The organism is Pantoea sp. X-Soil-TKNS-1211 (assembly GCF_059730495.1).
In genome coordinates this window covers 115,343-173,013 of record NZ_AP035954.1, presented here as the reverse complement: position 1 = coordinate 173,013, position 57,671 = coordinate 115,343, and the positions used below count along the sequence as shown (strand labels likewise).

The following is a 57,671-nucleotide window of genomic DNA, read 5'->3' as shown; positions in this document are numbered from 1 at the left end:
ATGACCGCGCAGGCGGCTGCTGACCACGTTAAACGAGGCATCGATATCCTCCAGATCGCGCACGATACGCAGCGCTTTTTCGTAGTAATCGCGCCCCTCTGCCGTCACCGTAACGCGTCGCGTGGTGCGTTGCAGCAGACGAATTCCCAGATGCGCTTCCAGCTCCTGCACCAACTTGCTTAAAGTGGCGTTCGGCATGTCGAGCGAATCCGCCGCACGGGTAAAATTGCCCGCTTCCACCACACGGGCGAATGCCCTGATCGCCAGCAGTTGATCCATCGCTTTTACCCTTATTATCCATATGTGTGAATAGTCCTTTTCATTTTACACGATTTATCACTAAACGCGGCAAGGTTACATTGCGTCCATGCACAAAACGACACGTTAAATCATCAATCTGGAGAGACAAACATGAACGCATCACTGAAAGGTAAAATTGCATTAGTCACCGGCGGCACCACCGGTATTGGTCTGGCTTCCGCACAAGCGCTGGCGGCAAGCGGTGCTCAGGTGTTTATTACCGGACGCCGTCAGGCGGAACTGGACGCCGCGGTCGCCAGCATTGGCGCAAACGCGACCGGCATTCGTGCGGATGCAGCGGTGCTGAGCGATCTCGACGCGGTTTATGCACAAATTGCTCACCAGACTGGCCGTCTGGATATTCTGTTCGCCAACGCCGGTGGCGGTGATATGTTGCCGCTGGGGAGCATCACCGAGGAACATTTTGACCGTATCTTCGGCACCAACGTGCGCGGTGTAGTGTTTACCGTGCAAAAGGCGCTGCCGTTGCTGAGTGACAAGGCGTCGGTGATCCTTACCGCCTCCACCACCTCGGTGAAAGGCACCGCTGGCTTCAGCGTGTATAGCGCCAGTAAAGCCGCCGTCCGTAACTTTGCCCGCTCATGGGCGCTGGACGTCAAAGAGCGTGGCATCCGCATCAACGTGGTCAGCCCTGGCCCGATCCGTACCCCGGGTTTAGGTGGACTGGTCAGCGAAGATCAACGTCAGGGCTTATTTGATGCACTGGCCGCGCAAGTGCCGCTGGGCCGTATCGGTGAGCCAGAAGAGATTGGTAAGGTGGTGGCATTCCTTGCTTCCGACGATTCCAGCTTCATTAACGCCACCGAACTGTTTGTTGATGGCGGTATGGCGCAGATTTAGTGATTCAGGCACTTTCCGCGTAGCGGCGTGATTATGCGGTTAAGTATCCGCCGTCTACCGGCAAAATAATCCCGGTGATAAACGACGCCGCCGGACTGCACAGGAAGGTCACCGCCTGTGCCACATCGTCCGGCTGGCCCCAGCGTTTTAGCGGAGTGCGTGACAAAATTGGTTGCGCGCGTTGTGGATCATCCTGCAACGCCTGGGTCAACGCGGTGGCGATCCAACCTGGTGCCACGGCATTCACGCGAATCCCCTGCTCTGCCCAGGCAATCGCCAGCGATTTAGTGAGTTGCATAATCCCTCCCTTGCTGGCGCTGTATCCCGGCACCAGCCCACCACCAAAAAAACTGAGCATTGAAGCGGTATTCACGATACATCCCTTGCTTTGCGCCAGCTTTTCGCGGGCAGCGCGGCAGCAGCGCATGGTTCCGCTGAGGTTAATATCTATCACTTTTTCAAACACCTCCACCTCGTGCTCCATGCCCCGGCTGATGATCCCGGCACAATTCACCAGCAAATCGAGCTGCGGCAACGCGCTTATCAGGTCAATAATTGACTGATTGTCGCGCACATCCAGTTCCTGAATACGGATACGTTCGCTGGCGGGTAACTGATGCTGGTCGCTGCCCACCCCAGCCGCAATCACCTCCGCACCGAGGTGAGAAAGCTGGCTGACAATACCTGCACCGATGCCACTGGTGCCGCCCGTGACCAACGCGGTTTTCCCGGCGAACAACGCCGGATGAAACGTCATCATGCTGCCTCTCCCGACCTAGCGAATAAACTGGTCAACAAAATCACTACCCAGCCCCACCGCTGCATAGTGTTTACGGCACATCTCAATTTTGGTAAAAACGTCTTCAAAACCAATATGTTCGCCCCAGGGATCGACGTAATACATACAGCCGTGCACCTGAAACAAGGTAATCATCTCTTCCACATCCGGGTCGACCACCAGCGTGTGTGTCTCACCCGGCGGTTCGAAAACATAGCCACCTTCAACCGCTTCCCAGTCATGTTCGAGATAGCGCCAGCGACCTTTCAGCACCAAGGCATGCACCGGTGCCGGATGGCGGTGACGGCTTAATACCCCGGACTTGCGCACTTTCAACAAATTCACCCAGTAACCGGCAGAACGGTTGAGACATAACGGGCGAAACCAGACGTTTTCCGCCTGGGGTACCCAGATACGATCGTCGAGTGGCACCGCATTGGGCACCACCAGGTCCGGGACCATTTCCGCGGGTTGACTGAACTGATACGGCATCCGGCGCAGGGTTGCTGCATCGGGTGGATTGTCGTGCTGGCTCATCGCAGACCTCATCAATAATTAACAATTAATTTACCTTGATGTAGACCAGACAGGTGCCGACTGACAACAGACTACCGCCTTAAATGTGGGCAATATCACGAAATCTGACATGTTATATACAAAGCGACATGAAAGATTACTGACGAGCACCAGCGTATGAGATCGTGTTAACTTCGCCATTTGTGATCGATATCTAAACAATAAACCCTGCCTGTTGCTGATTCACCTCTGATGATGTCCATTATTCTGACATGTTAGTTAATCACATTACAGGATATCGCTATGCCATCGCATCAGGTTGTGGGTAAGCAACGTTGGTTTGTTGCATTTGTGTTACTTATAGGCGGTTTTATCAACTATCTCGATCGGGCCAGCCTGGCCGTGGCGGCACCATCGATGATGAGTGACCTGCATCTCACCAATACCGATATTGGCCTGATGGGATCGGTATTTTCCCTGTTTTTTGCCTTTAGCCAGTTTCCGGCGGGCTGGCTGGCGGATCGTTTTGGTCCTCGTAAGGTGTATGCTTCGGCGGCGTCCTTATGGGGACTGTCGACCATGATCACCGGGTTATGCACCAGCCTACCGGCGCTGCTGGGTGCCCGTGCCTTGCTGGGAATGACCGAAGCCCCTGGCTGGCCAACTTCCGCCAAAATCACCTCGATCTGGTTTCCGCGCAAAGAGCGGGCGCTGGCCAGCTCCATCTGGGATGCCTCCTCACGTTGGGGGCTGGCATTTGCGCCACCGCTGCTGGTGTTAATGAGCGTGCATTTTGGCTGGGGGGCGTTGTTTTATCTGGCCGGTAGCCTTGGGGTGATTTTCGGCCTGATCTTCTTCTGTATCTATCGCCACCCCGAACAACATCAAAGACTTGGAGATGCGGAGAAACAGTACATTGTCGCCGGAGGCGGAGGCAGCGTCTCAGCCATTCCCAGTGGCAAACGGGTGAAGTGGCGTGAGCTGTTTCGCTATCAATCGATGTGGGGCATGATGCTCGGCTGGTTCTGCTACATCTGGCTGTTCAACATTTTTGTCACCTTTCTGCCGCTGTATCTGATGAAAACCCAACATCTGTCGTTGAGCAGTATGGGGGTCTACGCCAGTATTCCTTATCTCGCCGGTATTGTCGGTGCAGCACTCGGTGGCTATGCGGTGAAATGGTTGATCGATCAACGCAAAGTGGCAGACCCGCTGCAAGCGAAGAAAGTGGTGATCATGGTGGCAGCCTTGATCAGCGGCGCGACCACCATCGCCGTGCCGTTCTGTGATTCGTTGATCGGCGCACTGAGCATGATGACGGTGGCGATGTTTTTCCTCTCGGCGGTGTCCTGTACCTGCTGGGCGATCCCCGGCGATGTCGCCAGCAATGATATTGTCGGTTCGGTGTGTGGCATCCAGAATTTTGGCGGCTTCTTTGCCGGGGCGCTTTCGCCGCTGGTCACCGGTTATATTGCGGATGTCACCGGTTCTTATGCGCTGGCCTTTATCAGCGGCGGTGTTATCGCGGCCCTGACCGGGTTGTGTTACTGGCTGCTGGTACGTAAACCGATTGAACATCGTGATGTGCCTGTTGCCCGAGACAGCGTTCCTGTCAGCAATCTGTGAATGACCATGCGGGAGAATTTTGACTTTCGTACTGAAAGCGACCCGGCACAACGGGGGCTGATTCGCGCTGGTGCGGGAATTAGGTTGGTGGAAGGTTTGCGGGGATATAGCTAAAAGACGCGTTAATTGCCGTGGCACCAGCCAAATCTTATTTGTCCGGTGGGTAATTCTTGCTATCCCTGAAGGCGAGGAAATCACTCAACTAAAGGGAAATGTATGAAAAAATCACTCGCCGTCATGGCATCATTGCTGTTTATTTCAGGCTCTGCACTCGCCACCACCCCTGCCAGCTGCATCAAGGTTGATCAGCAACAAATCGAAGGTTTATTTGATAAATGGAATGACGCGTTGAAAACCGGTAACGCGAAGTCGGTTTCCGATCTGTATCTGGAAGATGCGGTACTCCTGCCGACGGTATCAAATCGGGTGCGTCTGACTGAAGCAGAACGTATTGATTACTTCGAGCATTTCATGGAAAAAAAACCGGTGGGTAACATCGATAGTCGCACCATTCGTATCGGTTGTAACAAAGCGGTGGATACCGGTACCTATACCTTCGCCTATGCCGATAAGTCTGCGGTATCCGCCCGTTATACCTTTACCTATGCCTGGACGGGTAGCGAGTGGAAAATCTCCACTCACCACTCTTCCGCCATGCCGGAGGGCTAGGTCCGCTGGCTTAACCCATTAACCTCATGCACCAGGCCTGGATGCAGATCCTTAAGCGAGCTGCATCCAAGCTGCGCCAGTGTACGGTCAATTTCGGCAATCATTGCCTGCAACGTGGCATTGACCATAGCCTCCCCTCCCGCTGCCACTGCGTACAGCAGTGGCCGTCCAAGCAATACCGCATTGGCTCCGAGCGCCAACGCTTTCACCACATCGGTGCCACGTCGGAAACCGCTGTCGATCAAGATCGAGAAATCAGGTCCCACCGCCGCGCGTATCGCTGACAGCACCTGCATCGGACTGAATGTGCCATCCAGCTGACGTCCACCATGATTGGACAACACGATGCCATCAAAGCCCAGTTGCCGGGCAATCAGCGCATCCTGTTCGGTCATAATGCCTTTGATATACAGCGGCCCCGACCATAGCTCACGCACCCAGCGCAGGGTTTCCCAGTTGAGAGTGGCGTCCATCTGCTGGGCAAAATAGGTGGCGGCGTTCAGGCCTTGCTGATATTCCGCCGGTAAATAGGGTTTGAGATTGCCAAAGCCCGGCATCCCGGCGGGACGTAGCGTGCGCCATACCCAGCCTGGATGGCTGGCAACATCAGCCAACGCTTTTAACGAGAGTTTTAGCGGCCGCCGGTAATGCGACTTATCACGCTCGCGGTTACCGAAATGTACCGCATCCACCGATACCACCAGCGCGGAACACCCTGCTGCCTGCGCGCGTTCAATCAGGCTGGCGGTGACCTGGCGATCTTTCAACACATACAACTGAAACCAACGTGGCCCCTGGCTCACTGCGGCGCTCTCTTCGAGTGAGGCAGTGGAGACCGTGCTCTGGATATATCCGATGCCCTGTTGCTGCGCAGCACGTGCCAGCATCAAATCGGCCTGGTAACGCAACATGCCATTGTAGCCGGTCGGTGCCACCAGCAACGGCGCTGACAGTTGATCATTGGCAAGTGACATTTGCAGACTCCGCACGCTTGCATCTTTCAACACCGCCGGTTTAAACATCCAACGGGTGAAGACCTCACGATTGTGGCGCAGCGTTTGCTCGTCATCGGCCCCCCCATCAACATAATCAAAGGCAAATCCCGGCAATGTGCGCTGCGCTGCCCGGCGTAAATTTTCCCAGTTAATCACCATATTGGCGAGTTGATCCCTGTTGGTTAGGTGGTTGAGACAGAGTAGATGGGGGACAGCGGTGTTGTCGATACGTTATTTCGGTGCCATCAGGGTGGCGCGAAAAATCGCGCCGCTACGGATCCGCGCAGAGGTCAGAACCGCAACTGCGCCCGGTCATTGTAGAAGCGCCGATAGGCCAGATAAACCGCGATGATGGTGGAGAGGCTGGCGGTGCCGATTAACATAAAGGTCACCATAATTTGGTACTTGATGGCTTTCACCGGATCGATCCCGGCAAAGATTAAACCGGACATCATGCCAGGCAAGCTCACCAACCCTACCGTTTTCGCCGCATCCACCGTGGGGATCATCGCGGCACGAATACTCTCGCGGATTAGCGATGCCGAGGCCAGTTTCACTGATGCACCCAGACTTAACATCTCCAGAATTTTTTGCCGGTTGTCAGCAAAACGCTGGTTCAGATTGCTGTAGCATAACCCCACAGCCACCATGGCGTTCCCGGCAATCATCCCGGAAATCGGGATCACCTGCATTGGCATAAATTCGATCGCGCCACTCAACACCAGAATCATTAACGTCAGCGCCGTACCGCTGGTAATGGCAACAAAAGAAATCACAAAAGCATGATCGATATTACGGCTGCGCTTGCGCGCGTTCGCGGCGGCATTGACGCAGATAAACAGCACCATCAACACCGTCAGCCAGTCATTATTGACGTCAAAAATCGATTTCAATACATAACCAACGATGATCAACTGCACAATCGCGCGGCAGACACTCCAGATGATGTCTTTACTCAGTCCCAACTTCTCTTTCTGGCTAATCAGCAGCGCGATCAACACCAGAACCAGCGCCATAACCAGCGACGAGTTGGTGATATTATGCTGGCTCATGGTGGTTCCTCTCTGGCGCGTGCAGTTTCAGCACGCGTGATGCCTGGCGAATTTCCTCAGCGTCATGGCTAATCCAGATCACCGCTACGTCTTTGTCAGTGACTATTTCGCTGATCAGTCGATGAATCAGATCCTTATTGTCTTCATCGAGGGCGCTGGTGACCTCATCCAGCAGCAACACCTCCGGCAGAAACTGTAAATTGCGCAGCAAACCAACCCGCTGCTTTTCACCACCGGAAAGTTGATCGATTTTTTTATCCAGCGTGTCAGCGGGCAAATTGACTTTTGCCAGGTCGGCCACCAACGCATCGCGGTTGGGTTTCTTGAGTCGCACCTGCCACGGCAACGCCAGATTGTCGTAAACCGTACTGCCAAACAGCACCGGGGTCTGAAAGCAGTACGACACCTTTTGGCGATACACTTCAGCTTTAAGTTGGGTGATATCCTGGTTCTGAAAGCGAATCTGCCCGCTGCTGGGTGCCAGCAACGACGCGACAATCTTCAGCAACGTGCTTTTTCCGCTGCCCGAAGGGCCGGTCAGCAGCAAAAAGTCGCCGGGATTGAGTTGCAGTGATACAGGCGCCAGTAACTCGCGACCTTCCTGAGAAAACGTAACCCCTTGTACATCAAGCAAGGGAAAATCGGTGGCCATAGTCATCCATCCCTAACAATGAGCATTCGCAATGACGGAGCGCCGGTCTCTGACCAGGCGACCCTGCGCATGTTAACAGAAAGGTGATGAGGATAAGCTTAAGGCATGGCCGGAGAGGGTGAATATTGTTTTATTTATGGTTTTGAACACTTCCCTGTTGCTGCATGGTCAGTCTGAAAACCACGATCGCCACCACCACGCCAATCAGCGTGTCCAGCGCTCGGGCGGCGAACAGAGAACTTACCTCGCTAAAATCCCGTCCTCCGGCAGCAATCGTCAGCGCATTGGCGGTGATGAATACCGTGGCTGCGGCGTATTGGAGCACCACGCCGATCTCAATGGCGAACTGCAACACCCCGACCGTCAAGGCGATCCATAAACCTTGTGGATTAAGCGTCAGAATGCTCCACGCCAGCACCAGCCCAACCAGCGTCCCCAACAACCGATTAAAGGCGCGTCGTGAAGTCCCCGGCATACCGTCCGGCTGGTTAAGCACCACCACCACCGCAGCCATCCCCCAGTACGCATGCTCCAGCCCAAGGATGACACCGAACGCCCCCGCAACAAGGGTGCCAAATGCGACCCGTGCCGCCGTGCGTCTGGCGTTTTCTTTGATTACCTTAGCCGCAACCGTTCTCTTGTGGACTTCGGCCGGCTCAAACAGGCATCCCAGCATATGCGCCAGCCACGAGATCGCGCCGCCACACAATACCCATAAGCCGCTGAACCAGGGATCGACGCCACTGCCCACCATGCCAGTGCCACTGGCACACGCCAGGGCAAACATATACGCTCCCGGCGGCCCTATCTGCTGGCGATTGCAGATCAAGGTTGCGAGCGAAGCAATCACGGTAACGGTCACCACGCCGAGCCACGGATAAGGTGCGACGAGAATCCCGAGGGTGACGATAACCGCCAATGTCACCGCAATGATCGCCAGCAAACGCGCACGTTTGCCCCAGGGGAGGCCATCACCGTACAGCGCGGTAAAAGCGCCGATGGTGGCCAGCAGGCCCGACTGAAGATGCCCGGCATAAAAACCTATCACCACCGGCAAACCGCAGCAGAGCCCCGCGCGTATAGCAAAAGGCAGACGTTGCCGCACAGCGGCTGGGATTGATGTTTTCATCCTTTGCTCCGCGAACCCGCGATTCTAACCTGTTGATTAATGGTAGCCCGTTGCACTTTGTCTGCCATGTTAATTTTTTGTTGTTATTCTTGTTACCCGTATCACATAAAGTAAAAAACATAAAACCTGAAACAGATCCCGCAATTGTCTCATCCCGGCCCGCTTCCTATAACTAACCGTCGATTGACCCTTAGCGCTACAAGACAGGCGGGAATCTTTATGCAAACAAGCTTAACGATTAAAGAAAAAATCAGTTACGGGCTGGGTGATATGGCCAGCCACATCGCCATTGATAACGTCATTATTTTTCTCACGTTTTATTACACCGATGTGGTGGGACTGCCGGCGGTATTTGTCGGCACGTTATTTTTGCTGGCGCGTGTCGCCGATGCGGTGATCGACCCGGCGATGGGCATGGTAGCGGATCGTACCCGTTCACGCTGGGGGCGTTTTCGCCCGTGGCTACTGATGCTGGCGGTGCCGTTTGGCGTGAGCTGCATGTTGATTTATGCCGTACCGGAAAGCCTGTCGCTGACCGGAAAAATGATCTACGCGGCAGCAACCTACAGCTTGATGATGCTGATGTACACCGCCATCAATATTCCCTACTGCTCAATGGGCGCGATTATCACCGCCGATGACACCCAGCGTATCTCGTTGCAGTCGTGGCGCTTCTTCCTTGCAACGCTGGGCGGCGCGATGTCCACCTTCCTGATGATCCCGCTGGCGACCTGGCTCGGCGGTGGCAACAAGCTGGAGGGGTATTTCGCTGCGATGTCGATTATGGCGACGCTGGCAACGCTGATGTTTTTTATCTGTTTCCTCAACACGCGCGAGCGTGTTAATGCCCCCGCCAGCCACGGCCACTTTCTGGCTGATCTGCGTGATTTGTTACGTAACGATCAGTGGCGCATCGTGGCACTGCTGGTGTTCTGCAACATCTCATTCGGCGTGGTGCGACTCGGAGCCATGATGTACTACGTCACCTATTTTCTCGGTAACGCCAGCCTGTTTATGTGGCTGCTGGCGGCGCATATCGTCGGTAAAAGCGTCGGTAGCGTGCTGGCAAAACTGCTGACCCTTCACTTAAGTAAAATCACCGCCTTCACCCTCAGCGCCATCGTCACCGGCGTGTTGAGTATCAGCATTGTCTTTCTTCCCACCAACCTCGTGTTGCTGGTGGGTATGACCTTTATCGTCTCCAGCTTCTATCAGGTCACCACCACGCTGATGTGGGTGATGATGTCTGATGTGGTTGACTACGGTGAATATCGTCAGGGTAAACGCCTCGATGGCACCGTGTTCTCCACGCTGCTGGCGGTGCTGAAAATGGGGATGGCGATTAGCGGCGCGATTGTTGGCTGGACTCTTGGTCTGAGCGGTTACGTTGCCCAGGCCGCACATCAACAACCTGCCGCCATGACAGCCATCGTCGCGTTGTTTTCGGTCATTCCCGGCGTGCTGGCGCTGTTGAGTGCGCTGGCGATGCGCGGCTACAAACTCAATGACGCCACCATGCGTATCATCAATCAAAACAAACTTGCGGCACAGCCTGTCACCTCTGGCCCTGGCGTGCTGCAACCACAGGAGTTGTCATGAGCGAATTACGCGCCGAATCCCAGCGTATTATCTGGACCTTTGATCGTCAGACCCTGGTTATCGAACCCTGGGGCGCAAACAGCCTGCGGGTGCGTGCCACCTGCCAGACGGCACTGATCGACAACGATTGGGCTTTATTACCGCCAACGCCTGGTGAGGTCGATATCCAGCGCGAGCCTGAACTGCTGCGCATCCGCAACGGCAATCTCACCGCGACGCTGAATATCCGCGGTCAGTTGGCATTTTACAATCAACGGGGGGAGTTGCTGCTGGAGGAGTTTTGGCGGCAACGCAGCACTGTCGGGATCGGTGCCACCGAGAAGAGCCAGGATAAGTACATCAGCGCGCTGAAACTGGATGCCCGTACCTTCCGCCCCATTCCTGGCGGGAAATATCAACTCAGCGTGCGGTTTGAAGCGCGGTCAGACGAGAAAATCTATGGCATGGGGCAATACCAACAGGATTGCCTGGATCTGAAAGGTTGCACACTGGAACTGGCGCAGCGTAATTCTCAGGCCAGCGTGCCGTTTATGGTGTCCAGCCTTGGCTATGGTCTGCTGTGGCACAACCCGGCGATCGGTGAAGTGACCTTTGGTAAGAACGGCACACGCTGGCAGGCCGAGGTGACTGACCAGATGGATTACTGGATCACCGCGGGCGACACCCCGGCAGAAATCGTGCGCCAGTATGGCCGTGCCACCGGAACCGCGCCAATGATGCCTGGCTTCGCCACCGGTTTCTGGCAATGCAAACTGCGCTATCGCACCCAGCAGGAAGTGCTGGACGTAGCACGCGAGTACCGTCGCCTGCAATTGCCTCTCTCGGTGATTGTTATCGATTTTTTCCACTGGCCGAATCAGGGAACCTGGTGTTTTGATGCCCGTGACTGGCCCGATCCCAAAGCCATGGTACAGGAGCTGAAGGAGATGGGGATTGAAACCATGGTCTCGGTTTGGCCGACAGTGGACAGCCGCAGTGAAAACTATCGGCTGATGAAATCCAAAGGGCTGCTGGTCAACAGCGATCGCGGCGTCTCGGTGAATCTGGATTTTATGGGCAACACCACCTTCTTTGATGCCACCCATCCCGCCGCACGTGAGTTTGTCTGGCAGGAAGTGAAGCACAACTATTATGACCACGGCATTCGCACCTTCTGGCTGGATGAAGCGGAGCCAGAGTATCGCGCTTACGATTTCGATAACTATCGCTATCATCTCGGACCAGTACAGGAAGTGGGCAACATCTACCCGCAACTGTTTGCGCGTGGCTTCTATGAAGGCTTGCAACAGCAGGGCGAAAGCGAAATCGTCAATCTGGTGCGTTGTGCCTGGGCCGGTAGCCAGCGCTACGGCGTACTTGCCTGGTCGGGTGATGTGCATTCCTCCTTCCACGCGCTGCGTAACCAGTTCACGGCCGGGCTGAATATGGCGATGGCCGGGATTCCGTGGTGGACCACCGATATTGGTGGTTTCCAGGGCGGCAACATCCATGATCCGGCGTTTCACGAGTTGCTGATTCGCTGGTTCCAGTGGGCGGTGTTCTGCCCGGTGATGCGTCTGCATGGCTACCGGGAACCGCAGATTGAACCAGCCGAAGCATGGCGTGACGGCATTGCGCAATGCAACAGCGGTTCGCCCAATGAGGTGTGGAGCTACGGCGAGGAGAATTTTGCCTTGATGAAAAGCTGCCTGCTGCAACGTGAACGGCTGCGTCCCTATATTGACGGGCTGATGCGCGAAGCACATGAGCTGGGCGATCCGGTGATGCGACCGTTGTTTTATCACTACCCGCAGCAAGCCGAGAGCTGGCAGGTGGAAGATCAGTATCTGCTGGGACGCGATCTGTTGGTGGCCCCGGTGCTGCACGCCGGTCAGCGTGAACGGGATGTTTGGTTACCGGCGGGCGAGCAGTGGCTCGCGCGCAATGGCGAGTGTTACCAGGGGGGACAGCGTATCACCGTCGCCGCCCCACTGAGTGCCATTCCGGTGTTTTTGCGCGTGGGTGGCAGCGCTGACGTGCTTGACAGCTAATCATTGTACTTCCCGCGCGATAAATCGCGCCGCTACGTCGTAACTCGCAGGTTTCGTAGCGGCGTGATTTATCACGCAGGTTTTTTCGCCAGCTTCGCCAGCACTGCGCGCCAGCTAAACGGCACCACATCCTGGTAATGCAGCTGACGGGCGTTAAGCTGCGCCGGTAAATCCGCCTGTATATGGCGAATAGCCTGGCTGAGTGTGCCATCCAGCCCGACGTCCCGCAGTGTCTTCACCACTTCCTGCATCTCTTCAGCACGCCGAATGCCGTGTTCCGCCACTCGGCTGATCAGATAATCGGGCAGCTCAGCCTGCCATCCCAGCGATGGGAAACTGGCATGCAACGATTCCAGCACCGCGTCTTCCACGCCATAGCGCTGTGCCGCGCCAAGACACTCGGTGGTCAACGCCTCCAGCCCTTTAATCATCACGCTGCGACACATCTTGATGGCGGAAACGGCACCGATTTCTGCGCTGGCAGCACGGGCCTGGCATCCCAACCCACACAGTTGTGCGGCAATCCCTTCAGCCTGCTCACCACCGATTAACAGCGGTGTACCCAGCCGTTTCGGCGGCACCGGTGCCATCACCGCAACATCGAGATAACGCCCGGACCCTTGTGCGATGGCACGTGCCGCCGCGCGCTTGGTCTCCGGTGCCACTGAATTGAAATCCAGCAGCGTCTGGCTCGGCCCTAACAACGGGGCAGTCTGTTCCGCCACCGACAACGCATTGCCCGCCGTCACTAGCGAAAGTACCCACTCCGCCCCGTCCAGGGCCTGCGCAAGGCTGACGGCGGGCTGGACACCTGCTTGTACTGCCAGCGTTTTTAATGTCTCGCCCTCGCCGGTGAGAAATTTTTTGTCCCACACCCTCACCCGCGCACCCTGGCTTGCCAGGTCCTGGGCGTAAATCCGTCCAGCTTCACCGAAGCCGATTATCGCAATCTCAGTCATGGGTATTTCCCTGCCACAGTGAACCGGGCACCGCTACCGCACCAATAAACAGCAACCGGGCGGTACGAATTAAGCCACTCTGAACAACGTTACCTGCCCGATCACACTGCAACATTACGCTGAATTCGCCACTCGGATGCTCCACCGCCAGGCGTTGTTCGCTACCCGCATCCAGCTGCGCGATTCCATCCGTGACTGAACCAGGGATCAGGCAGGCAGTGGCGACACTGACCGCGCCCAGCACCCCGATGGACGCGTGGCAGCGATGGGGAATAAAGGTACGCGTGGAAAGGGTGCCGCCCTGGGTCGGTTCCGCAATCAGCGTCATTTTTGGCACGGTGCGTTGCGCAACATCGCCCAAATTCATGCGCGGTCCGGCCTGCAAACGAATGGATTCCAGCCGCGCTTTGAGTTCGTCATCATTATCCAGATGTTCACGGCTTTCTCGCCCAGTGCGTCCAAGGTCAGCAGCACGCACCACCACCACCGGCATACCATTATCAATACAGGTCACCGCTACGCCATCGAAGCAGTCCTGCGCCTGTCCGGTAGGTAGCAATGCTCCGCAACTGGAACCGGCGATATCGGCAAAATTCAGTACCTGTTGCGCCGCATAACCCGGAACGCCGTCAATACGAACATCGCCCTCATATTCCACCGCACCATCCGGCGTGGGGAGTTGCGCCTCGGCGATCTGCCCGGTATTCACCATAAAGATGCGTACCCGCGTTACCGCCCCCTGAATTGCCACCAGCCCTTTTTCGATAGCAAATGGGGCCACCGCCGCCAGAATGTTGCCGCAATTCTGCCCATAGTCGACCAGCGCTTTGTCGACATTCACCTGAGCAAACAGGTAATCCACATCGGCATCCGCACGGGTTGATGGCGTAATGATCGCCACCTTGCTGGTCAACGGATCGGCACCGCCAATACCATCAATCTGGCGCGCATCGGGTGAACCCATCACCGCCAGCAACACCCGATCACGCAACGCAGGATCAGCGGGCAGATCTTGCGCCAGGAAGCAGGCGGCTTTGGATGTGCCGCCACGCATTAACACACAGGGGATCAGCGTCTGTTTCATCGTTAGCTATTCTTCAGTTCTGCCAGAGAATCGACATAGCGCAAGCCTTTTGCTGCCAGCTTCTGTCGCATCTGATAAATATCTAAACCGAGTTCCCCGGCGGCCAGCCGCTGGCGTTTACTCTCCTCCACCTCAATCCGTTGCGCCGCCGCCTGTGCCACCGTCCGCACCTCGTCACGCGGCACAATCACCACGCCATCATCATCAGCCACCACCAGATCGCCGGGATGAACCAACTGGCCGGCACAAATTACCGGGACATTCACTGAACCCAGCGTCTCTTTCACCGTGCCCTGCGCATAAACCGCGCGCGACCAGACCGGGAACTGCATCTCACGCAAGGTCTGGCTATCGCGGATACCGATATCCCCCACCAACGCCACCACGCCACGTGCCTGCAACGAGGTTGCCAGCAGATCGCCAAAGAAGCCGTCATGACATTCCGACGTCGGCGCGACCAGCAGAACATCACCCGGTTGGCATTGCTCCACCGCCACGTGAAACATCCAGTTATCCCCCGGCGACACCAGCACCGTCACCGCGCTACCGGCAATCGTCGTCCCTTGCTGCACCGGACGAATACGCGCATCCAGTAAGCCCTGACGCTGCTGCGCTTCATGCACCGTCGCCACACCAAAGCTGGCGAACTGCGTGATTAACGCCGCATCAGCGCGCTCGATATGCCGCACCACCACCCCTTTCTGATTGACATGACTCATGACAAATCCTCCGTCACGCGTGGGAACAGGCTTTGATAGCCCTCACCGTGGCTCAGCACGCGTGATGAAGCGATACCCACATTGCGTTTCGCCTGCACACCACGTTGCAGCGCCACGCGGGTGTAGTACTCCCACAGGTGTTCCTGTCCGGCCATGCACTGAATGGCCGCGTATTTCTTTTCCCACACCGAGGTGATATCCAGCAGTACGTCGGGTTTCCAGTGACATTGTTCCGGCTGATGCGGTTCAAAGCAGTAAACCGGCGGTGCGCCAATGATCGGCTCGCCGGGACGATAACCCTCAGCCTGAGCGATGATACGGGCTTCCTGGGTCAGATTGGCCGCCAGCGGGTGATCGTAGTTGTAGGGATCAGCAACCGAATGGGTGAGAACAAAGTGCGGCTGTACTTTGCGGAACACGTCAGCCAGACGGAAAAGCGTCTCTTTATCGGCGCGCAACGGGTAGTCACCGAGATCAAAAAACTCAATTGAAGCACCGAGGATTTCTGCGGCTGACTGCGCTTCGCTGCGACGGTTAGCTTTGACAATCTCTTCAGTCATATTACCTTTGCGCCACAGTTTGGCCGATTCGCCACGCTCACCGAAGGAGAGGCAAACCACATGCACGTCATAACCACGTTCAGCATGTAAGGCGATCGCGCCACCCGCACGCCAGACGAAATCGGCGGAGTGAGCACTGACGACGAGGGCACTTTTTTTAGCGGTGTTTTCCATCTTGTATTCCTGCTGTTGCGTTTTTTTTCATCCTGACATGCCGCTCTACGCGCGAATAATGCCTTTCATTGCGCGAGCTATGATTTTTATTTATGTTGTGATTTCGATCGCCGATGGATGTGGGACTGGACAGAAAATAATGCAAGAAGATAATGATATTAAAATCATGCAACTACGTGCCTTTTGCATGATTGCAGAACGCGGTACGGTTTCGGAGGCGGCGGAGAAATTATTTCGCACCCAGTCGGCGATCACCCGTTCTATCCGTGATCTTGAGCACACTTTAGCCACGCCGCTGTTTGAACGCCATGCCAGCGGTATGTTGCTGACAGAAATGGGGAAATGCGTGTTGCCACGCGCCCAGCGTACCATCCACGAATTACAGCAGATTCCAGCCACGCTGGCACGGTTAAAGCAGCGCGATCATCACCGCGAAGAGGCAGAACCCATCTGGTTGTTTAATGTGCGGCGGCTTCAGGTGTTTCTGCGGCTATATCGCCTGCACCATACACAAAGCGTGGCGAACTCACTCAACATCAGCCAGCCTGCGGTGAGTGCCGCCCTGAAAGTGTTGGAAAAAGGGGCCGGGATGGCGCTGTTTCAACGCACGCCCAAAGGGATGATGCCTTCAGCGGCGGCGCGGGAGATGGCGCCCTTTATCAGCCGCGCATTGAATGAGATCCGCCATATCCCGGAAGATCTCGCCGCCGCCACCGGCATCCTCCACGGCACGGTGCACGTTGGCGCGCTGCCACTGTGCCGCAGCGCCTTGTTGCCGCTGGCGATAACCAAACTGGTGGCGGCGCATCCGGGCATTAAAGTGGTGACCAATGAAAGCGCCTTCGACGCCTTGATTACCGAGCTACGCGCCGGGGATATTGATTTCATCCTCGGGGCGTTACGCCAGAGCGAGCAGGTGCTGGATATCCAAAATCAGGTGTTGTTTGCCGAATCGCTGGTGCTGTTGGTGCGGCCACAACATCCGCTGGCGGGGCATCGGTTGACGGCCAGCGATTTAGCTAACGTGCAATGGATATTACCGCGCGATAACACCCCATCGCGTCATCTGCTGGATGCCGCCTTTGGTAAGCTGGGGATGACTGCGCCTGCCCCGGTGGTTGAGAGCGGCGATTTAGCAATTGTGCGCGGCCTGCTACTGAACTCTGACATGGTAGCCGCGGTGTCCTCGCACCAACTGGATTACGAACTACGGGCAGGGATCCTGCAACCGCTGGAGCTTGCCTTGCCGGATACTCATCGCGAGATTGGCTTAACCCTGCGGCAGGGGGCGCTGCATGCACCCGCTGCCGAGGCACTGATTCGATATATTGTTGAGGTAGCCGCGCACGCATCGTAGCGGCGAGATTTATCGCGCCGCGACAAAAATCATTACGACTCCACCTTATTAATCCCCAACCGCTTCATCCGCGAGAGCAACGTAGTACGCTTGATGCCAAGGCGCTGAGCCGCGCCACGTGGACCAGCCACCACTCCGTTGGTCTCACGCAGTACCCGCATAATCAGTTGATACTCGTCTTCTCCTTCGCGTGGTTCGATGACTGGCGTTTCGCTTTTCCTGACGGGTGGGGCGTCCGTCATTTCCGGTAATGAAAGATGCAGTACGTTGCCGCGCGTCATCAGCACCGCCCTCTCAATCACATTTTCCAGCTCACGGACGTTGCCCGGCCACTCCATGCGCCGCAACATGCTCAGTGTCTCAGCGGGAATGCTGTCGATATTACGATTCAGACGATGGGCGATTTTAAAGGTCAGCGCTTTCACCAACAGCGGTATATCCTCGGGGCGCTCGCGCAGTGGGGGTAATCGGATGGGGAACACGTTCAGCCGGTAATAGAGGTCGTTACGAAATTCCCTGTCGGCCACCATTTGTTTCAGATCACGGTTCGTAGCGGCAATTAATCGCACATCGACGGTTTGCAATTTATTGCTGCCAAGGCGTTCGAACTCCTTTTCTTGCAGCACGCGCAGCAGTTTAGGCTGCAACTCCAGCGGCATATCCCCCACTTCGTCAAGGAACAACGAGCTTTTATCTGCCAGTTCAAAACGGCCTATGCGTTGGGTGTTAGCGCCGGTAAAAGCCCCCCGTTCGTGACCAAACAGATCGCTTTCCAGCAGCCCGGCAGGCATGGCGGCGCAGTTCATTTTTACCATGCGCCGCCGATTGCGTTGGCTCTGGCTGTGAATGGCACGGGCAATCAGCTCCTTACCCGTGCCGGTCTCTCCAAGGATCAGCACGGTGCTGTCGCTGGCGGCCACAATTTCGACCTGCTTAAGCACATTCATCATGACTTCGCTGCGGCCAATAATTTCTCCCGCATCACTGTCCCCGGCGTTTACCGACTCGGTAATCCACGCGCTTTTACCCGTCAGAGTTTCCTTCAGCCGGTTGATTTCCTGCCATGCCAGCGCGTTATCGAGCGCAATCGCAATGCGTTCGGCAATTTGTTGCAGCAGTTCAAGGTTGGCAGCGCTAAATCCCCGTTCCCCGCACTGCGCCAGCTTCATCACCCCCAACATATTGTCACCAAATTTCAGCGGCATCAGGCACAGCGTCTGAATCTGATTATCCCAAAGCTCAAGTAATCTGCGCTCATACGAGGCCGCTTGATCGTCGGGATAAAGATTAAGCAGCAGCGTTTCACCGCTGGCAAAAACCTGTTCAGACAGCGTGCCAGCTTCGGGAACGTCGCTCAAATCATGGATGGGCGACGCTTCATCAACAAAATGGGTGGAGTAGATGGTCAGCCATGCTTTGCGGCTGCTGCGCACCACGATGCTGATGGAATCGATGGCAAAATGACGGTGGATTTCGCGCGCGGTTTCTTGCATCACCTCGTCGAGATCGAGTTTTGACAGCACCGCATTGGTCACCGCCACCAAAATGCGAAAATCATCACGTTCACGACTCAACACCTGACAATGGTGATCGATATCTTGCGTGCTGCGGATCTGCTGCGCGCACAGCCCCACCACCTGCGTCAGTGTATGCAAACGCTCCAGTTCTTTCTCGCTCCAGCCCGTATCGTGGTCGCGAATAAACTCGCACCCCCCAAAAATCTCGCCACCGGAAACCAGTGGCAGCAGGCAGTAACGACCAAAAGACGAGTACAGAGGCAGCCTGGCCACCTGCGGCCAGCTCTTCCCAAACTCATGCCACTGACAAATCAACGCCTCAGGGCGGGAAAGAATCCGTTGCATTGGCCCCGTTGCCAGCACCTTCTCCTGTTCCGGGTTGTGCTCACTTCCCAGGTTATCCATGCCATAAAAACTCACCTGCAAATGCAATGGATGATAAAGCAGTACATTTACGCGATCCGCCAATGCCCCTTGTTTGACCAGTTTGGTCAGGCAGTTAGCGAGCGCACCAAAATCGGGCTGTTGCAGCAGAGTCTGGGTGATTTCAAACAAACCCTGCTGCCCGATATCGCTCATCGGGGTATATGCCATTTATGTCGTCCATTGAAAGACCTCCAGTTAAATATGGAGGCGGGAACATCGTCCAATATTGATGAGAATTAAAGTTTATGTGGTTTTCTTTCGGGGAGACCAGGCATAGATCAACAAATACGCGGTAGCGGTTCCGCATGCGGGAGATCCAGAGTACGTTTGACACCATAAAGTCCGGTGATCCTGACGCCGGGTTTCTCAGTCACCACGCCGATAATCGCGGCCTGTGTACCCAGATGATGGCGCTGCAATGCCGTGATGACCGCAGGCGCAGCATCCGCTGACGCCACGATCACCAGTTTGCCTTCATTGGCAAAATTCAACGCATCCAGACCCAATAACTCGCAAACGCCCCGCACGGCCGGATTCAACGGCAGCTGATTCTCGCTGATTTCCATGCCACAGTGGCTGGCAGCAGCAAACTCGTGTAGCACTGCGTTCACACCGCCACGCGTAGCATCACGCAAGGCCTTCACGCCGTTGATACCGACCAGTGGCGCGATCAGCGTAGTCAGGGGAGCGCAGTCGCTTTGCAGATCACCATCCAACCCCAACTGTTCACGTAAATTAAGAATCGTCGCACCATGGTCACCGAGGGTACCGCTGACAATCAACACATCGCCAGCACGAATCTGCGCTGCGCCCCAGTTCAGGCCACAAGGAATTGCACCGATACCTGCCGTATTGATGAATAGCTTATCTGCGGCACCGCGCGGCACCACTTTGGTATCACCGGTAACGATAGTAACGCCAGCTTCTCTGGCCGCCCGCGCCATGCTGGCAACCGTACACTCGAGCGTCGCCAGCGGCAGCCCTTCTTCAAGGATAAATCCACAGGATAGCCAGCGCGGCTGCGCGCCACTGACGGCAATATCGTTAACCGTGCCACACACCGCCAGCGTGCCAATGTCTCCGCCGGGGAAAAATAGCGGATCGATAACGTAGCTATCGGTAGAAAATGCCAGCCGGTCGCCCCGGTTGCTCAGCTCGTTGAGCGCCAGCCGGGCCTGGTCTTCCTGTTCCGCTAGCCAGGGGTTATCAAATGCCTGTAAAAACAGGCTGTTGATCAGTTGCTGCATCAATCTGCCGCCACTGCCATGGGCCAATTCAATTGATTTCATCATTCACTTCCTGACTTCTGTACTGATACCAGGCCGCACAGGCTCCTTCAGAGGAGACCATCAGCGCCCCGAACGCATTTTGTGGGTTGCAGCCTGTACCGAACATCGGGCACTGATGCGGCTTGCAACGCCCGGTGAGCACATCGCCACAGCGGGCGCGTGGATCGTCGCACACCCGCTGGTGTTGCGGCCGAAAATGCGCTTCGGCATCAAAAGCTTGATAAGCCTCCGTCAGACAAACACCTGAATCAGCAATCACCCCGAGGCCACGCCATTCGGAGGCCCCTTTGAGGCAAAAAACCTCATTCATGGCCTGCTGTGCCAGCACATTTCCCGCATCCGGCACCACGCGTTTGTATTGATTCTCCACCTGAGTTTGCTGCTTAATTTTTTGCTCCACCAGCATCAACACACCCTGCAATAAATCCATTGGCTCGAAACCCGCCACCACCAGCGGCCGCCGGAATTGTCGGGGGATAAATTCATAGGCAGTGGTGCCAATCACCATGCTGACATGGCCCGGTGCCAGAAACGCGTCGATACCGTTATCCGGCTGTGACAACAGACTACGCAAGGTGGGGAGCAGGGTGATGTGCTGACAAAAGAACCAGAAATTGGTGATCTGCTGCGCTTTGGCCTGTTGCAGGGTAATCGCCGTGGCGGGCATGGTGGTTTCAAAGCCCAGACCGAAAAACACCACTTTCCGCTGCGGATGCAAGCGCGCCAACGTCAGGGCGTCCAGCGGCGAATACACCACCCGGACATCCGCGCCCTGGGCTTTGGCCTGCATCAGCGAGCCATTTCTTCCCGGCACACGCATGGCGTCGCCAAAAGTGCAGAAAATCACCTCCGCATGGCGGGCAATTTCAATGCAGCTGTCAATGCGCCCCATCGGTAACACGCACACCGGGCAACCCGGACCGTGAATAAAATCGATATTGTCTGGTAGCAGTTGGTCGAGGCCGAACTTGAAGATGGCGTGGGTATGTCCGCCGCATACCTCCATGATCTGCAAGGGATGCTGCGCATCATAATCCAACAGTGGCGCACGCTTATTCAGGGTTTCAATCAACTGCATGACGCGCGCGGGGTCGCGGTATTCATCGACATAGCGCATCAGCCACGATCCTCGCCATACAGCAACGCGCCCACGTCCGGTTCCACTTCGAACATGTTTTGCAGTGCGTCGAGGGTGTCACGGGCCTCTGCTTCATCGATGATGCTCATCGCAAAGCCGACATGTACCAGCACCCATTGGCCGACCGCAGCATCACCTACCAGCGTCAAATTGACCTCCCGCTGCACGCCGCAGACGTCCACTTTCGCGCTACCATCAGCCAGCCGCGCAACAATCTGGCCCGGAATGCCTATGCACATCGTTCGGCCTCCAGCCAGTTGATCCACGCGTCCATCCCAGCGCCGCTGGTGGCGGAAACCAACAGGATCTGGATATCCGGATTCACCTCGCGGGCATAGGCCAGGCAGCGGTCAACGTCGAATTGCAGATACGGCAGCAGGTCGATCTTGTTCAACAGCATCAGCGAGGCCGCAGCAAACATATACTTATATTTTAGTGGCTTATCCTCACCTTCCGTCACCGACAGCAGCGCCACTTTATGCCTCTCCCCCAAATCGAACCCTGCCGGGCACACCAGGTTACCCACATTCTCAATAAACAACACACCGTCGTCTGCCAGCGGCAAGCGCTGCATGGCATCGCGAACCATTTGTGCATCCAGATGGCACCCCTTACCGGTGTTGACCTGAATGGCTGGCGTGCCGGTGGCACGGATACGCGCCGCATCGTTCACCGTTTGTTGATCACCTTCGATCACCGCACAAGGCACCTTGCCCTGTAACCGTTTCAGGGTTTCGGTCAGCAAGGTGGTTTTGCCGGAACCGGGACTGGATACCAGATTCAGCACCAACTGGTGGCGTGCGGCAAAGCGGGCACGATTCCCCTGTGCCAGCTGATTATTTTTATCCAGCACATCCAGTTCCAGCTCCAGCATCTTACGCTGAGTGATCCCGGGCGCATGGGCTTGCGCCACGCCGTGTCCATAATGCAGATCGCCCTGCTCACCTGCACGTGGGGAAAATTGCACGCCGGAAATTCGCTGCAACCGACGCGGCGCTGGCGCAAAGGGTGCGCTGCGAAATGCCGAGTGCGGGTTGCGCTCATCACCTTCGATATACAGGTTGCCTTCACCGCAACCACAGGTACTACACATGATTGATCTCCTGATCGATTTCCAGCCGCTTAATCTGCACGCCATCATCCGCCACGATCCGCAGTTGATTACCACCGCAGTCCGGGCAAAGCCTGACGCGCTGCGTCAGCAACGTGACGTACTGCTGGCAATCGTGGCACCAGCACTCCGCTTCCTGCTGCTTAAGATGCAACGTACAGCCTTCAGCCAGGGTGCCCCGGCACGTCAGTTCAAAGCAGAACTGCATCGCGCTGGTCTCCACACAGGAAAACGCGCCGACCTCAAGCCAGACGCTCGTGACACGGCGAGCGCCATGTTGCCGGGCGTGACTTTCAATTAATTCGACTGCGCGTTGGCAGAGGGTGATTTCGTGCATGCTGCCTCCTGGGTTAGCTGAGGCCAGTTAATGCAAAGACGGTGCCAGTGCAGCGTCACCCCCGATGTCAAAGATGACGAAATGACATGTCACTGACGGCATTACGGACAGGTGAATTATATGATTAATCATTAAATACAACGACTTACAAACATGGCACGAAATGTGCCTTATGGGGAGTATTCGTACAAAACAGAGTGATTTAATCATGGACATTAGGGAACTGAGTGAAAAAGCAGACTACATCGCCGAACAGCATCGACGGCTACAAGCCCAGTGGAAGCAGTACGGGAACGCCTTAATTCAGGGGATTACGCTGGAGAAAGCCAGACTGCATCACACCATCGTCTGCACGCCGGGAGATGGCCTGCGCTTCTTCCTGTTTGAACATTTCGTTATTCATATTCAGCCTGGCGAGGGCTTTAACAACCACCGCATTGAGTATTACCTGGAGCTGGCCGACGGTAGCGATAAGTTATTGATTGGAAATGCAAATATGGATAACGACGGTCGCATTGACAATGCCTTCAGTACGCGCGATCGCGAAAAGGTACTCACGCATTATCTGGAACTGATCCAACCGGTTTATGACAGCCTGTATCTGGCCGTTCACGAGAACACCCCGGTGTCGCTGGCGCGGCTACAACCAGCCGCCGTGGCGTAGAGAGATTGAGGATGTCGAAAACTGTCGAAGCGACAGGTTCTCGGCATGGTTTCGTCATTAATGACGACAGTCACCAGAGGAATTCATTGGTGAACCGTTTTGTAATCGCTGATTCAAAATTATGTATTGGCTGCCATACCTGTGAAGCCGCCTGCGCCGAAACGCACCGTCTTCAGGGTTTGCAGTCGATGCCGCGTTTAAAAGTCACGCGTAGCCGGGACGAATCCGCCCCGCAGATGTGCCGCCACTGCGAAGATGCGCCTTGTGCCAGCGTCTGTCCGGTAAATGCGATCAGCCGCGTCGATGGCGCGGTAGAGCTGAACGCCAACCTGTGCATCAGTTGCAAACTGTGCGGCATTGCCTGCCCGTTTGGTGCCATCGAGTTTTCCGGCAGTCGGCCGTTACATATTCCGGCTGACGTCAATACCCCAAAAGCCCCTGCCGCACCGCACGATCCCCTCCACGTCAGCAGCCTGCTGGATTGGATACCCGGCGTCCGGGCGGTCGCGGTGAAGTGCGACCTGTGCAGCTTTGACGAAAACGGCCCGGCCTGTGTGCGCACTTGCCCAACCAAAGCGCTGCAACTGATCGACAACACCGATATCGCCAAAGCCAGCAAACGGAAGCGTGAATTAACGCTGGCGGGTGCACTCGGGGATTTGAGCCTGTTTAGCCAGCCAGAGGCACGAAAATGAACGCATTTTTTCTGATTCAGTGGGCGTTGTCAGGACTGATGCTCAGCGCGCTATTGGCGGGAGTAACCGCATTTAACCGGCCCGTCAGCGGCTTTATCGCTGGAATTGGCGGCGCGATAAGTTGTGGTTTGCTGCTAATAGTAAGCGTACAGGGGATGCTGGGTTTCAATGCAGCAATGCCACTCTGGCGCTGGCAGGTACAACTGAATAGCTTTAACAGCATCTGGTTAGTGACAGTGTCACTCTGCGGCCTGTTTATTTGCCTGTTCAACGTGAGCTGGCATCGCCATCCACAGGTCAAAGCCAACGGACTGCTGGTCAATCTGACCCTCGCCGCCAGCGTTGCCGCCCTGCTCGCGGATAACCTCGTCACGCTGGTGGCGATGGCTGAAATCGTGGCGCTGTGTGGCTACTTCCTTACCGGCTGTCGCAAATCCGGCCAGCTGTGGTTCGCGCTCGGTCGCCTCGGCACGCTGCTGTTGATTGCCGCCTGCTGGCTGCTGTGGCAGCAATACGGCACGCTCAGTTACCACGGCTTACGCCTGGCGTTGCAGGGATCAGCACTTTCGCCGCTGGTGCTGTGGTTAAGTTTGCTCGGCTTTGGTCTGCTGGCAGGGATTATTCCGCTGCACGGCTGGGTGCCGCAGGCGCATGCCAATGCTCCTGCTCCGGCCGCCGCGTTATTCTCAGCAGTGGTGCTGAAAATCGGCCTCTACGGCATCATCAGCTTCTCACTGATCGCCGAAGTGCTGCCGCTGTGGTGGGGCGTGTTGGTGGTGGTGCTCGGTATGGTGACGGCCTTTATCGGCGGTCTGTATGCCCTGATGGAGCACAACATCAATCGCCTGCTGGCTTATCACTCGCTGGAAAATATCGGCATTATCCTGCTTGGGGTCGGTTGCGGGTTTATCGGTATCACGCTGCATCAGCCGACGCTGGTGGCGCTGGGGATGATCGGCGGCCTGTTCCATCTGTTTAATCACAGCCTGTTTAAGACCACGCTGTTTCTCGGCGCAGGCGCGGTGTGGTTCCGTACCGGTCATCACGATATCGAGAAATTAGGCGGAATCGGCAAGCGTATGCCACTGATATCCCTTGCGATGCTGGTTGGATTGATGGCGATGGCGGCGTTGCCGCCGCTGAATGGTTTTGCCGGTGAGTGGGTGATCTATCAGTCATTCTTCCAGCTTGGCAGTCTTGATCCGTTTATCGCCCGCATTATCGGACCACTGCTGGCTGTGGGGCTGGCGATCACCGGCGCACTGGCCGTGATGTGCATGGCGAAGGTGTACGGTGTCACCTTTCTCGGCACAGCGCGTACCCCGGAAGCCGCACAGGCTGCCAACCCACCCGGTTTGATGAATCTGACTGTCGTTCTGCTGGCGCTGGGTTGCGTAAGCACCGGTGTGGCCGCCCCCTGGTTATTACCCCTGCTCCAGCACGCTGTACCACTGCCGGTGCAAACCGCCCATACCCTGGTATCCCAGCCGATGATCGCCCTGCTGCTGATTATGACGCCGTTGTTACCGCTGGTGCTGCTGGTGCTGTTCCGTGGCGACCGCCTGCCAAATCGCACGCGCGGCCCGGCATGGGTGTGTGGCTACGATCACGAACCGGCAATGGTGATCACCGCAACGGGTTTTGCTCAGCCCGTCAGAGCGGCTTTTGCGCTCCTGCTGGCATTACGCCACCGCCTCAATCCTGCGCAATGGCTGCCCGGCTGGCGGGCTGACTGGCTCGCCGTCACGTTTCGCCGTCTGGCGTTTATTGAACTGGCGATCCTGCTGGTCGCGGTCATCGCCTGAGGATCCACTATGACAACATTCTTTTTTGCTCTCATCCAGGCGCTGGTGCTGTTTGCTGTCGCGCCACTGCTCTCCGGCATCACCCGCATGGCCCGCGCCCGGTTGCATAACCGGCGTGGTCCTGGCGTGTTGCAGGAGTATCGGGATCTGTTCAAGTTACTCGGCCGCCAGAGCGTGGCACCCGCTGCGGCGGGTTGGGTATTTCGCCTGATGCCGCTGGTGATGGTCGGTGTGATGTTGACGATTGCCACCGCACTGCCGGTGGTCACCCTCGCCTCGCCCCTGCCGCCGTTAGGCGATTTGATCACCTTAATTTATCTGTTTGCCATTGCCCGCTTCTTTTTCGCGATTGCGGGCCTGGATACCGGCAGCCCGTTCACCGGGATCGGTGCCAGCCGCGAGGCGATGCTCGGTGTGTTGGTGGAACCGATTTTGCTGCTCGGTCTGTGGGTGGCGGCTCAGGTAGCGGGCAGTACTCATATCAGTAACATCGCCAGCACCGTACATGCATGGCCGATCAGCCACAGTCTGACGCTGGTGCTGGCACTCGCCGCGTGCGCCTTCGCCACCTTTATCGAAATGGGCAAACTGCCTTTTGACCTGGCGGAAGCCGAGCAGGAACTCCAGGAAGGCCCGCTTTCCGAGTACAGCGGCGCGGGTTTTGCCGTCCTCAAATGGGGCATTTCACTGAAACAACTGGTGGTGCTGCAAATGTTTGTCGGGGTGTTTTTGCCGTGGGGTCAGATGTCGTCTTTTAGTTGGGGCGGTCTGGCGATCGCCATCGTACTGGCCCTCGTCAAACTGCTGGCTGGCGTGCTGATTATCGCGCTGTTTGAAAACAGCATGGCACGACTGCGAATGCTCGAAACCTCACGTATCACCTGGGCCGGTTTTGGTCTGGCCTTTTTAGCCTTCGTCTCCTTGCTGGCGGCGTAATTGCAGAGAACTTATTTCATGTCTGAAGATAAAATCGGTCAACACTACCTTGCGGCGCTGCATCTTAAGTTCCCACACGCGGTGCTGGAGGAGAGCTGGCAGACCAAAGATCAAATCACCGTTACCGTCAAACTCGACATGCTGCCGGAGATTGTCGAATGGTTGTATTACCAGCAGGGGGGCTGGCTATCGGTCCTGTTCGGCAATGATGAACGACAGCTGTGTGGTAGCTATGCGGTGTACTACGTGCTGTCGATGGAGAGTGGCACCAAATGCTGGATCACCGTTCGCGTCGCGGTCGATGCCCATCGGCCAGAGTTTCCGTCGGTCACACCGCGCGTCCCTGCTGCCGTCTGGGGCGAACGCGAAGTGCGCGATATGTATGGCTTGCAACCGATTGGACTGCCGGACGAGCGTCGCCTGGTGCTACCGGACGACTGGCCGGACGATCTGTACCCGTTGCGTAAAGACAGCATGGATTATCGCCAGCGTCCGGCCCCCACCAGCGACAGCGAAACCTATGAATTCATCAATGAACTGGGCAGCAGCAAAAACAACGTGGTGCCCATCGGCCCGCTGCACGTCACGTCTGATGAACCCGGTCATTTCCGCCTGTTTGTGGACGGTGAAAATATCATCGATGCCGATTATCGCCTGTTCTACGTCCATCGCGGCATGGAGAAGCTGGCAGAAACCCGCATGGGCTATAACGAAGTCACCTTCCTCTCGGATCGCGTCTGCGGAATCTGTGGCTTTGCTCACAGCACCGCCTACGCCTCCTCGGTTGAAAACGCGATGGGCATTGTGGTGCCAGAACGCGCGCAAATGGTCCGCTCGATTCTGCTGGAAGTGGAACGCCTGCACAGCCATCTGCTCAACCTCGGTCTGGCCTGCCACTTTGTCGGTTTCGACTCCGGATTTATGCAATTTTTCCGCGTGCGTGAGTTGTCGATGAAGATGGCAGAAATCCTGACCGGCGCACGTAAAACTTACGGCCTGAATCTGATCGGTGGTATTCGCCGGGACCTGATGAAAGACGACATGATTCAGACGCGTCAGCTGGCACAGCAGATGCGCCGCGAGCTGTTTACTCTGACGGATATTCTGCTGAGTACCCCCAATATTGAAGCCCGTACCGTGGGCATTGGTCGTCTCGATCCGGGTATCGCGCGCGATTTCAGTAACGTCGGCCCGATGGTACGCGCCAGCGGCCATGCACGCGATACCCGTGCTGATCACCCGTTTGCCGGTTACGGTTTGCTCCCGCTGGAGGTACATACCCTCGCGGGCTGTGATGTGCTTTCGCGCCTCAAGGTGCGTATCAATGAGGTGTTCACCGCACTCAATCTGATTGATTTCGGTCTCGACAATTTGCCGGGCGGCCCACTGATGGTGGAAGGCTTTACCTATATACCCAACCGTTTTGCCCTCGGTTTTTGCGAAGCGCCACGTGGTGACGATATCCACTGGAGCATGACCGGCGATAACCAGAAATTATTCCGCTGGCGCTGCCGTGCAGCGACCTACGCCAACTGGCCGACCCTGCGTTATATGTTGCGCGGCAATACGGTCTCAGACGCACCGCTGATTATCGGCAGTCTCGACCCCTGCTATTCCTGCACTGACCGCATGACGGTGGTGGATGTCCGCAAGAAGAAAAGTCAGGTGGTGCCGTACAAAGAGCTGGAGCGCTACAGCATTGAGCGCACCCATTCGCCGCTGAAATAGTTGGGAGTCATCATGTTTAGCTTTATCAAAAACGCGCTCAAAGGCGGTGTCGCCACCCAGTCTTACCCACTGCAACCCATCGATGTCGATGCCAACTTCCGTGGTAAGCCTGAGCATAATGCCCAGCAGTGCATCGGTTGCGCCGCTTGCGTGAACGCGTGTCCTTCCAATGCGTTAAGCGTGGAAACCGATCTGGTAGCCGGGCAACTGGCGTGGACGTTCAACCTGGGACGCTGCATTTTCTGCGCCCGCTGTGAAGAAGTCTGCCCGACCGCCGCGATCACCCTTTCTCAGCAGTTCGAACTGGCGGTCTGGAACAAAGCCGATTTTCTGCAACAGGCGCATTTTCCGCTGTGTCACTGCCGGGAGTGTGGTCACCCCTTCGCGGTACAAAAGGAGATCGACTACGCCATCGCCTTGTTACGCCACAACGGTGACCAGAGTGCGGAAAGCCGGAGAGCAGCGTTCGAAACCTGCCCGGCATGTAAACGTCAGCACAGCCTGACCTCATCCGCCAGTACCGCGTTTCATCGTCAATTGAGGGGAGCCAACGGATGAGTCATTTATTAGGTCCACGCGACCACCACGGCCAGCCTGTGCCGGTATCGGTGGAAGAATCGATTGCCAGCATGAAAGCCTCGCTGCTGAAAAAGATCAAACGATCGGCCTACGTTTATCGGGTGGATTGTGGTGGCTGCAACGGTTGTGAGATTGAAATTTTCGCCGCACTGACCCCGCTGTTTGATGCCGAACGCTTCGGGATCAAAGTGGTTCCCTCACCACGCCACGCCGATATTTTGCTGTTTACCGGCGCGGTAACCCGTGCAATGCGATCCCCGGCCTTACGTGCCTGGCAATCCGCCCCCGATCCAAAAATCTGTATCTCCTACGGGGCCTGCGGCAACAGTGGCGGTATCTTCCATGATCTCTACTGTGTCTGGGGCGGCACTGACAAAATCGTGCCGGTGGACGTCTATATTCCCGGTTGTCCCCCCACTCCTGCCGCCACCCTGTACGGTTTTGCCATGGCGCTGGGTTTGCTGGAACAGAAAATCCATGCGCGTCCGGCAAGCGAGCGGGATCTGCAACCCGCGCGCATTCTGCACTCGACCATGGTGCAGCCGCTGCGGGTAAGGATTGATCGCGCGGCACGCCGTCTGGCGGGCTATCGCTATGGGCGGCAAATTGCCGACAGCTACATGAACAAGTTAACGGCAGGCAGTGGCGCGGTGCAGCAATGGCTGGTGGAGGAGAACGATCCACGCCTCACCGAGATCGTCACGCATCTGGAAAACCTGGTGCAGATGGAGCGCGTGTAATGAGCGAATCCGTGGTGTTTTGCCAGCTCAGCCGCAAGTTTATCGATGAAAACGACCACACACCGGCAGATGCGCAACAGGTGATGTATTACAGCCTGGCGATTGGTCATCACCTTGGCGTGATCGATTGCCTGGAAGAGAGCCTGGTATGTCCCTGGGCGGCTTACCTGGCCTGGATTGCCACCCTACCCTACGCCAGCCAGGCCCACCGGAAAATGGCGGGGGTGCCGCGCTATGGCGAAATCGTCATCGACCACAGCCATGTGGTGATGCTGGCACAGGCCTTTGATGCCGCCAGAACCTGCCAGACCCCGCAGCAGCTGCAATGGAGCCAGGCATTGCTGACGATGCTACAGGCTATTCAACAGGAACCGGCTATCTATCTGATGGTCAGGAGGCGCTATGACTAAGGTTTTATTGTGTGTCGGCAACAACATGATGGGGGATGACGGTGCTGGCCCACTGTTGGCGGAAAAGTGCCGCGTCGCCCCACCCGGCAACTGGACGGTGATCGACGGCGGCAGCGCACCGGAAAACGATGTGGTCGCCATTCGCGCACAACGTCCGGATTTACTGCTGATCGTCGATGCCACCGACATGTTGCTGCCACCCGGTGAAATCCGCGTGATCGACCCGGACGATATCGCCGAAATGTTGATGATGACCACCCACAACATGCCACTTAATTATCTGATTGATCAGCTGAAAGAGGATGTGGGTGAGGTGGTGTTCCTCGGCATTCAGCCGGATATTGTTGGCTTCTGCTATCCCATGACCGAACAGGTAAAAAATGCCGTGGAGGAAGTGTATCAGCGGCTGGACAGCTGGGTGACTGACGGGGGATTTGCAGCACTCACCGTTGAAGGATGATGACCCGTAACCGTCGCGGCGCGATTTATCGCGCGTCATTTTCCGGCATCGCACACGGAACTGCGCGATAAATCGCGCCGCTACGGGTTCATGCCAGGTGTCATCATGCCAAATGTCATCGTCAAAAGTGTCAATGCCAACAAGGTGATGCAGTAACCTGCTGTTTTATATCATATAAAAACCTGGCACGATTTATGTATAGCTCCCTGACAATAACAAGTTCAATGCAGGAGTTTATGATGAACCGCTTCATCATTGCTGATTCAAGCAAGTGTATCGGCTGCCGTACGTGCGAGGTAGCCTGTGTCGTGTCCCATCAGGAAAACCAGGATTGTTCCGCGCTAACCCCGCAGACCTTCCTGCCACGTATTCACGTCATCAAAGGAGTGAATGTCTCTACGGCCACCATGTGCCGCCAGTGTGAAGACGCCCCCTGTGCCAACGTCTGCCCGAACGGGGCAATCAGCCGCGATAAAGGTTTTGTCCATGTGATGCAGGAACGCTGCATTGGCTGCAAAACCTGTGTCGTCGCCTGCCCTTACGGCGCGATGGAGGTGGTGGTTCGTCCGGTGATTCGCAACAGCGGTGCCGGACTGAACGTGATGGCGGAAAAAGCCGAGGCTAACAAATGTGACCTCTGCCACCAACGCGCATCCGGCCCGGCGTGTATCGACGCTTGCCCGACCAACGCCATCATGTGCGTCGATCGCAACAAACTTGAACAGATGAGCGCAGAAAAACGCCGCCGTGCCGCGTTAGATACACCCTCATTGTTGTCGTTTTAATCCCGGCATTTCACATTTTTACAGGTTGGCTACAGATGAAAAAAATTACCACCGTCTGCCCCTATTGCGGCGCAGGTTGCAAACTGAAACTGGTCGTCGAGAACAACAGAATCCTGCGTGCCGAAGCGGCCGACGGCGTGACTAACCAGAACGAGTTGTGTCTGAAAGGCTACTATGGCTGGGATTTCCTCAACGACACCAAATTGCTCACACCCCGTCTGACTCAGCCGATGATCCGCTATCAGAAAGGCGGCAAACTTCAGCCTGTCAGTTGGGAAGAAGCCATTAGCTATACGGCGAAACGCCTGAGCGAGATTAAGCAGCAGTTCGGACCTCGCGCCATTATGACCACCGGATCGTCACGCGGCACCGGCAACGAAACCAATTATGTGATGCAAAAGTTTGCCCGTGGTGTGCTGAACACCAATAACGTCGATTGCTGCGCACGCGTGTGCCACGGCCCGTCCGTTGCCGGATTGCAGGTGACACTGGGTAACGGTGCGATGAGTAACTCCATCGGCGATATCGAAAACTCCAAATGCCTGCTGGTGGTGGGTTACAACTGCGCCGACTCACACCCGATTGTGGCGCGTCGCGTAATTAAAGCTAAAACGAACGGGGCAAAAATCATTGTCTGCGACCCGCGTCGCATCGAAACTGCCCGCATCGCCGATCAACATTTGCAAATCAAAAACGGCTGCAATATGGCGCTGGTCAATGCCTTCGGCTATGTGCTGCTGGAAGAACAGCTTTACGACAAAGAGTATGTCGCACAATACACCGAAGGTCTGGACGCCTATCGTGACACGGTTAAAGGCTACGCGCCGGAGGATGTCGAGCATTTGACCGGCATCCCTGCCCAACAGATCCGCCAGGCGATGCGCACCTACGCTGCGGCACCTTCCGCCACCATCATGTGGGGTATGGGGGTCACGCAGTTTGGCCAGGCGGTGGATGTGGTGAAAGGTTTGTCCAGCCTGGCGCTGCTGACCGGGAACCTTGGCCGGGAAAATGTCGGCGTCGGTCCGGTACGTGGTCAGAACAACGTCCAGGGTGCCTGCGACATGGGTGTTATCCCCAACCAGTTTCCGGGCTACCAGGACGTGGTCGATCCTGCCGTGCGCGCGAAATTCGCTGCCGCCTGGGGCATCGATGCGGCGCTGATGGATGACAAAGTCGGTGTGCGTATCACCGAAGTGCCGCATCTGGCGCTGGAAGGCGAGATGAAGGCATATTACATCATGGGGGAAGATCCACTTCAGACCGAAGCGGATTTAGGCCTGGTGCGTCAGGGCTTTGAGGCGCTCGACTTTGTGGTGGTGCAGGACATCTTTATGACCAAAACCGCCGAGGTGGCCGACGTGCTGCTGCCTGCTACTTCATGGGGTGAGCACGGTGGCGTGTTTACCTGTGCCGACCGCGGTTTCCAGCGTTTTGAGAAAGCCATCGAGCCGCAATATAACGTCAAACGTGACTGGGAAATTATCAGCCTGATCGCCACGGAGATGGGCTACCCGATGCACTACGACAATAATCAGCAGATCTGGGATGAGCTGCGCGAATTATGTCCGCTGTTCTACGGCGTGACCTACGAAAAAATGGGCGAGATGGGACATGTACAGTGGCCCTGCCCGACGTTGGATCATCCCGGTACTCCGTATCTCTACAAAGGCAGCAAGTTCGATACGCCAACCGGCAAAGGGCAACTGTTCGCCGCAGAATGGCGCGCACCGGCAGAAGTGCCGGATGAACAGTATCCGTTGGTGCTGTGTACCGTGCGTGAAGTGGGGCATTACTCCTGCCGTTCCATGACCGGCAACTGTGCGGCGCTGCAAACCCTCGCGGATGAGCCGGGTTATATGCAAATCAACCCGCTGGACGCCGATGCGTTGGGGATTCAAGACCAGCAACTGGTATGGGTCAGCTCACGGCGCGGCAAGGTCATCAGTCGCGCCGATGTGAATGAACGCATCAATAAAGGTTCGGTGTATATGACTTACCAGTGGTGGATTGGTGCCTGCAATGAACTGACCCAGGACAACCTCGACCCCATCTCCAAAACGCCGGAAACCAAATATTGCGCGGTCAACGTCAGCGCGATTGCGGACCAGGCGTGGGCCGAACAGTATGCGCAAACCACTTACAACCAGATGAAAGCGCGCCTGCGCGCCGCGGCTGAAGCATAAAAAATACGTAACGGCGCGATTTATCGCGCCGTTACGGACACAAATTATAATTTATCATGAATAACAATGGCATAGCATTACGTATTCGTGGCAAGGTCCAGGGCGTCGGCTTTCGCCCGTGGATCTGGCAGCTGGCACAGCAACTCCAGCTTAAAGGCGACGTCTGCAATGATGGCGCGGGCGTGTTGGTGCGTCTGACTTGCCTGCCAGAGACCTTTCTCACGGCACTTTATCAGCACTGCCCACCGCTGGCGCGCATTGAAAGCGTGGAACAACAGGCGCTGCACTGGACCGCCGAACCTGAAAATTTCACCATTCGCCACAGCAGCACGGGGGCAATGGAAACCCAAATTGTCCCGGATGCCGCCACCTGCCCGGCCTGTCTGCGTGAACTGAATGATCCCTCGGACCGACGTTACCGCTATCCCTTTATTAACTGCACCCACTGCGGCCCGCGCTACACCATTATTCACGCCATGCCTTACGATCGCCCCGCCACGGTGATGGCCGCCTTCCCGCTGTGCCAGGCTTGTGAACAGGAGTATCGCAACCCGCTTGATCGACGTTTTCATGCCCAGCCGCTGGCCTGCCCGGATTGCGGCCCGCAGATCAGCTGGCACAGCGCCGGGCAACGGTGTGATGGTGACGCAGCACTGCAACAGGCCGTAACCGTGCTGAAAAATGGCGGGATTGTCGCGATCAAAGGGCTGGGCGGTTTTCATCTGGCAGTGGATGCCCGTAACCCGGCTGCGATACAGCGGCTGCGCCAGCGTAAGCGGCGACCCGCCAAACCCTTTGCGGTGATGGTGCCGGATAGCCAGGGCTTACCGGAAGCGGCCACGCAGCTTCTCACTTCACCTGCGGCCCCGATTGTGCTGGTCAATCGTCACCTGTTTCACGGGCTGAGTGCCAACATTGCGCCAGGCCTGAATGAAATCGGGGTGATGCTGCCTGCCAACCCTCTCCAGCATTTGCTGATGCAGGATTTTGGTGGCCCGCTGGTGATGACCTCCGGCAATCTGAACGGCCTGCCGCCCGCGCTTGAGAATGAGCAGGCGCTTGCAGAACTGGCTGGAATTGCCGACGGCTGGCTGCTGCATAATCGTCCAATCCTGCAACGCATGGATGATTCCGTAATGCGTGTTAGCGGTGAAATGCTGCGGCGCGCCCGTGGGTTTGTCCCGGACGCCCTGCCCTTGCCGCCCGGTTTTAGCCATCTGCCACCGGTGCTGGCACTCGGCGGCGATCTGAAAAATACCTTCTGTCTGGTACGTGACGACCAGGCCGTGCTCAGTCAGTACTTCGGCGATTTAGCGCAACACGGCGTCGAAATCCAGTGGCGTCGAGGGTTAGACCTGATGTGCGAAATTTACCACTTTACGCCACAACAGGTTGTTGTCGATGCCCATCCATCCTGGTGCAGCACACAACTGGGGCGCGAAATGGCGCTGCCAGTCACTGAGGTGCTGCATCACCACGCCCACGCAGTCGCGTGCCTGGCCGAACATCACTGGCCACTGGACGGTGGCAAGGTGCTGGCGCTGGCGCTGGACGGCATTGGTTATGGCGCTGACGGCCAGCTATGGGGCGGTGAATGTCTGCGGGTGGACTATCGGGAATGTTCACATCTCGGCGGCCTGCCAGCGGTGGCCTTGCCGGGTGGCGATCTGGCGGCTAAGCAGCCGTGGCGGAATCTGCTGGCGCAGTGCGCAGCCTTTGTACCGCACTGGCAGCAATATCCTGAAACGGCGGTGATACGCGCGCAGAACTGGCAACCATTGGCTCAGGCCATGCAACGCAGCGTCAATGCGCCACTCGCCTCCTCCTGTGGTCGTCTGTTTGATGCCGTGGCGGCGGCCCTCGGCTGCGCTGCACTCCAGCAAAGTTATGAGGGCGAGGCCGCCTGCCTGCTGGAGACGATGGCGCTGGATCATGGCCCCTGTAGTCATCCCGTGACCTTGCCGCTGGTCCAGGGTTGTCCCGATATGGTCACCTTCTGGCAGCAATGGCTGGGCTGGCAGGCCAGCGCCCCGGCAAAAGCATGGGCGTTCCATGATGCGCTGGCACAGGGACTGGCCGATCTGGTTCACCATCATGCCAGGCAGCAAGGCCTTACTACCCTCGTGTGCTGTGGCGGGGTGATGCATAACCGTCTGCTGCGTGAACGCCTGCGCGGGTGGCTCCCTGATTTAACCATTTTGTTCCCGTCACAGTTGCCTGCGGGCGACGGTGCGCTTTCTCTCGGTCAGGCATTGATTGCCGCCGCGCGTTTTATGCCTCATACACAAGGAAAAAAATGATGTTTTTGCGTGTTCTTCGTGAAACCCCGCGCGCTGGCGCGTTGCTGGGTGGATTAGTGGCAGTGAATCTTGCCGCCTGGATTTGGGCATTGGTGGTATTCCAGCAAAGCACAGCGTTGATGGCGACCTGTCTGCTGGCGTGGACTTATGGCCTGCGCCATGCCGTTGATGCCGACCATATCGCTGCCATCGATATCGTTACCCGCAAAATGATGCAGCAGGGAAAACGCCCGGTCGGTATTGGCGCATGGTTTTCGCTCGGTCACTCAACCATCGTCATTCTGGCATCAATTGCTATCGCCGCTACGGCCGCCGCATTCCAGAAAAATATGGGCTGGTTCCATGAGGTGGGCGGCGTGATCGGCACCGCGGTGTCGGCCTGCTTCCTGCTGGCAATGGGACTGGTGAATCTGGTGATTCTGCGCAGCGTCTGGCGTAACTTCCGCCAGTGGAAACGCGGCGAGTCACTCACCCCCGATGCGCTCGAAACCACTGGAGGCGGCCTGATGAGCCGATTATTCAACTCCACCTTTAAGCTGGTGGATAAAAGCTGGCATATGTATCTGGTGGGCTTTTTATTTGGCTTAGGTTTTGATACCGCGACGGAGATTGGCGTACTGGGGATCTCGGCTGCCACCGCGTCGCACGGGATTTCAATCTGGTCGATCCTCATCTTTCCGGTGTTATTTGCCAGCGGCATGATGCTGGTAGATACCCTCGATAACCTGGTGATGCTCAATGCGTACGGCTGGGCGTTTAACAAACCGCAGCGCAAACTTTACTACAACATGACCATTACCGGCACCTCGGTGGTGGTAGCGCTATTTATCGGCGGCCTGGAAGCACTGGGACTGCTGGTCGACAAGCTCGGATTGCAGGGGGAAATATGGTACTGGATCGGCGGGATGAACGATAATCTGGGGAATGCGGGCTTTGTGGTTGTCGGGCTGTTTATCATTTGCTGGGGCGTTTCGATGCTCAATTATCGTTGGAAGAACTATGACGCGTTGTAACCAATTAACCGCTTAACCCTCTCAACTTTCAGGCAGCCAACGAAGTAACAATTTGTTAGCTGCCATGTTTATCTATTTCCAATCCTTATCTTTCCCCCTCATTTTTTGACAAAAAATGCATTTTTTCGCCTTTCAAAGCCTGCTTTGACCGAAAGCCCTTACATTTAACAATTATAAAATGTTAATGATACAAAACCACAACATAAAATTGACTGTTCATTTTCAATGTCCTGAAAAAAACCTTTGTTTCAAATTTGTTCAACTTAATTAGGAAGCAATATGAAAAAAAGAGCCAAAACACTGCCGGGAGTAACACGACGGCAGGTGTTGACGTGGACAACGTTGGGTGTTGCTGCCACGGTGACACAAGCGGCTGATGCCGTGTCTCTCAAAGGTACACCGGGCTGGACGCCCTTTTCTGACAATCCTCCCGAATCATTCGATCAACAAGGCTGGCTGTTCTTTACCCCTGAAGAAGCGCAAACCCTGGAAGCGATCGTTGATCGTCTGATCCCTGCCGATGAACTCAGCATGGGTGGCAAAGAAGCCGGTTGTGCCGTGTTTATTGATCGGCAACTGCACGGTTTTTACGGGACATTTGAACGGCTGTATATGCAAGGCCCGTTCCACCAGGGCACACCGGAACAAGGTGACCAGTCTCCGCTGATACCACAACAGCGCTATCGCCAGGGCATCGCAGCGCTCAACCGTTACGTGCAACAGAGCGCACAAAAGAACTTCGTCGACCTTCTACCGGAGCAGCAGGACCATTTGTTACAGGCAATGGAATCAGGCAAGGTGCATTTCGACGGCTACGATGCGCAATCCCTGTTTAACGACCTACTGACTAACACCATGGAAGGCTTTTTTGCCGATCCGATTTATGGCGGCAATAAAGACATGGTGTCCTGGAAGATGCTGGGATTCCCTGGGGCGCGTTACGACTATCGCGACTATATCGATCGCCATAACGAGAATCTGGGATTAGAACCCATCAGCATGATGCAATGGAAAGCCAGGGGATAACAACATGAAAAAATTACCAAAAACGGATGTCGTGGTCATTGGCCTCGGCTGGGCTGGGTCGATCATTGCTAAAGAACTGGCAGATGAAGGCCTCGAGGTGATCGGGATTGAACGTGGCCCCTGGCGCGATACTGCGCGTGACTTTAATGTCGCCACCGTGACCGACGAACTGCGTTATGTGATGCGCGAAGAACTGATGCTCCGCACCCGGCAAAATACCTGCACCATGCGTAACAATCCATCACAGACCGCACTGCCGATGCGCACCTGGGGATCATTCCACCCCGGTAACGGCACGGGTGGCGCAGGAAACCATTGGGCAGGTATCACCTTCCGTTTCCAGCCGGAGGAATTTCGCCTCAAAAGCCATCTCACCGAGCGCTATGGCGCAAATGCCATCCCCGACGAACTGGTACTCCAGGATTGGGGCACGACCTGGGAGGAGATGGAGCCGCATTATATGCAGTTTGAGCGAGTGGCCGGTACATCGGGTTATGCCGCCAACCTCAATGGTGAAAAACGCGCTGGCGGTAACCCGTTTGAAGGTATGCGTTCCGGTGATTACCCCACGCCGCCACTGCGCCAGCCTTATGGCCCGACACTGTTTGCAGAAGCCGCAAAGAATATGGGTTATAAGCCTTTTCCGGTTCCCTCATCGTTGGTTTCAGAGGCCTATACCAATCCTTACGGCGTGACGATGGGTCCCTGTACTTTCTGCGGTTTCTGTACCAACTACGGTTGCGCTAACTATTCCAAAGCCAGTGCCATTACCACGGTACTGCCGGCGTTGATGCGGAAAGAAAATTTCACCGCTTACACCAACTGCGAGGTGCTGGAGGTGCTGACCGATTCATCCGGTAAGAAAGCCACCGGCGTGACCTATATCGACTCCTCTGGCGATAAGTGGGAGCAGCCCGCTGACCTGGTGATTGTCGCCGCATTCACGTTTGAAAACGTGCGCCTGATGTTGCTCTCGAATATCGGCGAAGCCTACGATCCCGTCACACGGCGAGGCACCACTGGCCGCAATTACGCCTATCAGACCGCAAATGGCGTAACCTTGTTTTTCGACAACAAAAATTTCAATCCCTTTATCGGTGCAGGTGCCGTCGGCATGGGCATTGACGAGTTCAACAACGACAACTTCGACCATAGCGGCCTTGGCTTTTTCGGCGGAGGCAGTATTCGCGTGACGCCCATAGGCTCAGCGCCGATTGGTTATAGGCCGCTGCCGCCAAATACCCCGAAATGGGGTTCCCAATGGAAACGTGCGGTAAAAGATAACTACCTCAGTACCATGTCGATTGGGTGTGAGGCGAGCAGTTACACCACGCGTACCAACTATCTGTCGCTCGACCCAAATTACAAAGATCCACACGGGCGTCCCCTACTGCGTATCACCTTTGACTTCGCGGAGAATGATCTGAAGATGGCGCAATACTGCACCGGTAAGGTGGCAGAAATTGCTAAATCAATGAACCCGCGTCAAATCGTCGCCAAACCGATGTCCGGCCACTGGAATAGCGTTCCGTACCAATCATCCCATGTGGTGGGCGGCTTCATTATGGGTGCTGACCCCAACACCAGTTCAGTGAACAAACATTTGCAGGTGTGGAACGTGCCCAATTTGTTTGTCGTCGGTGCATCGGCCTTCCCGCAAAACCCTGGCTATAACCCAACCGGTACTGTCGGTGCGCTGGCATTTAAAGCGGCTCACGCCATTCGTCATTACTATCTCAAACGTCCAGGGGAGATGATCACCGTATGAAAACGCTCACGTCTCTCTCACTCGCGTCGTTACTGGCTGCCGCCAGCTTCGCTGCGCAGGCACAGCCGGAATATGATCAGATCAGTCGTGGCAGCTACATCGCTACGCTCGGAGATTGCACGGCGTGCCACACCACCGATGCCAAACAACCTTTCGCGGGTGGCGTAAAACTCCAGACGCCTTTCGGCACACTGGTCGGTGCCAATATCACGCCGGACCCGGCAACCGGTATTGGCAACTGGAACTATGACGACTTTAAACGTGCCATGACGGCAGGTATTGGTCACGGAGGCAAACGGCTGTATGGGGCGATGCCGTTTACGGCTTATACCAAAATGTCTGATGAGGATTTGCACGACCTGTGGGCCTGGATGCAAACATTGCAGCCGGTTCATCATGAGGTAGAAACCAATCAACTGCCGTTCCCCTTCAACATTCGCACCAGTCTGATGGTGTGGAACTGGATTAATTTCGACCAAGGTGAATTCCAACCCCATCCAGACAAATCGGCGCAATGGAATCGGGGGGCCTATTTAGTTGAAGGCCTCGGCCACTGCGGCACCTGCCACACCCCGAAAAATCTACTGGGTGGCGACAAAAGCGGTCAGTTCCTCACTGGCGAAGTGGTTGAAGGCTGGTATGCACCCAACCTGACGAACAACGATCATAGCGGGCTGGGGAAATGGACTGCGGAAGACATCGTCAGCTACTTGCGCACCGGGGTGAACCGCTTTGACATTGCCTCAGGACCGATGGCAGATGCGGTTCGTCATTCAACACAACATTGGCGTGATGACGATCTTCAGGCCGTCGCGACCTATCTAAAAGATGGAGATAAACAAAGCGAAAAAGTACCGCAACCGTTGCCTGCCAGCGATGAGCGAATGAAACTCGGCGCGCAAATTTATGCGTCCAAATGCTCGGCCTGCCATAGCCCAGGTGGACGTGGCGAGCAAAACATCTTCCCACAATTGAAAGATAACCCGTTGCTTAACCAGCCGGATGCAACCTCATTGATTCGCGTGGTTGCAGCGGGGAGTCGTGGCGTAGACACCGACATCCGCCCGACGGCACCCGCTATGCCATCTTTTGCCGGTGCGTTGGGTGACGATCAGATTGCGGCAGTGGTGACGTACATCCGCAACAGCTGGGGTAACGCCGCTTCACCCGTTGATGCCAAAGCGGTTCAGAAGGTGAAAGACAACCTGCAATAACCTGTCTGGGTGGCAGGGAAGCCACCTCGTTCGCAGCAACATGACGGGGAAAATTGCGCCAAATCAATTCCCCTGCAAGTCACACAAAAATCTTCTGGTCGCTTGCCATAATCAGGCTTAGCCTTAAGTTGCATTTAAAATACAACTTATAACAAGGGCCATGATTATGTTCTGTGTGCAATGTGAGCAAACCATTCGAACCCCGGCAGCCAACGGCTGCTCGTACGCGCAAGGAATGTGCGGTAAAACCGCCGAGACCTCTGATTTACAAGATCTGCTGATCGCCACGTTGCAGGGGTTGTCCGCCTGGGCCAGCAAAGCCCGTGAATATGACCTAATTGATCACCCTATCGACTATTTTGCCCCGCGCGCCTTTTTCTCCACCCTCACGAACGTCAACTTCGATTCCTTGCGTATTGTCGGTTATGCGCGCGAAGCGATTACCAAACGTGAAGCGTTGAAAGCGGCCTGTCTGGCGATTGACCCACAGGCTGCTGTCAATCATCCCATGGCGGATTTGCAGCTGGTCAGTAAGGATCTCGGTGCGTTGCAGCAACAAGCCGCCGGTTTCACACCAAACCGTGACAAAGCGTTAATTGGTGAGAATATTCTCGGCCTGCGTCTGTTGTGTTTGTATGGTCTGAAAGGCGCGGCGGCTTATATGGAACACGCGCATGTACTCGGTCAGTACGACAACGCCATTTACGCTGATTATCACCGCATCATGGCGTGGTTGGGCACCTGGCCCGCGGATATGAATGCCCTGCTGAATTGCGCGATGGAAATCGGTCAAATGAATTTCAACGTGATGCGTATGCTGGATGCCGGAGAAACCACCGCCTATGGGCATCCGACCCCGACGCAGGTCAACGTCAAAGCGGTCGCCGGCAAGTGCATCCTGATTTCCGGTCACGATCTCAAAGATTTACATAACCTGCTGCAACAGACCGAGGGCACCGGCGTCAACGTCTATACCCACGGTGAAATGCTACCCGCACACGGCTATCCGGAATTACGTAAGTTTAAACATCTGGTGGGCAACTACGGCAGCGGTTGGCAGAACCAGCAAGTGGAATTCGCCCGCTTCCCTGGCCCGATCGTCATGACCTCCAACTGCATTATCGACCCAACGGTCGGTGCCTATGACGCACGTATCTGGACGCGTAGCATTGTCGGCTGGCCAGGCGTGAATCATCTGGAAGGTGATGATTTCACTGCGGTAATCCAGCAGGCGCAGCAACTGAACGGTTTCCCGTATAGTGAAATCGAACACTTGATCACCGTCGGTTTTGGCCGCCAGACTTTACTCGGTGCCGTGGATACTTTGATCGATCTGGTGACACAGGAAAAACTTCGTCATGTCTTTTTGGTCGGCGGCTGCGACGGCGCGCGCGGCGAACGCAGCTACTTCACCGATTTCGCCACACAAGTACCGAACGACTGCCTGATTCTGACCCTGGCGTGCGGTAAATATCGCTTCAACAAACTCGATTTTGGCAACATTGCCGGACTGCCAAGATTGATCGATGCGGGTCAATGTAACGACGCCTATTCGGCGATCATGCTGGCCGTAACGCTGGCGGAAAAACTGGGATGTGGCGTCAACGATCTGCCGCTGTCGCTGGTGCTGTCATGGTTCGAGCAGAAAGCGATCGTTATCCTGTTGACGCTGCTATCGCTGGGCGTGACCAATATCGTCACCGGCCCGACCGCCCCGGCGTTCCTGACTCCGGACCTGCTGGCGATCCTGAACGAGAAATTTGGCCTGCGTCAGGTGACCACCGTTGAGCAGGATATGCAGCAGATGCTGAGTGCCTGAGGAGACCAACATGACCATGCCTACCCCACAATGCCCGTGGCGCATGCAGGTACACCACATCCGTCAGGAAACACCGGATGTCTGGACGCTGTCGCTGCTGTGCCACGATTATTATCCTTATCGCGCCGGACAGTATGCGTTAGTGAGTATCGCGAACAGCGCCACGACGTTACGTGCCTATACCCTTTCCTCCACACCGGGCGTCAGTGAATACATCACGCTCACCGTGCGCCGTATTGCGGGCGGCGCAGGCTCGCAATGGCTAACCGAAAAGGTAAAACGCGGCGATTATCTGTGGCTCTCGGATGCGCAGGGGCAATTTACCTGTGACAACGAACCGCAGGATAAACTGTTGCTGCTGGCCGCCGGTTGCGGCGTGACACCGATTATGTCGATGCGCCGCTGGCTGGCGCAGTGTCGTCCGAATGTCGATGTGCAGGTCATTTTTAACGTGCGTTCACCGCAGGATGTGATTTTTGCCGACGAATGGCGGGACTACCCGGTCACGCTGGTGGCGGAGCGGGATGCCAGCGTGGGTTTCGCCTCTGGCCGCCTGAGCCATGCGTTGTTAAGCTCAGTGCCCGACCTCGCCGGGCGCACGGTGTTTTGCTGCGGCCCGGCACCGTATATGGCGTGGGCGGAAGACGCGGTGAAACAATTCGGCGTAGGTCGCTTCTTCAAAGAAGCGTTCTTCATCCCGGCAGCCCCGGCGACTGAAGGGCTGAAAATCAGCAAACTTTCCGCAGGCAAAACCTTCTTTGCGCCGCATGGCAGTTCACTGCTTCAGGCGCTGGAAAGCAATAAAGTGCCGATCGTCGCGGCATGCCGCGAGGGGGTGTGCGGCTGCTGTAAAACCCAGGTACTTGCGGGCGAATACCACGTCAGCAGCACCGCGACCCTCAGCGCACAGGAAATCAATGAGGGTTTTGTGCTGGCCTGTTCGTGTCAGCCTGAAGGAGACATGGTGCTAGCCTGATCGACTGATATGTAGCGGCGCGATTTATCGCGCGATTTTCCTGCATTGCGCGATAAATCGCGCCGCTACGGGAAATCGATGTCAGCCTGGATACCCACACTGGCGGGACAAGGCAAACGCCGCCGCACGGATTTTCTCCCCGAGATTTTCAACCAAACCCGCGCGGGCTTCGCTACTGAGAAAACTGGTCGCGATGCCCGCAATCGCCCTTCCTGAGTGATCGTAAATCGCCGCGCCAACGCAGGTCATCGCAGCATGGATTTGGCCGTTATCTATGGAAAAGTGTCGCGCACGAATCGCCGTCAGTTCCTCGCGTAATTCTTCAAGATTGCTCACCCCGGCAGCGGTCATGGGTGGTGGGAAACCGCTCGCGAACAGGGCCACCAGCTCCGCATCAGGCAGTTCGGAAAGCAGCATCTTGCCGGTGGCGGTAAAAGGCGCTGGCAATCGCATCCCAATCCGAAAGGTATGACCCAGGGGTTTTTCTGAATTTCGGCAACTGATATAGACCACCTCATCGCGGTCGAGCACAGTCAGCGTAATGGTGTAGCCATTCAGCTCGCTGTCGCTGGCAAAGTATTCGCGGAACAGCGCGACGATATCCATTTGCGACAAAAAACCTTCAGCCCAGCGCATCAGATGCGGCCCCAATCGGAAAGCCCCATCGCTGCGCCTGACCAGTAAGCCGAGTTCCGTCAGCACATTAAGCTGCCCATGCGCGGTACTTTTTGGCAGGTCCAGCTGACGCGTGATATCCGCAGCAGAGAGCGCTCCGCCCTGCGCAGCGACCAGATCGAGAATGGTCACCGCGCGTCGCAAGGCAGGTACGGTATCAATATTTTTGCGCGTTTGATCGCTTTTTGTTACGGAGTCCCCTGACATACTGCCCCCTGTCCAACGTTCACTATACCGATCTTAGTTCAATATATTGAACTTATCCTAAGGGGGAGTACATGATCAAACTAAAAAATCCAGCACTGCTGCGCGACCGTTGTCTGGTAAATGGCGAATGGGTCAGCGGCAGCAAGGGAAAAGTGATTGAGGTAGACAATCCCGCCACCGGCGACATTATCGCCACCGTGCCAGCGCTCTCGGCATCTGATACCGAGAGCGCTATCCGCGCCGCGCAAACCGCGTTCCGCAGCTGGAGCAAATTGGCGGCCAAAGATCGCACCACCGTGCTGCGTCGCTGGTTCAATCTGATGGTAGAAAATGCCGACGACCTCGCTGCCCTGATGACCGCAGAACAAGGCAAACCGCTGGCAGAAGCCAAAGGTGAAGCGCTGTATGCCGCCTCCTTTGTGGAGTGGTTCGCCGAGGAAGCCAAACGCGTGTATGGCGAAACCATCCCGGCACCGACCAATAACAAACGCATTGTGGTGATCAAGCAGCCGATTGGTGTCTGTGCAGCCATCACACCATGGAATTTCCCGGCAGCGATGATTACCCGCAAAGCCGCGCCCGCGCTGGCCGCAGGGTGCACCATGATCGTCCGCCCGGCGGAAAAAACGCCGCTAACGGCATTGGCGCTGGCAGAACTGGCGCAACAGGCTGGCATCCCGGCCGGGGTTTTCCAGGTGATCACCGGCGATGCGCGCGAGCTGGGGGGCGTACTCACCGCCAGCGACATCGTCACCAAACTCTCCTTTACCGGCTCGACTCAGGTGGGGCGTCTGCTGATGGCCCAGTGCGCCCCGACCATCAAAAAACTGTCGCTGGAGTTGGGCGGTAACGCACCTTTTATTGTATTTGATGACGCCGACCTCGATGCCGCCGTCGAAGGCGCGATCGCCTCGAAATACCGCAATGCCGGGCAGACCTGCGTCTGTTCCAACCGTCTTTATGTGCAGGACGCGGTTTACGACCAGTTTGCTGAAAAACTCGCCGCACGGGTTGCCGCATTAAAAGTGGGCGAAGGTCATCAGTCGGATGTGTTGATCGGGCCGCTGATCGATGGCAACGCCGTCAAAAAGGTTGAGGAACATATCGCCGATGCACTGGCGAAAGGGGCGCGGCTGGTGACCGGTGGCAAACCCCATGCGCTCGGTGGTCGCTTCTTCGAACCGACGGTACTGACGGAGGTTACTCAGCAGATGCAAATCGCGCGTGAAGAAACCTTCGGTCCGGTCGCCCCGCTGTTCCGCTTCACCAGCGAGGAAGAGGTGATCGCGATGGCAAATGATACCGAATTTGGCCTGGCCGCTTACTTCTACACCGAAAATGTGCGCCGCACCTGGCGGGTGGCCGAAGCGCTGGAATACGGCATGGTCGGTCATAACACCGGTCTGATCTCGAACGAAGTCGCCCCGTTTGGTGGTGTGAAGCAATCCGGTCTGGGTCGTGAAGGTTCCCATCACGGCATTGATGAGTATCTGGAAATCAAATACCTGTGCTCAGAAATCGCCTGAAAATAGCAGCCAACAAAGAGGAGATGAGATGACTATCAATCCATTTGAGTTTCGCACCGTACCCGCGATTGAAATGAAGTGGGGAGGTGCACAGCAGCTCGGCACCAGTCTCTCCGACCGTTTCACGCAACGTCATGTCAGCCTGATCACCGACGCCGGGCTGGTTAAAGCTGGTCTGATTGCCCCCATCGTGGACAATCTCACCGCCGCCGGCTTTAGCGTCAGCGTGTTTGATCAGGTGGTGGCCGATCCGCCGGAAGCCATCGTCCACGCCTGTGTTGATGCCGTGAAACAAGCCGGTGCCGATATGATTATCGGCCTTGGCGGCGGATCGTCGCTGGATATCGCCAAGGTGGCCGCAGTGATGGCTCACGGCGATCAACCGCTGGCTGAGATGTATGGCATCGGCAAGGTGACGGGTTCCCGGCTGCCGCTGGTGCTGATCCCCACCACCGCCGGGACCGGCTCGGAAGTAACCAATATCGCCATCATTACCACCGGTGAAACCACCAAGATGGGCGTGGTTGCGCCGCAGCTGTACGCCGATTTCGTATTACTTGATGCGGAACTCACCGTCGGACTGCCACAAATCCATACCGCCGCGACGGGCATTGACGCCATGGTGCATGCCATTGAAGCCTACACCAGCAAGCACAAGAAAAATCCGTTGTCCGACGCGTTAGCGCGTGAAGCGCTGCGGTTACTGGGTGCCAACCTGATCAATGCCTGTCAGGACGGTTCCAACCGCGCGGCGCGTGAAGGGATGTTGCTCGGGGCGACGCTGGCCGGTCAGGCGTTTGCCAACTCACCGGTTGCTGCTGTACACGCCCTCGCCTACCCGTTGGGTGGTCATTACCATGTCGCACACGGTCTTTCCAATGCACTGATGCTCGGGCCGGTGTTGCGGTATAACGCCAGCGCAGCGGCACCGCTGTACGCCGAACTGGCGGACGTATTGGGTGTGGCCGGTAGCGGTGATGCCACTGCGCGTGCCAGCGCCTTTGTTGAACATATGTTGCAACTGATGGAACGCAGCGGCGCACCACGTCGCTTGCGTGATGTGGGTGTCACCGAGGAAAGCCTGCCGAGACTGGCTACCGATGCCATGTTGCAAACCCGTCTGCTCACCAATAACCCGGTAGAGGTGCTGGAGCAGGATGCCCTGAATCTGTATCGCGAAGCCTTTTAAATTCTTACCGCTAAAACAAAAAAGTACCCACGACTAACCAGAGGAATGCACAGTATGAAAGATATACGACTCTACATGCTCCAGTCCGGCACCCTGAAATGTAAGGTTCACAACATTAAGATGAACCAGGAGTCCGGGGCCGATTATGAAATCCCGGTTCCGTTCTTTCTGATCACCCATCCTGACGGTCATACCATTATCGATGGCGGCAACGCGATTGAAGTGGCAACCGATCCACGTGGCTATTGGGGCGGGATTTGCGATGTTTACTGGCCAGTGCTCGGCGAAGATCAGGGCTGTGTTGATCAGGTCAAAGCGCTCGGTATCGACCCGGCAGACGTGAAATATGTGGTGCAGTCGCATCTGCATCTCGACCACACCGGGGCTATCGGTCGCTTCCCGAATGCGCGCCATATTGTCCAGCGCGCGGAGTATGAATACGCCTTTACCCCGGACTGGTTCGCTGCGGGTGGCTATATCCGTCATGATTTCGATCGTCCCGGACTGAACTGGCAATTCCTTAACGGCACCGACGATGACTTCTACGACATTTACGGTGATGGCACCCTCACCACCATTTTCTCGCCCGGCCACGCGCCCGGACATCAATCCTTCCTGGTTCGTTTGCCCAACAGCAAACCGCTGTTGCTGACGATCGATGCCGCTTATACGGTTGATCACTGGGAGCAAAAAGCGCTGCCGGGCTTCCTCGCTTCGGCAGTAGATTCGGTACGTTCGGTGCAGAAACTGCGTGCGGTTGCCGAGCGAGCGGATGCGATTGTCGTCACCGGCCATGATCCAGATGCCTGGGCAGGATTTAAAAAAGCCCCCGAGTACTACGCCTGAATCCCGAGGGGCGTTATGCCCCTTTTTTATCGTCTGCTAAACGAAATTCATACGCTTATTTTATCCCTCTGTGGATAATCCCAGCCTGTACGCGCTTTTTCCCTTTCTGAGTTTGTCAGCCAGCTCACAATATAAACCCAACTCATACCCTTAAAAGCCTTTTTTGACAGACACTGCCCCGCGCCATGCTTAAGGTGTGATCGGATTGTTAAATTTCTCTCACCATGACAATAGCCGTCTGACACGGCATAACAGAGAGCGTACCCATGAACACAAACAACCTGGTCGATATCAAAGCATGGATCGACGCCCGACCGATTTCGCGCTTTCAATGGCGCGTGTTATTCCTCTGTCTGATCATCATTATGTTCGACGGTTACGACGCCGCCGCTATGGGTTTTATTGCGCCGGCGTTAATTGAACACTGGGGCATCTCCCGGGCCGCAATGGGGCCGATCCTCGGGGCGGCGATGTTTGGTGTGGCTATCGGCGCGTTAATCGCCGGACCACTCTCCGATCGCTTTGGCCGTAAACGGATTATTCTGTTGTCCTTTCTGATGTTCTCAGCGTTCAGCCTCGCCTGTGCCTTTGCCAGCACGCCGTTGCAGATGGCGCTGCTACGCTTTCTCACCGGCTTAGGACTGGGCGCGGTGATGCCGAACTGCGTCACACTGCTGTCGGAATATATGCCGGAACGGCGCAAAGGCGTGATGATTACCCTGATGTTCAGCGGTTTCAACATCGGTTCCGGTTTGGGTGGCTTTATCGCGGCAGGATTGCTGAGTGTCTGGTCGTGGCAAGCGGTGCTGGTATTTGGCGGCGCTGTTCCTCTGTTAATGCTGCCGTTTTTTGTCTGGCTGCTGCCGGAATCTGCTTTGAATCTGCTGGTGCGTAAAGCCCCGCGCAGGCAGATCGCCTCCCTGCTGAACCGGATGGGCGGTAGCTTCAGTCCCGACAGCGGCTTCGTGCTGCACTCACCGCGCGTTAATGGTCACAGCCCGATTTCGCAACTTTTCCGCAACGGCTTTGCACGCGGCACCATCATTCTGTGGCTGACCTATTTTATGGGGCTGTTCGTGATTTACCTGCTGAACGGCTGGCTGCCTACCATTATGCGTTCCGGCGGTATTTCGCTGGAGCAGGCGGCCATTCTGGCGGGATTATTCCAGCTTGGCGGCCCGTTAGGCGGCATTATTGTCGGTGCGCTGATGGACAAACTGCGCGCCAAATATGTCATTGGCGTGGTCTACCTGCTCGGCTGCCTGTGTCTGGTGGCGCAGGGCTTGTTTGGCTTTAGCGGGGTGGCGCTCGGAGCCTTTATTTTTGTCATCGGCATGTGTATCAACGGTGCGCAAAATGGCCTACAGGTTTACTCACCGGCTTATTATCCCACGGAAATCCGCGCCACTGGCGTCAGCTGGATGCATGGTATTGGTCGCACCGGGGCGATCCTGAGTTCGTCAATCGGTGGCTTGCTGATGGGTGCATTCCCTGGACAGTCGGCGATTTTCTTTGTTCTCGCCCTGCCCGCCCTACTGGCGGCGCTGAGTATTGTTTTGCATCGCACCATTCCTTTAACCCTAAAAATAAAAGGCGCCGGACTCACCGACATCCCCGCGCTGTCACAAACCTTAAATAACCGATAAGTGGGGACACATTCCGTAACGGCGCGATAAATCGCGTAATGCTGGTCAGTTAAGGTCATATTCGAGTAAGGCTGCCATTTTTTAAGGAATGGCAGCCTTTTTTCATGCGTGCTCTGTTGTGGGCCATCGCCCCTCTGCTGCTGCCGGGCCGTCCTCGCGCCGCTGACGCGGTGCCTCCGGCTTCAACGTCGTGCCGACGGACCGTTCGGGGAAGTCCATCCCTGTCCACCCCGAACTGACTCACGCATCCATGCGTGAGTCTCCTGGCACAACGTCAAAGCCTCAGCGCTGCGGATAGCCCTTTGCAGCAGCAGAGGCGCTATGGCCTGCACGCTTGTGCCCTTTCTGGCAACACACACCGACGCTTCGGAGCAGGCTGGGGCCGCTCAAGGGCAGGCAATCCGCAGCGCTGAACAGAGTGAGTCTGCCAGGAGAGCGCGCATGGATGCGCGCGAAAGGCGGGGTGGGACAGGGATGTTCCATCGCCGCCGGTCCGTCAGGCAGACGAATGACGTGAAGGCACCGCGTCAGCGGCGCGAGGACCGCCAGCCCCTGTGCGGCACCAGACTGCGTTATCATTGATTGCTTAACTGACCAGCATTACGCGATAAATCGCGCCGATACGGAAACAAAGAATTAGAACGTCACCACCGTTTTCAGTTCGCCCACCCAAGCATCCTGGGTTTCGCTCAGGCTGCCAGGGCGATGCCAGTATTGAATACCGGGCTGCAACTCAAGCCAACTGACGGGACGGAAGCGATAATAAAGTTCAGCGTTGACCGCATGTCCCGGCACCGGGCTATACAGCGGGTCAAAATAGTCGCTCACCCCTTGCAGGCTATTTTTCTCCTGCTGATTGCGGCTGTAGTGATTGCTGATATCGATATACGACACACCCACACCAATCCAGTCTTCCGGGCGTGCATCAAACAACCCGCGATAACGCAAGGTCGCCGCCGTGACGTAATGGATATAGTTACTACGCTGATCACCAAACCCGGCATTGACGCCGCCGCTTAAACCGCGATTGGCATCATCAACATGGCGCGTGAGTTGCTGGTTGAACCCGCCATAGAAAAACCAGGTACGGTTATATTCTTTATAACCTTCGGGATCATTCGCCCCGGCATTTTGTGTTTTCCCACTGTAAAGATCGGATTGTTTGGCGTTGGTAAATTGCGTGCCTAAATTATAAATACCGGGTAACTGATTAATATGGGTTTTCCACTCCACTTCCAGCGGCAAAATAAACCCTTTACTACCTTTCGTTGACCAACTCCAGGCATGGCTGCGTTCGGTAGCCGAAGGATTCTGCTCCATAATACCTGCTTTAAGGGTCAGTTCCGGGGTCACTTTATACGCAAAGGTGGTTCCCCAGGTGTGAATATTCCAGTTGCTCCACAGCATTGAGTTGGCTGATTTTCCGCCGCACAACATCAGCGTCTGAAAATCACAGGGGGCAATTTGATCGAATGTCTGGACTTTATTCATCATCCCGATACGCCATTGTAAACGGCGATCGTCAAAGGTTCGGCTAAAGGTTAACCAGCCCAGACGGGTAATGGAACCTGTTCCGGCACTTTCCTGCGTAGCATCATTAATATTGACGCGTGAATCCTGTACGCGCTTGGTTAACAGGCTGTCATCGTGATTACGGTTAACAATATTACCTTCAATGGTCGCATCCGGAATACCGGTAAAGCGCTCCAGATCCTGGGTAAAGGTGATAGCGAACTGATCAATATAGGCGAGGTGATGATCGTGATTATAACCCCCGGCGATATTGTATGCATTTTCATTTAAATACTGAAAATTATAGTTAAATCCGTTATCGCTCAGGATCGGACGAATGCCCAGCATATCCCCCAGTAAACCTTTTCCCGGTGCTTCAAAACCCAATACCGTACCATTCCACTGTGGGTCTTCCGCGTGGGTATTTAGCGCAGTAAAAAGTAATCCAGCCAGAATTGTCGAACGGAAAACCCTCATGCTTTTAATCATGATTTTCTCTTCTCTCTATTTTTTTAGGGCGTAGTTAACCCGGCAGATAAATATCTGCCTGAGTCAATTCACTGTCGGAATTTTTAGCAAAAAAAAAACCTAAATCGCCTGACTCTGAATAACCAGAACCAGGTGATTTAGGTTTTGCCTGTAAAACAGTAACAATCCTGAATGGGGAGCATCATCATCAAAGTACGGTGGGCAGGCAAGCGGTTATCGGTATCTTGATTAAATAATGTGAGGAAGATCTTATTTAACCCGCTCTTGCCGGTTTAAAACCCGCGCGATAAATGGCGTTGCTACCATGAGGTGCATAGAACCTGGTTGTCCACATTCCGGGTGCATATCCGCGCCAAAACCCTGTGGATAAACTTCTCCGGGCCGCGTCCTGCGGCCCCGGAGAAATGCCAGGTCATTTATTGACCGCATGCTGATGAATTTGCCTTAACGCAGAAAGGCTTCCGTTAAGCGCGCCCAGTAAGTCGCGCCAGTCGACAGACAGGCATCATTAAACTGATACAACGGATGGTGCACCGCGTAGTCCTCCCCACCGGTGCTGGTGCCCAACCAGATATAATTTCCCGGTACCTCCTCCAGCATAAAGGCAAAATCCTCACTGCCCATCAGCGGCTTGACCTCAGCGTACTCAGCAACACGTTCCGCGCCGAAGGTATCACGTGCTACCTGGGTCGCAAACGCCGTTTCCGTCTCATGGTTGACGGTGACAGGGTAACCAAAATCCGGCTGGATAGTGGCGGTCAGACCAAAACTGCCAGCCTGCGCCTGTACCAGTTGTTCAATCCTCGCCTTTGCTTTCTCGCGAACTGCGGCACTGAAGGTACGCAGATTGAGTTTGAGCACTGCGCTGTCCGGGATAACGTTATGGGTGCTACCACTTTGCAGACTTCCGACAGTGACGACCACCGCATCTTGCGGATCAACATTGCGCGACACGATGGTCTGCAACGCCATGACAATCGCCGCACCTGCTACCGTAGGGTCGAGCGTATTTTCCGGCGTCGCACCATGCCCTCCTTTGCCATGTAACGTAATGGTCATGCTGTCGGAAGAGGCCATCAATGGCCCTGGTTTGGTGAAAAAATGTCCGGCCGGCAGCAACGGAAAATTGTGTAAGCCAAATACCGCATCACAGGGAAATAAACGAAACAGACCGTCATCCATCATGCGCCGCGCACCGCCGTATGACTCTTCCGACGGTTGGAAAATGACATGCAACGTGCCACTGAAAGGACGTTTCTCCGCCAGATAGCGGGCGGCGGACAACAGCATCGCGCAGTGCCCGTCATGGCCGCAGGCATGCATCTTTCCTGCGACCTGGCTGCGCCACGGAACATCGGTTAACTCCTGCATCGGTAAGGCGTCCATATCGGCACGTAATCCCAGACGTTTGCTGCCATTGCCGACCTTCAGCGTGCCGACCACCCCAGTGCCACCCAGACCACGGTGCACAGTATAACCCCATGACGCCAGCAGTTCGGCGATACGATCGCTGGTGCGGAATTCTTCAAAACCCAATTCCGGGTGCTGATGAAAATCACGGCGGATCGCAATCATCTCGTCCTCGAATGCGAGAATTTCTTTAATCAACATGTTAAACCTCAGCTGTTACTCATCGGATAAAACCGGTTGTTCACGCCATGCCAGCAATGCCGACAATGACACCACCGCGCTAAGCAGCAGATACCATGCCGGGGCCATAGCGTCGCCGGTGACATTTAATAACCAGGTGACGTTAAATTGGGCAAAGCCACCGAACAGGGTGACGCCTATGGCATAAATCAGCGCCATACCCGAGGCACGTATCGGGCGTGGGAAGGCTTCGAGAATCAGCAAAAAGAAAGCCACTGCGGTGATGTTGGCCAGCACCTGATCGAGGGTAATCAATGCCAGTGTCAGCGCGAAGGGTGCGCCGTGGTGCAAGCTGGCAAAGATCGGCCATACCAGTAATAACGAACCGACGCCGCAGCCAAGCAACAGGGGCTTACGACGTGGCAGGCGATCCGCCAGTTTCCCGGCAAAAAAAGGCACCACCAGCGTTAATGAAGCAGCCATCAGGCTAATCCAGTACGAGGTGGCTTCCGGCATGTGCAGGGTATGCACCATATAAGCGGGCATGTAATAGACGATGATGTAAAACGTGGTGGTGCTTTTCATCACCAGCAGAATGCCCAGCAACAGGCTACGACGATGCTCCCGCCACAGACGACCCGCCGGTGTTCCGCCTGCCGCTGGCTCAACCGATGGCGTGTGGGTTTCATTCAGGTGGCGACGGATATAAATCCCGACCGGCATAATCGCCAGACCAACAATGAAAGGTATGCGCCAACCCCAGTTATACAGGGCATCATGACTTAAGCTGTGGGTTAATAACGCCCCCATCGCCGCGCCGAGCAATGCCGCACCACCCTGGCTGGCCATCTGCCAACTCACACGCACCCCGCGCTGCGACTTGCCTCCCGCCTCCATCAACCAACTGGTCGCCGCACCCACTTCGCCACCGGCAGAGAAGCCTTGTAACAGACGCCCGATAACCAGTAAGGCAGGTGCCAGCATTCCGGCTTGCGCGTAGGTCGGTGCGAAGGCGACCAGCGCTACGCCGAGCGCCATCAACGCCATAATCAGCGTCAGCGCCGCCTTACGCCCATGTTTATCGGCGTAGTGCCCCAGCACCAGGCTACCAAGCGGACGCATAAAAAATCCAACACCAAAGGTCGCCACTGCCAGTAATAACGAGGCGGAGTCGCTATCGGTGGGAAAGAAAAGATGTCCAATAATGACAGAAAAGAAGCTATAAACGGCGAAATCATAGATTTCGAGGCCATTGCCCAGCGTCACGGCAAACAGCGATTTTGCCTGGGTACGCCGGTTTATCGTTGCAGTGTCGCTGAAAGGAAGCGAAACCGCTGCCTGCGCCTCAGCAGGCGCACATTTGACTTTTTTCATACGCAAATCCTTCCAGTAACGTTTCATAAACGGTGGAAGGTGCACTATTGTCATAAATAAATTACATTTCAATCATGAGAAATTGTTATGCCCTGAGTTATCTGTCCTGAATGTTGATGGTGCATTTGCTGCACCATCGATGTGAGTAAAATCTGAGGAAAGCATGAAAATAAAACTCAATCAGCTCGATGTCTTACTGGAAGTGGCCGCTCAGGGCAGCATTGGTAAAGCCGCACGGACCCTGCATCTGACACAACCGGCTATCAGTAAAACCATTCAGGAGATGGAAGCGGAGATCGGTATGCCCATCGTTGAACGTTCTTCACGGGGGGTGACGCTCAACGAATATGGGCAGGTGTTGCTGCGCCATGCGCGGGATATTGATCGTTCTCTGAATCAGGCGCGTGAAGAGATTGTTCACCTGCTGGGCAAAGCGATGCGTCAGCTTCGTGTCGGTTTCACCTCCGCCGCCGCCTGGGGGCCATTCACCACCACGTTACTTCAGTATCAGCAACGCTTTCCCGGCGTAAAACTGATCGCGATGGAAGGACGTCCTCATCAGCTGTATGACGCGCTGGAGAATAATCGCATCGACCTCGCGGTGATCTCCTCCACCGATGGGATGCGTATCGCACCGATGTATTATGAAATGCTGTATTCCCTGAGCAACGCCATCATCGCGGGCAAAAATCACCCCATAACCCACACGACTTCTCTGCGCAAGTTGCTGGCTTATCCCTGGCTGGACTGGGATGAACCAGGCGACCATTCGATTCTGGCGCAAGTTTTTCGCCGCTATAATCTCCCGCTGCCGGAACGGGTGATCCACTGTTCGTCCCCAACTATCATGGCGCGATTGATGGACGAAGCTGAGATGGTCAGCATGTGGACGTCGGTACGATTGCGCTTTCCCGGCTATCAGGAAAGCTTGCGCCCGTTGTCATTGAAGGAGGTGTTACCGGCCACCGATATCGGCATCTTATGTGCCAACATTGGCCGCCTGTCTACCGCCGGGCGCGGCTTTCTGGAGATGTTACGGGTGATCAGCCGTGACTGGTTGCAGCAGAGTGACGCACGTGAAATGGTGGTTAATCAGACTTAAGTGTATTTGTTTTGGGCAGTCACTGCCCATGACTCCCCAAACTATGCTGAATCAAAACATTGCAGATATAGTTAATGCACTATGCAGCGCATCGTTAACTTCAGGGAAATGACGCAATGAGCTGGTTTACCCCGTGGCCGCAGTTATCTCGTGTATTGATTCTCCTTGCCTGCCTGACGCTGATTTTGATCGGGCTTCACCTGTCGGCGCATCTTATCAATCAGGTGCTGCTGGCGTTGCTACTCTCCATCATGCTGGATCCGCTGGTAAGCTGGCTGGAACACAAGCGTATTCCGCGCATCCTCTCCTCCCTGGCGATCATTCTGGTGCTGCTGTTGGTGATTGTTGTCACCATTTATAAACTCACGGTACTGACGCCCGATTTGATCCTGCTTAGTCGTCAGACGCCCCTGTTGTTAACCACCCGCTTGCAGGAGATCACCCAGGCGCTGGACCAGGTTGGCATCGTGCTGGCCCCGGATGAGATGCTGGCATTTATTGATGTCGGTGCAGTGGTCAAATGGGTAACCGCTTTCCTCACCCAAATTCCCGGCGTGCTGTCGTGGTGGGTGATGGTGTTTCTGATGTTGTTGTTTATGTTGTATGAACTGCCGCTGCTGAAAAACGCACTGGAAAAACGCGCACACGGCAACTCTGCGGCGCTTTATCATGCGCTCGATGACGGGATCCAGAGCGTCATTGTCTATGCGCGGGTAAAAACGTTAACCGGTATATTTGGTGGCGTGATTGTCTGGGGCGGTGCGCAGCTGCTGGGGCTGAAATTTGCCTTCTTCTGGGGAGTGTTGATGTTTGTTTTCAACTACATCCCGGTGTTGGGTTCCTTTATGGCGGCGATTCCGCCAGTGGTGCAGAGCTATATCGCCTTTGACCTGGAAGTGGCGCTGGCGATAGCCGGTTTCTTTGTGCTGTTAAATCTGACGCTCAGCTCGGTGCTGGAACCGCTGATGATTGGTAAGCGTCTTGATATGGCGTTAACCAGCCAACTGTTGGCTTTTCTGTTCTGGCAGGCATTACTGGGGATCACCGGTGCCATCCTCGCCATTCCGCTAACGTATCTGATCAAAAAAGTCCTGCTGGCCAGCTACCGGCAACAGCAGGACCCCGGATTATCAGATCAATGACTGCGTATTAACGCCACGCCAGGCGCGCGTCAGACGTTTTTCTATTTCCACGATGATAAAGATGGCGATACTGACGATCAACGAGATGAACCAATAGTTAATCGGTAACGGACGTGTACCGAACAGCGTGTTCATCAGCGGAACATAGATGATAATGGCCTGGAGCACAATCAGCACCAGCGTCACCATCCAGATGCCTTTGTTTTTGACCAGTCCGCTGTCAAGGGAGAAGCCTTCCGAGTTACGGCAGTTAATCATATAGGCCCATTGCGCCGTCACCAGCATTTGCAGCAGTACGGTGCGGATAAACTCCTCACTGTAGCCGCGCGGTTGGAGCCAGGCTTCCAGCACGAAGGCGCTAATCGAAATCAGCAAACCGACAAAGATGACA

At 55.8% G+C, this 57,671-nt stretch carries 52 protein-coding genes (2 of these 52 running past the window's edge); 30 read left to right on the top strand and 22 right to left on the bottom strand.

What is annotated here, in order from left to right:
* A protein-coding gene (locus tag AC6I8W_RS21290) for a LysR family transcriptional regulator (protein ID WP_497838649.1) crosses the window boundary here: on the bottom strand, positions 1 to 279 show its 5' end (the start). The gene continues 630 nt to the left of window position 1, outside the view; the window shows 279 of its 909 coding nt (coding positions 1–279); the start codon lies at positions 277 to 279; its stop codon lies off the left edge, out of view.
* A gap of 132 nt (positions 280 to 411) precedes the next feature.
* On the opposite strand from AC6I8W_RS21290, the gene AC6I8W_RS21285 reads away from it, so the two are divergent.
* Entirely contained in the window at positions 412 to 1,161 is a 750-nt protein-coding gene (locus AC6I8W_RS21285; RefSeq protein WP_497838648.1) for an SDR family oxidoreductase, read from the top strand.
* A gap of 31 nt (positions 1,162 to 1,192) precedes the next feature.
* Here the strand turns inward: AC6I8W_RS21285 and AC6I8W_RS21280 are convergent, their stop codons facing one another.
* Together AC6I8W_RS21280 and AC6I8W_RS21275 are read right to left on the bottom strand one after the other, a co-directional pair.
* Positions 1,193 to 1,918: an SDR family NAD(P)-dependent oxidoreductase gene (locus AC6I8W_RS21280; RefSeq protein ID WP_497838785.1), complete on the bottom strand. Its 726-nt coding sequence runs from the start codon at positions 1,916 to 1,918 to the stop codon at positions 1,193 to 1,195.
* 18 nt (positions 1,919 to 1,936) lie between these two features.
* Entirely contained in the window at positions 1,937 to 2,476 is a 540-nt protein-coding gene (locus AC6I8W_RS21275) for a 2,4'-dihydroxyacetophenone dioxygenase family protein (RefSeq protein ID WP_497838647.1), read from the bottom strand.
* Between the two features lie 282 nt (positions 2,477 to 2,758).
* Here AC6I8W_RS21275 and AC6I8W_RS21270 point away from each other — a divergent pair, with 282 nt between their 5' ends.
* Positions 2,759 to 4,081, top strand: a complete 1,323-nt coding sequence (locus tag AC6I8W_RS21270; protein WP_497838646.1) for an MFS transporter — start codon at positions 2,759 to 2,761, stop codon at positions 4,079 to 4,081.
* A 216-nt stretch (positions 4,082 to 4,297) separates the two neighbouring features.
* Complete coding sequence (locus AC6I8W_RS21265; RefSeq protein WP_497838645.1) at positions 4,298 to 4,750, top strand: SgcJ/EcaC family oxidoreductase; 453 nt, start codon at positions 4,298 to 4,300, stop codon at positions 4,748 to 4,750.
* On the opposite strand, the gene AC6I8W_RS21260 is transcribed toward AC6I8W_RS21265, so the two are convergent.
* The 4 genes from AC6I8W_RS21260 to AC6I8W_RS21245 all read right to left on the bottom strand — a co-directional run bounded on the left by AC6I8W_RS21260 (position 4,747) and on the right by AC6I8W_RS21245 (position 8,578).
* Entirely contained in the window at positions 4,747 to 5,904 is a 1,158-nt protein-coding gene (locus AC6I8W_RS21260) for an alpha-hydroxy acid oxidase (protein WP_497838644.1), read from the bottom strand. The genes AC6I8W_RS21265 and AC6I8W_RS21260 overlap by 4 nt on opposite strands.
* Before the next feature lie 131 nt (positions 5,905 to 6,035).
* Entirely contained in the window at positions 6,036 to 6,797 is a 762-nt protein-coding gene (gene fetB, locus AC6I8W_RS21255; protein WP_497838643.1) for an iron efflux ABC transporter permease subunit FetB, read from the bottom strand.
* A complete protein-coding gene (fetA, locus tag AC6I8W_RS21250) occupies positions 6,784 to 7,449 on the bottom strand; it encodes an iron efflux ABC transporter ATP-binding subunit FetA (RefSeq protein ID WP_497838642.1) in 666 nt (221 codons plus the stop codon). The genes fetB and fetA overlap by 14 nt, the downstream gene beginning before the upstream one ends.
* Before the next feature lie 130 nt (positions 7,450 to 7,579).
* Positions 7,580 to 8,578 (bottom strand): FUSC family protein, encoded by a 999-nt coding sequence (locus tag AC6I8W_RS21245; RefSeq protein ID WP_497838641.1) that lies wholly within the window; start codon positions 8,576 to 8,578, stop codon positions 7,580 to 7,582.
* Positions 8,579 to 8,797: 219 nt separating this feature from the next.
* On the opposite strand from AC6I8W_RS21245, the gene AC6I8W_RS21240 reads away from it, so the two are divergent.
* Positions 8,798 to 10,177, top strand: coding sequence for a glycoside-pentoside-hexuronide (GPH):cation symporter (locus AC6I8W_RS21240; RefSeq protein ID WP_497838640.1), 1,380 nt, complete (start codon positions 8,798 to 8,800; stop codon positions 10,175 to 10,177).
* Complete coding sequence (locus AC6I8W_RS21235) at positions 10,174 to 12,207, top strand: glycoside hydrolase family 31 protein (RefSeq protein ID WP_497838639.1); 2,034 nt, start codon at positions 10,174 to 10,176, stop codon at positions 12,205 to 12,207. Before AC6I8W_RS21240 ends, AC6I8W_RS21235 begins: the two co-directional genes overlap by 4 nt.
* A gap of 71 nt (positions 12,208 to 12,278) precedes the next feature.
* On the opposite strand, the gene AC6I8W_RS21230 is transcribed toward AC6I8W_RS21235, so the two are convergent.
* From AC6I8W_RS21230 to galB, 4 genes are read right to left on the bottom strand one after another with little or no spacing between them, the layout of a single operon-like run.
* On the bottom strand, positions 12,279 to 13,166 hold the full coding sequence (locus tag AC6I8W_RS21230; RefSeq protein WP_497838638.1) for an NAD(P)-dependent oxidoreductase: 888 nt from the start codon (positions 13,164 to 13,166) through the stop codon (positions 12,279 to 12,281).
* Complete coding sequence (locus tag AC6I8W_RS21225) at positions 13,159 to 14,250, bottom strand: 4-oxalomesaconate tautomerase (RefSeq protein WP_497838637.1); 1,092 nt, start codon at positions 14,248 to 14,250, stop codon at positions 13,159 to 13,161. The genes AC6I8W_RS21230 and AC6I8W_RS21225 overlap by 8 nt, the downstream gene beginning before the upstream one ends.
* Positions 14,251 to 14,252: 2 nt before the next feature.
* Positions 14,253 to 14,969, bottom strand: a complete 717-nt coding sequence (locus AC6I8W_RS21220; protein ID WP_497838636.1) for a 4-carboxy-4-hydroxy-2-oxoadipate aldolase/oxaloacetate decarboxylase — start codon at positions 14,967 to 14,969, stop codon at positions 14,253 to 14,255.
* Positions 14,966 to 15,703: a 4-oxalmesaconate hydratase gene (galB, locus tag AC6I8W_RS21215; protein WP_497838635.1), complete on the bottom strand. Its 738-nt coding sequence runs from the start codon at positions 15,701 to 15,703 to the stop codon at positions 14,966 to 14,968. Before galB ends, AC6I8W_RS21220 begins: the two co-directional genes overlap by 4 nt.
* A gap of 139 nt (positions 15,704 to 15,842) precedes the next feature.
* Between galB and AC6I8W_RS21210 the strand changes: the two genes are divergently transcribed.
* Positions 15,843 to 17,060: a LysR family transcriptional regulator gene (locus tag AC6I8W_RS21210; RefSeq protein ID WP_497838634.1), complete on the top strand. Its 1,218-nt coding sequence runs from the start codon at positions 15,843 to 15,845 to the stop codon at positions 17,058 to 17,060.
* 32 nt (positions 17,061 to 17,092) lie between these two features.
* On the opposite strand, the gene flhA is transcribed toward AC6I8W_RS21210, so the two are convergent.
* From flhA to hypA, 6 genes are all read right to left on the bottom strand, one after another.
* Positions 17,093 to 19,171, bottom strand: a complete 2,079-nt coding sequence (gene flhA / locus AC6I8W_RS21205) for a formate hydrogenlyase transcriptional activator FlhA (RefSeq protein ID WP_497838633.1) — start codon at positions 19,169 to 19,171, stop codon at positions 17,093 to 17,095.
* Between the two features lie 110 nt (positions 19,172 to 19,281).
* Positions 19,282 to 20,292: a hydrogenase expression/formation protein HypE gene (hypE, locus tag AC6I8W_RS21200; RefSeq protein WP_497838784.1), complete on the bottom strand. Its 1,011-nt coding sequence runs from the start codon at positions 20,290 to 20,292 to the stop codon at positions 19,282 to 19,284.
* The gene (gene hypD / locus AC6I8W_RS21195) at positions 20,279 to 21,409 is read right to left on the bottom strand and encodes a hydrogenase formation protein HypD (RefSeq protein WP_497838632.1); all 1,131 of its coding nucleotides are present in this window, start codon (positions 21,407 to 21,409) and stop codon (positions 20,279 to 20,281) included. The genes hypE and hypD overlap by 14 nt, the downstream gene beginning before the upstream one ends.
* Positions 21,409 to 21,669 (bottom strand): HypC/HybG/HupF family hydrogenase formation chaperone, encoded by a 261-nt coding sequence (locus AC6I8W_RS21190; protein WP_497838631.1) that lies wholly within the window; start codon positions 21,667 to 21,669, stop codon positions 21,409 to 21,411. Before AC6I8W_RS21190 ends, hypD begins: the two co-directional genes overlap by 1 nt.
* On the bottom strand, positions 21,660 to 22,523 hold the full coding sequence (hypB, locus tag AC6I8W_RS21185; RefSeq protein WP_497838630.1) for a hydrogenase nickel incorporation protein HypB: 864 nt from the start codon (positions 22,521 to 22,523) through the stop codon (positions 21,660 to 21,662). The genes AC6I8W_RS21190 and hypB overlap by 10 nt, the downstream gene beginning before the upstream one ends.
* Positions 22,516 to 22,878: a hydrogenase maturation nickel metallochaperone HypA gene (gene hypA / locus AC6I8W_RS21180; protein ID WP_497838629.1), complete on the bottom strand. Its 363-nt coding sequence runs from the start codon at positions 22,876 to 22,878 to the stop codon at positions 22,516 to 22,518. The genes hypB and hypA overlap by 8 nt, the downstream gene beginning before the upstream one ends.
* A 208-nt stretch (positions 22,879 to 23,086) precedes the next feature.
* Here hypA and hycA point away from each other — a divergent pair, with 208 nt between their 5' ends.
* The 18 genes from hycA to hcr all read left to right on the top strand — a co-directional run bounded on the left by hycA (position 23,087) and on the right by hcr (position 43,982).
* Positions 23,087 to 23,542, top strand: a complete 456-nt coding sequence (gene hycA, locus AC6I8W_RS21175) for a formate hydrogenlyase regulator HycA (protein ID WP_497838628.1) — start codon at positions 23,087 to 23,089, stop codon at positions 23,540 to 23,542.
* Between the two features lie 89 nt (positions 23,543 to 23,631).
* The gene (locus AC6I8W_RS21170; RefSeq protein ID WP_497838627.1) at positions 23,632 to 24,237 is read left to right on the top strand and encodes a 4Fe-4S dicluster domain-containing protein; all 606 of its coding nucleotides are present in this window, start codon (positions 23,632 to 23,634) and stop codon (positions 24,235 to 24,237) included.
* The gene (hycC, locus tag AC6I8W_RS21165) at positions 24,234 to 26,042 is read left to right on the top strand and encodes a formate hydrogenlyase subunit 3 (RefSeq protein ID WP_497838626.1); all 1,809 of its coding nucleotides are present in this window, start codon (positions 24,234 to 24,236) and stop codon (positions 26,040 to 26,042) included. The genes AC6I8W_RS21170 and hycC overlap by 4 nt, the downstream gene beginning before the upstream one ends.
* A gap of 9 nt (positions 26,043 to 26,051) precedes the next feature.
* Entirely contained in the window at positions 26,052 to 26,978 is a 927-nt protein-coding gene (locus tag AC6I8W_RS21160) for a respiratory chain complex I subunit 1 family protein (protein WP_497838625.1), read from the top strand.
* A gap of 18 nt (positions 26,979 to 26,996) precedes the next feature.
* A complete protein-coding gene (locus AC6I8W_RS21155) occupies positions 26,997 to 28,706 on the top strand; it encodes a hydrogenase large subunit (protein ID WP_497838624.1) in 1,710 nt (569 codons plus the stop codon).
* A 12-nt stretch (positions 28,707 to 28,718) separates the two neighbouring features.
* A complete protein-coding gene (locus AC6I8W_RS21150; RefSeq protein WP_497838623.1) occupies positions 28,719 to 29,264 on the top strand; it encodes a formate hydrogenlyase complex iron-sulfur subunit in 546 nt (181 codons plus the stop codon).
* Complete coding sequence (locus tag AC6I8W_RS21145) at positions 29,261 to 30,025, top strand: NADH-quinone oxidoreductase subunit B family protein (RefSeq protein WP_497838622.1); 765 nt, start codon at positions 29,261 to 29,263, stop codon at positions 30,023 to 30,025. The genes AC6I8W_RS21150 and AC6I8W_RS21145 overlap by 4 nt, the downstream gene beginning before the upstream one ends.
* Entirely contained in the window at positions 30,025 to 30,435 is a 411-nt protein-coding gene (locus AC6I8W_RS21140; protein WP_497838621.1) for a formate hydrogenlyase maturation HycH family protein, read from the top strand. Before AC6I8W_RS21145 ends, AC6I8W_RS21140 begins: the two co-directional genes overlap by 1 nt.
* On the top strand, positions 30,428 to 30,895 hold the full coding sequence (gene hycI / locus AC6I8W_RS21135; RefSeq protein ID WP_497838620.1) for a hydrogenase maturation peptidase HycI: 468 nt from the start codon (positions 30,428 to 30,430) through the stop codon (positions 30,893 to 30,895). Before AC6I8W_RS21140 ends, hycI begins: the two co-directional genes overlap by 8 nt.
* A gap of 239 nt (positions 30,896 to 31,134) precedes the next feature.
* Complete coding sequence (gene hydN, locus AC6I8W_RS21130) at positions 31,135 to 31,680, top strand: electron transport protein HydN (protein WP_497838783.1); 546 nt, start codon at positions 31,135 to 31,137, stop codon at positions 31,678 to 31,680.
* A gap of 35 nt (positions 31,681 to 31,715) precedes the next feature.
* Entirely contained in the window at positions 31,716 to 33,866 is a 2,151-nt protein-coding gene (gene fdhF, locus AC6I8W_RS21125) for a formate dehydrogenase subunit alpha (RefSeq protein WP_497838619.1), read from the top strand.
* 56 nt (positions 33,867 to 33,922) lie between these two features.
* Positions 33,923 to 36,166 carry a carbamoyltransferase HypF gene (gene hypF / locus AC6I8W_RS21120; protein WP_497838618.1) on the top strand — a complete coding sequence of 748 codons (2,244 nt, stop codon included), beginning with the start codon at positions 33,923 to 33,925 and terminating at the stop codon, positions 36,164 to 36,166.
* The gene (locus AC6I8W_RS21115) at positions 36,166 to 37,179 is read left to right on the top strand and encodes a HoxN/HupN/NixA family nickel/cobalt transporter (RefSeq protein WP_497838782.1); all 1,014 of its coding nucleotides are present in this window, start codon (positions 36,166 to 36,168) and stop codon (positions 37,177 to 37,179) included. The genes hypF and AC6I8W_RS21115 overlap by 1 nt, the downstream gene beginning before the upstream one ends.
* A gap of 279 nt (positions 37,180 to 37,458) precedes the next feature.
* Complete coding sequence (locus AC6I8W_RS21110; RefSeq protein WP_497838617.1) at positions 37,459 to 38,205, top strand: gluconate 2-dehydrogenase subunit 3 family protein; 747 nt, start codon at positions 37,459 to 37,461, stop codon at positions 38,203 to 38,205.
* A gap of 4 nt (positions 38,206 to 38,209) precedes the next feature.
* Positions 38,210 to 39,973, top strand: a complete 1,764-nt coding sequence (locus AC6I8W_RS21105; RefSeq protein ID WP_497838616.1) for a GMC family oxidoreductase — start codon at positions 38,210 to 38,212, stop codon at positions 39,971 to 39,973.
* Positions 39,970 to 41,187, top strand: a complete 1,218-nt coding sequence (locus AC6I8W_RS21100; RefSeq protein ID WP_497838615.1) for a c-type cytochrome — start codon at positions 39,970 to 39,972, stop codon at positions 41,185 to 41,187. The genes AC6I8W_RS21105 and AC6I8W_RS21100 overlap by 4 nt, the downstream gene beginning before the upstream one ends.
* Positions 41,188 to 41,353: 166 nt before the next feature.
* Positions 41,354 to 43,006, top strand: coding sequence for a hydroxylamine reductase (gene hcp / locus AC6I8W_RS21095; protein ID WP_497838614.1), 1,653 nt, complete (start codon positions 41,354 to 41,356; stop codon positions 43,004 to 43,006).
* Between the two features lie 10 nt (positions 43,007 to 43,016).
* Positions 43,017 to 43,982 (top strand): NADH oxidoreductase, encoded by a 966-nt coding sequence (gene hcr / locus AC6I8W_RS21090; RefSeq protein ID WP_497838613.1) that lies wholly within the window; start codon positions 43,017 to 43,019, stop codon positions 43,980 to 43,982.
* An 81-nt stretch (positions 43,983 to 44,063) separates the two neighbouring features.
* Here hcr and AC6I8W_RS21085 read toward each other — a convergent pair whose 3' ends face one another.
* Complete coding sequence (locus tag AC6I8W_RS21085; protein WP_497838612.1) at positions 44,064 to 44,864, bottom strand: IclR family transcriptional regulator; 801 nt, start codon at positions 44,862 to 44,864, stop codon at positions 44,064 to 44,066.
* A 71-nt stretch (positions 44,865 to 44,935) separates the two neighbouring features.
* Between AC6I8W_RS21085 and AC6I8W_RS21080 the strand changes: the two genes are divergently transcribed.
* From AC6I8W_RS21080 to AC6I8W_RS21065, 4 genes are all read left to right on the top strand, one after another.
* On the top strand, positions 44,936 to 46,390 hold the full coding sequence (locus AC6I8W_RS21080; protein WP_497838611.1) for an NAD-dependent succinate-semialdehyde dehydrogenase: 1,455 nt from the start codon (positions 44,936 to 44,938) through the stop codon (positions 46,388 to 46,390).
* 28 nt (positions 46,391 to 46,418) lie between these two features.
* A complete protein-coding gene (locus tag AC6I8W_RS21075; protein WP_497838610.1) occupies positions 46,419 to 47,579 on the top strand; it encodes an iron-containing alcohol dehydrogenase in 1,161 nt (386 codons plus the stop codon).
* A 54-nt stretch (positions 47,580 to 47,633) separates the two neighbouring features.
* Positions 47,634 to 48,425: an AttM family quorum-quenching N-acyl homoserine lactonase gene (attM, locus tag AC6I8W_RS21070; RefSeq protein ID WP_497838609.1), complete on the top strand. Its 792-nt coding sequence runs from the start codon at positions 47,634 to 47,636 to the stop codon at positions 48,423 to 48,425.
* Positions 48,426 to 48,691: 266 nt separating this feature from the next.
* Entirely contained in the window at positions 48,692 to 50,071 is a 1,380-nt protein-coding gene (locus tag AC6I8W_RS21065; protein WP_497838608.1) for an MFS transporter, read from the top strand.
* A 636-nt stretch (positions 50,072 to 50,707) separates the two neighbouring features.
* On the opposite strand, the gene AC6I8W_RS21060 is transcribed toward AC6I8W_RS21065, so the two are convergent.
* The 3 genes from AC6I8W_RS21060 to AC6I8W_RS21050 form a co-directional block, all read right to left on the bottom strand.
* Positions 50,708 to 52,072: a carbohydrate porin gene (locus AC6I8W_RS21060; RefSeq protein WP_497838607.1), complete on the bottom strand. Its 1,365-nt coding sequence runs from the start codon at positions 52,070 to 52,072 to the stop codon at positions 50,708 to 50,710.
* Positions 52,073 to 52,516: 444 nt separating this feature from the next.
* Positions 52,517 to 53,683, bottom strand: coding sequence for a M20 aminoacylase family protein (locus tag AC6I8W_RS21055; protein ID WP_497838606.1), 1,167 nt, complete (start codon positions 53,681 to 53,683; stop codon positions 52,517 to 52,519).
* Between the two features lie 15 nt (positions 53,684 to 53,698).
* Positions 53,699 to 55,036: an MFS transporter gene (locus AC6I8W_RS21050; protein ID WP_497838605.1), complete on the bottom strand. Its 1,338-nt coding sequence runs from the start codon at positions 55,034 to 55,036 to the stop codon at positions 53,699 to 53,701.
* Positions 55,037 to 55,199: 163 nt separating this feature from the next.
* Between AC6I8W_RS21050 and AC6I8W_RS21045 the strand changes: the two genes are divergently transcribed.
* Both AC6I8W_RS21045 and AC6I8W_RS21040 read left to right on the top strand, forming a co-directional pair.
* Positions 55,200 to 56,138, top strand: coding sequence for a LysR family transcriptional regulator (locus AC6I8W_RS21045; protein WP_497838604.1), 939 nt, complete (start codon positions 55,200 to 55,202; stop codon positions 56,136 to 56,138).
* Positions 56,139 to 56,254: 116 nt separating this feature from the next.
* Positions 56,255 to 57,280 (top strand): AI-2E family transporter, encoded by a 1,026-nt coding sequence (locus AC6I8W_RS21040; protein WP_497838603.1) that lies wholly within the window; start codon positions 56,255 to 56,257, stop codon positions 57,278 to 57,280.
* Here AC6I8W_RS21040 and AC6I8W_RS21035 read toward each other — a convergent pair.
* Positions 57,269 to 57,671: the final stretch of a cation-transporting P-type ATPase gene (locus AC6I8W_RS21035; protein ID WP_497838602.1), read on the bottom strand. It continues 2,315 nt past the right edge of the window; only the last 403 of its 2,718 coding nucleotides appear in the window; its start codon lies beyond the right edge, outside the window — the gene reads right to left on this strand; its stop codon occupies positions 57,269 to 57,271. The genes AC6I8W_RS21040 and AC6I8W_RS21035 overlap by 12 nt on opposite strands.

Coding starts and splice junctions, on each gene's coding strand:
- AC6I8W_RS21285 (WP_497838648.1), top strand. CDS start 412: ATGAACGCATCACTGAAAGGTAAAATTGCATTAGTCACCGGCGGCACC.
- AC6I8W_RS21280 (WP_497838785.1), bottom strand. CDS start 1,918: ATGACGTTTCATCCGGCGTTGTTCGCCGGGAAAACCGCGTTGGTCACG.
- AC6I8W_RS21275 (WP_497838647.1), bottom strand. CDS start 2,476: ATGAGCCAGCACGACAATCCACCCGATGCAGCAACCCTGCGCCGGATG.
- AC6I8W_RS21270 (WP_497838646.1), top strand. CDS start 2,759: ATGCCATCGCATCAGGTTGTGGGTAAGCAACGTTGGTTTGTTGCATTT.
- AC6I8W_RS21265 (WP_497838645.1), top strand. CDS start 4,298: ATGAAAAAATCACTCGCCGTCATGGCATCATTGCTGTTTATTTCAGGC.
- AC6I8W_RS21260 (WP_497838644.1), bottom strand. CDS start 5,904: ATGGTGATTAACTGGGAAAATTTACGCCGGGCAGCGCAGCGCACATTG.
- fetB (WP_497838643.1), bottom strand. CDS start 6,797: ATGAGCCAGCATAATATCACCAACTCGTCGCTGGTTATGGCGCTGGTT.
- fetA (WP_497838642.1), bottom strand. CDS start 7,449: ATGGCCACCGATTTTCCCTTGCTTGATGTACAAGGGGTTACGTTTTCT.
- AC6I8W_RS21245 (WP_497838641.1), bottom strand. CDS start 8,578: ATGAAAACATCAATCCCAGCCGCTGTGCGGCAACGTCTGCCTTTTGCT.
- AC6I8W_RS21240 (WP_497838640.1), top strand. CDS start 8,798: ATGCAAACAAGCTTAACGATTAAAGAAAAAATCAGTTACGGGCTGGGT.
- AC6I8W_RS21235 (WP_497838639.1), top strand. CDS start 10,174: ATGAGCGAATTACGCGCCGAATCCCAGCGTATTATCTGGACCTTTGAT.
- AC6I8W_RS21230 (WP_497838638.1), bottom strand. CDS start 13,166: ATGACTGAGATTGCGATAATCGGCTTCGGTGAAGCTGGACGGATTTAC.
- AC6I8W_RS21225 (WP_497838637.1), bottom strand. CDS start 14,250: ATGAAACAGACGCTGATCCCCTGTGTGTTAATGCGTGGCGGCACATCC.
- AC6I8W_RS21220 (WP_497838636.1), bottom strand. CDS start 14,969: ATGAGTCATGTCAATCAGAAAGGGGTGGTGGTGCGGCATATCGAGCGC.
- galB (WP_497838635.1), bottom strand. CDS start 15,703: ATGGAAAACACCGCTAAAAAAAGTGCCCTCGTCGTCAGTGCTCACTCC.
- AC6I8W_RS21210 (WP_497838634.1), top strand. CDS start 15,843: ATGCAAGAAGATAATGATATTAAAATCATGCAACTACGTGCCTTTTGC.
- flhA (WP_497838633.1), bottom strand. CDS start 19,171: ATGGCATATACCCCGATGAGCGATATCGGGCAGCAGGGTTTGTTTGAA.
- hypE (WP_497838784.1), bottom strand. CDS start 20,292: ATGAAATCAATTGAATTGGCCCATGGCAGTGGCGGCAGATTGATGCAG.
- hypD (WP_497838632.1), bottom strand. CDS start 21,409: ATGCGCTATGTCGATGAATACCGCGACCCCGCGCGCGTCATGCAGTTG.
- AC6I8W_RS21190 (WP_497838631.1), bottom strand. CDS start 21,669: ATGTGCATAGGCATTCCGGGCCAGATTGTTGCGCGGCTGGCTGATGGT.
- hypB (WP_497838630.1), bottom strand. CDS start 22,523: ATGTGTAGTACCTGTGGTTGCGGTGAAGGCAACCTGTATATCGAAGGT.
- hypA (WP_497838629.1), bottom strand. CDS start 22,878: ATGCACGAAATCACCCTCTGCCAACGCGCAGTCGAATTAATTGAAAGT.
- hycA (WP_497838628.1), top strand. CDS start 23,087: ATGGACATTAGGGAACTGAGTGAAAAAGCAGACTACATCGCCGAACAG.
- hycC (WP_497838626.1), top strand. CDS start 24,234: ATGAACGCATTTTTTCTGATTCAGTGGGCGTTGTCAGGACTGATGCTC.
- AC6I8W_RS21160 (WP_497838625.1), top strand. CDS start 26,052: ATGACAACATTCTTTTTTGCTCTCATCCAGGCGCTGGTGCTGTTTGCT.
- AC6I8W_RS21155 (WP_497838624.1), top strand. CDS start 26,997: ATGTCTGAAGATAAAATCGGTCAACACTACCTTGCGGCGCTGCATCTT.
- AC6I8W_RS21150 (WP_497838623.1), top strand. CDS start 28,719: ATGTTTAGCTTTATCAAAAACGCGCTCAAAGGCGGTGTCGCCACCCAG.
- AC6I8W_RS21145 (WP_497838622.1), top strand. CDS start 29,261: ATGAGTCATTTATTAGGTCCACGCGACCACCACGGCCAGCCTGTGCCG.
- AC6I8W_RS21140 (WP_497838621.1), top strand. CDS start 30,025: ATGAGCGAATCCGTGGTGTTTTGCCAGCTCAGCCGCAAGTTTATCGAT.
- hycI (WP_497838620.1), top strand. CDS start 30,428: ATGACTAAGGTTTTATTGTGTGTCGGCAACAACATGATGGGGGATGAC.
- hydN (WP_497838783.1), top strand. CDS start 31,135: ATGAACCGCTTCATCATTGCTGATTCAAGCAAGTGTATCGGCTGCCGT.
- fdhF (WP_497838619.1), top strand. CDS start 31,716: ATGAAAAAAATTACCACCGTCTGCCCCTATTGCGGCGCAGGTTGCAAA.
- hypF (WP_497838618.1), top strand. CDS start 33,923: ATGAATAACAATGGCATAGCATTACGTATTCGTGGCAAGGTCCAGGGC.
- AC6I8W_RS21115 (WP_497838782.1), top strand. CDS start 36,166: ATGTTTTTGCGTGTTCTTCGTGAAACCCCGCGCGCTGGCGCGTTGCTG.
- AC6I8W_RS21110 (WP_497838617.1), top strand. CDS start 37,459: ATGAAAAAAAGAGCCAAAACACTGCCGGGAGTAACACGACGGCAGGTG.
- AC6I8W_RS21105 (WP_497838616.1), top strand. CDS start 38,210: ATGAAAAAATTACCAAAAACGGATGTCGTGGTCATTGGCCTCGGCTGG.
- AC6I8W_RS21100 (WP_497838615.1), top strand. CDS start 39,970: ATGAAAACGCTCACGTCTCTCTCACTCGCGTCGTTACTGGCTGCCGCC.
- hcp (WP_497838614.1), top strand. CDS start 41,354: ATGTTCTGTGTGCAATGTGAGCAAACCATTCGAACCCCGGCAGCCAAC.
- hcr (WP_497838613.1), top strand. CDS start 43,017: ATGACCATGCCTACCCCACAATGCCCGTGGCGCATGCAGGTACACCAC.
- AC6I8W_RS21085 (WP_497838612.1), bottom strand. CDS start 44,864: ATGTCAGGGGACTCCGTAACAAAAAGCGATCAAACGCGCAAAAATATT.
- AC6I8W_RS21080 (WP_497838611.1), top strand. CDS start 44,936: ATGATCAAACTAAAAAATCCAGCACTGCTGCGCGACCGTTGTCTGGTA.
- AC6I8W_RS21075 (WP_497838610.1), top strand. CDS start 46,419: ATGACTATCAATCCATTTGAGTTTCGCACCGTACCCGCGATTGAAATG.
- attM (WP_497838609.1), top strand. CDS start 47,634: ATGAAAGATATACGACTCTACATGCTCCAGTCCGGCACCCTGAAATGT.
- AC6I8W_RS21065 (WP_497838608.1), top strand. CDS start 48,692: ATGAACACAAACAACCTGGTCGATATCAAAGCATGGATCGACGCCCGA.
- AC6I8W_RS21060 (WP_497838607.1), bottom strand. CDS start 52,072: ATGATTAAAAGCATGAGGGTTTTCCGTTCGACAATTCTGGCTGGATTA.
- AC6I8W_RS21055 (WP_497838606.1), bottom strand. CDS start 53,683: ATGTTGATTAAAGAAATTCTCGCATTCGAGGACGAGATGATTGCGATC.
- AC6I8W_RS21050 (WP_497838605.1), bottom strand. CDS start 55,036: ATGAAAAAAGTCAAATGTGCGCCTGCTGAGGCGCAGGCAGCGGTTTCG.
- AC6I8W_RS21045 (WP_497838604.1), top strand. CDS start 55,200: ATGAAAATAAAACTCAATCAGCTCGATGTCTTACTGGAAGTGGCCGCT.
- AC6I8W_RS21040 (WP_497838603.1), top strand. CDS start 56,255: ATGAGCTGGTTTACCCCGTGGCCGCAGTTATCTCGTGTATTGATTCTC.